Source organism: Actinoplanes sp. NPDC048967, from assembly GCF_040649415.1.
GTDB lineage: Bacteria > Actinomycetota > Actinomycetes > Mycobacteriales > Micromonosporaceae > Actinoplanes.
This window is the reverse complement of the sequence record NZ_JBEZFL010000001.1, coordinates 1,111,491-1,169,161: the sequence shown is the minus strand read 5'-3', so window position 1 is coordinate 1,169,161 and position 57,671 is coordinate 1,111,491. Positions and strand designations below refer to the sequence as shown.

The following is a 57,671-nucleotide window of genomic DNA, read 5'->3' as shown; positions in this document are numbered from 1 at the left end:
GCCAGTTATTGGCGCACTGTCAATAGCTCGGCGCAGCGGGCCGGGTCGTCGGCGAACGGCAGGTGCCCGCAGCCGGGCAGCAGGACGTGCCGGGCGGCGGGCAGCTCTTCGCGGGCCCGGGCGGCCTGGCGATGGTGCGGCAGGACCAGGTCACGCGTACCCCAGGCGACCGTGACCGGAATGCCGGTGAGGGCCCCGGGGTCGGCGCCGACCGGCAGTCGCCAGACGCCGAAGGCGCGTCGCGCGGCGGCGAAGCCCAGCGCGTGCGACAGGGCCCGCGCCGAGCCGAGGCAGTCCTCGGGCGACAGCCGGCTCGGGTGGCCGTGGAAGATTCCGCAGAGGGCGACGCGGCCGGCCCGGGTGGCGAAGATGCGGGGGAGGGCGGGCGCGAGGGCGGTGCTCAGGACGCGGGCGCCGCCGACCACGGCCTGGCACCAGCGGCGGCCGGCGGGACCCCAGAATCCGACGGGGGCGAACGCGGTGACGGCCGACGCCCGGCCGCGCCGGCCGAGTTCCAGGGCGATGCCGCCGCCGAGGGAGCTGCCGGCCAGCTCGGGCCGGTCGAGGCCGAGCTCGTCGAGGAACGCGGCGACCAGGTCGGCGAGGTGCCCGACCGACCCGGGAACGCGTACGGCTTCGAAGCCCACGGGGCCGTCGTCCGCTGCCGGGTTGTCGGTGAAGGCGCGCGTTGCGGGGCTGGGCGTCGGAGGGCTGACTGTCGCAGGGTCGGGCGTTGCCGGGTCCGTCGTCGTGAGACCGGACGTTGCGCGGCCGGGCGTTCCGGCCCTGTGGGGTGGGCGCGGGTCGGTGGGTGGCGGCCAGAGTGGGGATTCGCCGAAGCCCGGAAGGTCGATGGCGATCACTTCGCGATGGCGGGCCAGCTCCGCGATCAGCGGTTCCCAGACCTGGCGCCGGCTGCCCAACCCGTGGATCAGGACCAGCGGGGGCCCGCTGCCGCGACGCTCATGAGCCAGCATCACCCGCACCTCTTATTGACAGCCCGACAATAACGGTGCCACGGTAACTCATGGCGTACGACTACGACGTCCTGATCATCGGCTCCGGCTTCGGTGGGGCTGTCACCGCGCTGCGGCTGACCGAGAAGGGCTATCGGGTCGGCGTCCTCGAAGCCGGCCGGCGTTTCACCGACGAGCAGTTCGCCAGGACTTCCTGGCGGCTGCGGGACTACGTCTACGCCCCCGCGCTCGGCTGCTACGGCATTCTGCGGCTGACCCTGCTCCGCGACGTGCTGGTCATGTCCGGCGCCGGGGTCGGTGGCGGTTCGCTGGGGTACGCCAACACGCTCTACGAGCCGCCCGACGCGTTCTTCGGCGATCCGCAGTGGGCGTCGGTCACCGACTGGAAGGCTGAGCTCGCGCCCTACTACGACCAGGCGAAGCGGATGCTCGGCGTGGTCACCAACCCCGTCGAGACGTTCGCCGACGTCACGCTGCGAGCCGTTGCCGAGGATCTCGGCGTCGGGCACACGTACCGGCGTACCCCCGTGGGGGTGCTCTTCGGTGAGCGGCCCGGCGCCGCCGTGCCGGATCCGTTCTTCGGCGGGGCCGGGCCGGCCCGCCGGACCTGCACCTCGTGCGGCGCCTGCATGACCGGCTGCCGGGTCGGCGCGAAGAACACGGTGGTCAAGAACTACCTGCACCTGGCCGAGGCGGCGGGCGCGGTGGTGCACCCGCTGACCACGGTGGTCGCGGTCCGGCCACGGCCCGGCGGCGGGTACGACATCGACACGCGCGCCACCGGCAGCCCACGCCGGCGCACCCGCCGCTTCACCGCGGCGCAGGTGGTCTTCGCCGCCGGCGCGCTCGGCACCCAGCGCCTGCTGCACCGAATGCGCGACCGTGGCCTGCTGCCCGCGATCTCACCCCGGCTCGGCGAACTGAGCCGCACCAACTCCGAGTCCATCCTGGGCGCCCGCACCCGCCGCCGCGACCTCGACGTGAGCCGCGGCGTCGCCATCACCTCATCCATCCACCCGGACCCGGTCACCCACGTCGAACCGGTCCGCTACGGTCGCGGCAGCAACCTGCTCGCGCTGCTCGCGACCGTGCTGGTGGACGACACCGGCGGGGGACGGCGCTGGGTGGCCGGCCTGCGCCAGCTCGCCCGCGGCTGGCGCGACCTGCGGCTGCTCGCGGTACCCCGGCGCTGGTCGCAGCAGACGATCGTACTGCTGGCGATGCAGCCGCTGGACAACTCGGTCACTGTGCACACCGCCCGGTCGGCGCTCGGCCGGCGGCGGCTGACCACCCGGCCCGGCGTCGGCTCGCCGAACCCGGCCTGGGTGCCGGCCGCGCACGACGTCGCCCGCCGCGTCGCCGAGAAGATCGACGGGGTGCCGCTGGGTGCGGTGACCGAGCTGATCGGCCGGCCGGTGACCGGCCACTTCATCGGCGGCTGCGCCATCGGCGCCGGCCCGGCGACGGGGGTGGTCGATCCCTACCAACGCCTGTACGGACACCCGGGCCTGCACGTGATCGACGGGTCGGTGGTCGCGGCCAATCTGGGGGTCAATCCCTCGCTGACCATCACGGCGCTGGCGGAACGGGCGGTGGCGCTGTGGCCGAACGTGGGGGAGGCGGATCCGCGGCCGGCGGTGGGGGCGCCTTATGTGCGGGTGGCTCCGGTCGCGCCGCGGCATCCCGCTGTTCCCGCTTCGGCTCCGGCGGCGCTGCGCTTGGGGTGAGTGCCGTTGTGGGGTGGGTGGCGTGGGAGTTGAGGGGCTGCGCTGATCGCGCTGCCGGGTATGGCCTTGTGCCGCCTCGCCTCGCCCGGCGTGGCGGCTCATCGTGGGGGCGTGGCGGCCCGTGGCCGGGCGTGGCGTGGCACCGTGTCGATGGAGGGGCGTGGCGGTGCGCATGGCGTGCGTGGTCAGGCTTGGCTTGGCGTGGCGGGGTGTGGCGGCTGGCCGGGCGTGGCCGTGAGTGGCCGTGCGTGCGCGGCGTGGCGGCTGGCCGGGCGTGGCGTGGCGGGGTGTGGCGGCTGGTTGGGCGTGGCGGGGCGTGGCCGGGCGTGGCGGCTGGTCGGACATGGCCGGGCGTGGCGGCTGGTCGGACATGGCCGGGCGTGGCGTGGCCGGGCGTGGCGGCTGGCCGGTTGTGGCCGGCGTGGTGTGGCCGGGCGTGGCGTGGCGTAGCCGGGCGTGGCGTGGCGGCTGGTCGGACATGGCCGGGCGTGGCGTGGCCGGGCGTGGCGGCTGGCCGGTTGTGGCCGGCGTGGTGTGGCCGGGCGTGGCATGGGCGTGGCGCGGTCTCCCAAGGCCGAGGATCCCGCGTGCACCCCGGCCGAGGCGCTCACCGCCAAGCGGGCGTGGCGTGGCTCAGGCGTGGCGTGCCGAGGAGGAGTGCGGTCCGTGACGCCCAGTGCCCGGCGGTCGGCCGCCGTGCCTGCGGTCGGCCGCCGTGCCTGCGGCAACGCGTGCATCCGGCGGATAAGGTCGGTCAGTGAGTGTCGACGCAGCGCAGACCCGAAGACGCCTGGAGCCGGACGTCCGCCGCGGGCAGATTCTCGCCTGTGCGGTCCGGCTTTTCGGTGAGCGTCCCTACGCCGAGGTTTCCACCACCGACATCGCCCGCGCGGCCGGGGTTGCGCGCGGTTTGATCAATCATTACTTCGGCACCAAGAAGGACCTTTATCTCGAGGTCATCCGGGTCATGCTGACCATCCCCGAGGTTGCGGTGCAGGGCCTGCCCGCCGGCGATCTGCGCACCCGGGTCGACGCCAGCGTGTCCTGGTTCCTCGACGTCGTCTCCCGGCACAGCACCTCTTGGCTCGCGGCCGCGACCGCGGCCGGCACCGGTCGGGATGTCGATGTGGAGCGGGTGCTGGCCGAGGCCGAGGACACCGCCGCCGAGTATGTGCTGATCGCGGTCGGTCTGGCCGAGGTTGCCGAGCATCGGGAAGAACTGCGCGGCATGATCCGGGCCTATGTCGGCATGGCCACCGCCACTGCCAAGGAGTGGCTCAACCGGGACGCCTTGACCCGCGCCCAGGTGCATCTGCTGCTGGCGACGACGTTGCTGGCCATCGTGGAGCAGGTCATTCCGACCGTTGTCACGCCGGGCCGCTGAGTCTATTGGCAACCTGCCAACAGCTTGCTAACGTTCGGCACCATGACGGCCACCCCGGGTGGCACCGCCACCTTCACGCCCGTTCCCACCACCATGTGTGCCGCTTTCCAGGCCACCGTGCGGCGCATGCCCGACGCCGTCGCCCTGCGGACGGTCGGCGGGACCACCTCCTACACCTGGTCCGAGTACGCCACCCAGGTGCACGCCATCGCCGCCGGGCTCGCGGCCCTGGGTGTCCGCCGCGGTGACACCGTCGCCCTGCTGCTCACCAACCGCCCCGAGTTCCACCTCGTCGACACCGCCGCCCAGCACCTCGGCGCGGTCCCGTTCTCCTGCTATCACAGTTCGTCGCCGGAGCAGATCAATCACCTGCTGACCGTCTCCGGCGCCCGGATCGTGATCACCGAGCGCCGCCTCGCCGGCCTGCTGGCCAGCAGCACAGCCCACATCCCGGCGCCGGACGCCGCCGAAGAACACGAGCACGACCGGCACGCCGAGCACCGCGGGCAGGCCGAGCCGCGTGGGCAGGCTGACCAGCACGGGCACGACCGGCAGGCCGGAGAGCGGGAGCAGGACGGGCAGGCCGAGCAGCGCGGGCAGGCCGAGCCGCAGCAGGAGGGGCAGGCCGAGCAGCGCGGGCAGGCCGAGCCGCAGCAGGAGGGGCACGCCGAGCAGCGCGGGCAGGCCGAGCCGCATGGGCAGGCTGACCAGCACGGGCATGACCGGCAGGCCGGAGAGCGGGAGCAGGACGGGCAGGCCGAGCCGCAGCAGGAGGGGCACGCCGAGTACCGCGGGCAGGCCGAGCCGCATGGGCAGGCTGACCAGCACGGGCATGAACGGCAGGCCGGACAGCGGAAGCAGGCCGGGCACGCCGAGCAGCGCGAGCAGACTGACCACCAAGGGGAGGACCCCGAGCAGCAGGCGCGGGAGCCGCAGAAGCCACCCCAGGTCATCGTGCTCGACGGCGAAGACGCGGACTTCACGCTGGACGACCTCATCGCCCGCGGCCGGCCCGATTTCGACCTCGACGCCTCCTGGCAGGCGGTCCGCCCCGACGACCTGTTGACCCTCGTCTATACCTCCGGCACCACCGGCGCCCCCAAAGGTGTGGAGATCACCCACGCCGGCATGGTCGCCATGGCCACCGCCAGCGCGCCCCTGCTCGGTATGCGCGCCGGCGACCGGCTCATCTCCTTCCTCCCGTCCGCGCACATAGCCGACCGCTGGGCCAACCACTACCTGCACACCTGGACCGGCACCGAGGTCACCACGCTCGCCGACCCGCGCGAGATCCTCGCCGCCCTGCGGGACGTGCGGCCGACCCTGTTCGGCGGCGTGCCGCAGGTCTGGCAACGGCTGGTCGCCGGGGTCCGGAGCATGCCTGAGCTGGCTCCGGCGGTCGACATCGGCCACCGCTACCACCAGGCCGCACGGGCCGGCGAGGTGCCGGCCGAACTCGCTGCGGCGTACCGGATGGCCGACGAGCGGGCGCTGAGCGCCGTGCGGGCCCGGCTCGGTCTCGATCAGGTCCGGCTGGCCATCACCGCCGCGGCGCCCGCGCCGCGCTGGGTGGTGGAGTTCGTCAACGCGCTCGGCGTACCGCTCAGCGAGGCGTGGGGCATGTCCGAGCTCTCCGGCATGGCCACGATGAACCCGCCGGACGCCATCCGGCCCGGCACGGTGGGGCTGCCGCTGCCCGGCGTCGAGATCCGCCTGGCCGCCGACGGCGAGCTGCTGGTCCGTGGCCCGATGATGATGCGCGGCTACCGGGACCGGCCGGAGGACACCGGCGCCGTGCTCGACGCCGACGGGTGGCTGTCCACCGGCGACATCGCCGTGCTGGATGGCGACGGCTATCTGATCATCATCGACCGCAAGAAGGAGCTGCTGATCACCTCCGGCGGTGAGAACGTCGCCCCGGCGCTGGTCGAGCTGGCCATCAAGGCGCACTGCCCGCAGGTCGCGCAGGCTGTGGTCGTGGGCGACGCCCGGCCGTACCTGGTGGCTCTGCTGGTCCTGGATCCGGAGGCGGGCGACGACGCCGCGGCCGCGGTCGCGGCCGGGATGCGGGCGGCCAACGCGACGTTGTCGCGGGCCGAGCAGGTCCGGGCCTTCGAGATCCTGGCCGAGGCCTGGCCGCCGGGTGGCGCCCTGGTCACCCCGACCATGAAGGTACGGCGACGCCCGGTCCTGCGCGCCTACGCCGACCGCATCGACGCCCTGTACGCGGAGAAGTGAGTGCCACCCCGGATCGCGATCATCGGCGCCGGCTTCGGTGGGGTGGCCGCCGCCGCGGCGTTGCGCAGAGCCGGTTTCCACGACTTCGTGCTGCTGGAGAAGGCCGACCGGCTGGGCGGGGTGTGGCGGGACAACGCGTACCCGGGCTGCGCCTGTGATGTTCCCGCCCCGCTCTACTCATTCTCCTTCGCCCCGAATCCGGACTGGTCGCGACGCTTCCCGCCGCACTCGGAGATCCTGGCCTACCTGCACCGGTGCGTCACCGAGCTGGGCCTGACCCCGCACCTGCGGCTGGGTGCCGAGGTCACCGGGGCCGAGTGGGACGAGCAGCGCTCCTGCTGGCGGCTGGCGATCGCGGACGGCACCGAGGTTGTCGCCGATGTGCTCGTACCCGCGGTCGGGCAGTTGTCCCGGCCCGTCATTCCGTTGCTGCCCGGTGCCGGGCAGTTCCGCGGGCCGGCGGTGCACACCGCCCGCTGGGATCCCGCGCTGCGGATCGACGGCCGGCGGGTAGCGGTCGTCGGGACCGGCGCCAGCGCCATCCAGCTCGTTCCCGCGATCGCCGGTACGGCCGCCCGGGTCATCGTCTTCCAGCGCAGTGCACCGTGGACGCTGCCCAAGCCGGACCGCCGCTACAGCGCGCTGCGCCGGGCCTTGTACCGCCGGGTGCCCGCGCTGATGCGACCGCCGCGGGCCGGCACCTGGGCGATGACCGTGTTCACCGGCGCGGCCGTGCTCGGCAACCGGGCCGCCGGCGCGTTCCTGCGGACAGCCTCACGCACCCAGCGCTGGTGGCAGGTCCGGGACCCGCGGCTGCGGGCACAAGTCACGCCGGACGAGCCGATGGGCTGCAAGCGGGTGCTGTTCACCAGCGCCTGGCTGCCCACCCTGGCCCGCCCGGACGTCGACCTGGTGACCACGCCGATCGAGTCGGTGACCCCGGCCGGGATCCGTACCACCGACGGGCTCGAGCACCCCTGCGACGTGCTGGTGTACGGCACCGGCTTCGCGGCCACCGAGTTCCTCACGCCGATGCGGGTCACCGGCCGCGGCGGCGCCGAGCTCGGCGAGGTGTGGCGGGACGGCGCGCACGCGTACCTGGGGATGGCCGTGCCCGGCTTCCCCAACATGTTCCTGGTCTACGGGCCGAACACCAACACCGGCAACACCTCGGTGGTCTACTTCCACGAGGCCCAGGCCCGCTACATCGTGCAGGCCGTCCGGGCCCTCGCCGCCGGTGCGCAGCCCCTGGACGTACGCCCGGAGGTGGCCGCCGCCTACGACGCCGAGCTGCAGTCCCGCCTGGCCGGCAGCGTCTGGACCGCCTGCAGCAGCTGGTACCGCACACCCAGCGGCCGGGTCGTCACCAACTGGCCCGGGATGGCGGGGGAGTACCGCCGCCGTACGGCCCGTCTGCGTCTCGGTGACTTCCGCGTGGTCGGCCGGGCCGGGCCGACCTGATGCGGTCAGGGCCAGACAGCGGCCGGTGCCGGAGCCGCGGCGCCGAAACGCAGCCGGAAGTCGGTGAGCGTCAGGGTCAGCAGCGGACGCCGCCCGGCGAGGTGACCCAGGGGCCCGCCCGCCGCCAACCGCCAGGTGGCCGTGCCGAGGCGCAACCCGGCGCTTCCCCGTACCGGAGTGCGCAGGACCCTGTCGCCCAGAGCCTGGGCCACCGACAGCGGCGTCGGCCAGCGGCCGGGCAGCCGCGGCCCGGGCCGCACGGAGGCCGAGCCGATCGGGGCCCGCGGGGCACCCGGCTCCGGTCCGGTGCCGGCCGCGGCGACCAGGTCGCCGCCCGGCGACTCGCGCAGCTCGAGCTCGGCCAGATCCTTCGGGATGCCCCACAGCGCCCGGCCGCCGTCGCGGGACTCGACGCTGTCCACCCAGATCTCGGTGATGCTGACCCGGGGCCGCCACCGCTCGTGGACCAGCACGGCCGACAGCAGCTCCCGGTAGTGCAGGGTCCCGCCGGGCTCGTAGCGCACCCAGGCCGCGCCGACGAGCGCGCGGCGGCCGAACGGGATCGGCCGCACGACCGCCGCGAGTGGCGCCGGAAGCGGCGCAAGCGCGGACCGCGGCACCGCGAAGACCGAAAGATGGAGCTGACCGCGCAGATCCCACGGCTGGGGTGGATACATGATCGCCTGCCTCCCGGTCGAGGGGGATCGACGAGGTTCATCGTAGGGGAGTCCAGTGCTCGGAGGTACGCATGCCGGATGATCGGGGACCGCTGCGCGGTCTCAAGGTGGTCGAGCTGGCCGGCATCGGGCCGGGCCCGTTCGCCGCGATGCTGCTGGCCGATCTCGGCGCCGACGTCGTGCGGGTGGACCGCGTCGGCCCGGGCTCGCCGCTGTCGGTGGATCCGCGCTTCGACCTGCTGACCCGGGGTAAACGGTCGATCGCGGCGGACCTCAAGCAGGACCGCGGCCGGGAGCTGGTGCTCGCCCTGGCCGAGCGGGCCGACGCGGTCGTCGAGGGCTACCGGCCCGGGGTCGCCGAACGGCTCGGGGTCGGGCCGGACGCGGCGCTGGCCCGCAACCCGCGGCTGGTCTACGCCCGGATGACCGGCTGGGGCCAGGGCGGGCCGCTCGCCACCAGCGCCGGGCACGACATCACCTATCTGGCGGTCACCGGCGCGCTGCACGCGATCGGCCGGGCCGGCGGCCCGCCACAGGTGCCGGTCAACCTGCTGGGCGACTTCGCCGGTGGCTCGCTCTACCTGGTCGTCGGCCTGCTGGCCGCGCTGCGCGAGGCCGCGCGCACCGGCCACGGCCAGGTGGTGGATGCGGCGATCACCGACGGCGCGGCCCATCTCACAACCCTGCTGTACGGCCTCAGCGCGGCCGGCCAGTGGCGCGACGAGCGCGGCGTGAACCTGATCGACACCGGCGCGCCGTTCTACGACGTCTACCCGGCCGCGGACGGTCGCCACCTGGCCGTCGGCGCGCTGGAGCCGCAGTTCTACGCCGAGTTCATCCGCCTGCTCGCTCCCGGCGACGACCTGCCCGCGCAGTACGACCGCGCCCGCTGGCCGGAGCTGCGCGCCCGGATCGCCGCCGCCTTCGCCACCCGCACCCAGCAGGAATGGGCGCGGATCTTCGAGGGCACCGAGGCGTGTGTGGCGCCGGTGCTGTCGCTGGCCGAGGCCGCTGCGCATCCGCACCTGGCGAGCCGCGGCACCTTCGAACGCCCCGGCGGCGTGGTCCAGCCCGCGGCGGCGCCCCGCTTCTCCGCGACACCGCCCGGCCCGGTCGGCACCCCGGCGCGGCCCGGTGCGCACACCCGCGAGATCCTCGCCGACTGGGACCTCGGAGACGCTGACGGCTGGCTCGACGGCGGCGCTGTCCGGTCGGCACCCTGACGATTTCGGCACATCTTGGCGGGTTCGCCCGGCCGGATCCGGCGTACCGTGGAAGACGGCTCCAGACCTCGGCCGCTGTCCCGCAGGGAGGCCGTGATGAAGACCTTCGATACCTACGACGGCACGGAGTTGCCCCACCGCGAGCGCAGCGCGGGCCGACTCATCGTCCGCAGCCGGTGCTGGCCGTTGCAGCCGGACAGCGAGGAGACCCAGCTGTCCCTGGTGACCGGCGACGGCGGCATCGACGAGGAAGCGGCGACGTTGCTGCCGGGCGGTCCCGGGCGCGGCGGAGCGCGACCACACGGCAGGCCGCGGGACGTCTCGGCGCCCGCGGGCAGCCGGCCGTTCCCGTTCGCCGCGTCCGGCGACCCCGCCGGGCTGACCGGGCCGGCCTTCGACGAGCAGCGCGCGGCCTCGCTGGCCTGTGTCGACCCGGCCAGGTCAGGGCATCCCGACGCCTACGAGTGCATCGCGGCGATCGTCGCCGAGCGCACCCTGGCGGCGTAGGCGTCACCGCGGGTTGGCGCCGCGGGCGTAGTGTTCGGGGTGTTTCCCCTTCACCGGCCTCGGTGGACCTCGTCCCTGCCGTTACCGCCAATTCTGGTCTGGACCCGTGCCCGACGACGCTCATCGATGACAGGAAGTCCGATGGCACGCTCGACCGACACCCGCACTCCCACCACCGCGCCCCGGCTGTGGCTCGAACCGACCGCAGGCCCGCGCCCGGTGGTGCAGGGCTGCTGGTGGCCCCGCGGCACCGACCCGGCCGCCGAACTGCCCGGCCTGGTCCAGGCCCTGGACGAGCGGTACGGCCCGATCGTCCGGCTCCGGCTCAGCGCGGCCGGCTGGAGTCGCCGCCCGCACGACGTCGACGTGGCCGGCCGCACGGTCACTGTGGGCTACTTCTCGGGTCAGTCCACCGGCCTGCTGACCGCGAGCTGCGCGGGCGGTGGCTCGATCGCGGTACGGGTCGTGCCCTGGGCCGGCGACCTCGAGGCGGACTGGGACGTGCCGGAGAGCCGGATCGCCGCGCTGCCGCACGACTGACGCGGCGGATACCGTGGCCGCATGATCGCCACCCCCGGGCTGAGCTTCCGCGACCATGTTCTCGCCGTACCGCTGGATCACGCCGACCCCGGCGGACCGGCCATCGAGCTCTTCGCCCGGGAGGTCGTGGCCCCGGAGCGGGCCGGCGACGACCTGCCGTGGCTGCTCTTCCTGCAGGGTGGTCCGGGCGGCAAGGCGCCGCGGCCGACGGCCGCGGACGGCTGGCTCGGCCGGGCCCTGCGCACCCACCGGGTGCTGCTGCTCGACCAGCGGGGGACCGGGCGCAGCTCGCCCGTGACCGCCCGGACCGTGGCGGGCATGGCACCGGAGCAGCTCGCGGCGCATCTGCGGCTCTTCCGGGCCGACAGCATCGTGGCCGACGCGGAGATCGCCCGGGCCCGGATCGCCGGCGGCGCGCGGTGGGACACCCTGGGGCAGAGCTACGGCGGATTCATCACCCTCGCCTACCTCTCGCGGGCGCCCGAGGGGCTGCGCACCTGCTACGTGACGGGCGGTCTGCCGGGTGTCAAGGCGACCGTCGACGACTGGTACGCGCGCACCTACCCGCGCGTGGCCGCGCGCAACGCCGAGTACTACCGCGCGTACCCCGAGGATGCCGCGGTCGTGCGCCGGCTGGCCGATTACCTCGACGACAACGAGGTCCGGCTGCCCGACGGCGACCGGCTCACCGCCCGCCGCCTGCGGTTCCTGGGCAACTCGTTCGGGATGAGCGACGGCTACGCGAACCTGCACTGGCTGCTCGACGAGGCCTGGCACGGCGACCAGCTGGCCGACGGCTTCCGGTACGCGGTGATGGCCACGACCGGCTTCATCGACATCCCGATCTTCGCGTTGCAGGAGTTCACCTGTAACCCGGACGGCTCGGCCACCGGCTGGGCGGCGGAACGGGCGCTGGCCCGGCACCCGGAGTTCGCCGCCGGCGCCGACCCGCTGCTGTTCACCGGCGAGATGATGTATCCCTGGATGTTCCGGGAGATCGCCGCCCTCCGGCCGTTCGCCGCGGCCGCCGACCTGCTGGCCGGCTACGACGACTGGCCGCCGCTGTACGACCTCGACCGGCTCGCCGCCAACGAGGTCCCGGTGCACGCGGCGGTGTACTTCGACGACATGTACGTCGACGCGCAGCTCCAGCTGGAGACCGCCCGCGCCGTCGGCAACACCCGGGTCTGGGTCACCAACAGTTACGAGCACAACGGTCTGCGCGTCGCCGGCGACCACATCCTCGGCCACCTGATGGGGATGGCCGCGGGCCGCCACTGACGCCGCGTTCGCACCATCTGCGGAGCTCGCCACGGGACATCCCCGGGCCGGCGCGGCAGGCGTACGGTCGATCGCACCATGGAACTGCACTGGTGGTCGGTCGAGGTCCTCGACGGCGCGACGCTCTCGGCGGCGCGCTGGCAGGACGCGCACGGCGACGCCCTCACCGAGGCGGCGCTGACGCACGGCGCGTACGAGTGGCACTGGCACCGGCATTCGTGGGGCGTGCTGTTCGAGATCGCGTTCCGTGGTGACGGGCAGTGGCCGGTGTTCCGCGAGCTGCCGGGCGTACGCGCGGCGCTGGACGCGGTGCCCGACCCGATCAACGGCCTGATGGTCTATCCGGGCCGCGGCGGCAGCTCGGGCCGTGTGCAGCCGCGCCGCCCCCGGCCCATCGCGGGCGCCGGTGCGGCGACCCTGCCGATCGAGCCCGAGGTCCTCGGAGCCCGGCTCGCCGAGTGCCACCCGGCCGCCACCGCCGCGGGCTTCACCGCGGCCTTCACTGTGGCCTGACCAGAATCCGCAGCTATCCGAGGCGCCGTAGCGCGGCCTCGACGGCGGCCTCGACCCGGGAAGTCATGCCGGGCCGATCGACGGAACGGTGCCCGGCGACCTGATCACGGATCCATTTCGGCCCGCTGTCGTCGTAGTGCAGCAGGGCGTACAGGTCCCACCACGGATCGAGGGGCACCCCGGCGATCGACTCATAGAGCGACCGGAGCTGCTCCGACCACTCGGGCGAGTAGAGCGCCGCCAGGTATCGCCGGCAGTGCCCGATGTCGATCGCGCGCGGCCCCCGATGGATGGAGTTCCAGTCGGTCAGTCCGGTGATCCTCCCGCGCGACCACAGCATGTTGACCGGCAGAAGATCGCAGTGCAGAAAGACAGCGGTGTCCTTCGGCGGCGGCGTGGCCATGACGCCGAACGCCGCCTTCCACACAGCTGGCCTCTGTGCGTCGACCGGCACCTGAAGCTCGCCCGGAGGAGCGATCCAGGAATCCGTCCACGGTCTGAACGTCTTCGCCGGGAGATCGAGAGAATGCAGCAGGACGGCGATCTCCGCGATCCTCGTCATCCACGACCGGGGTTCCGCCGGATTGAGGTCGACATGGCCCGGCAACCGGGTCATCAGCAACGATGGCGCGCCTCCCGTCGAAGCGCCGGCAGCATCAGCGGCCAGGACGCCCGGAACCGGAAGCCCGCTTCTGGCCACCACACCGAGGTTGGCGATCTCCTTCTCCAGGCCTGCCTGCAGGCCGAGCCCGCCCGGGTACTGCCGCAGCACGACGAACGTCCGCATTCCCCGGCGCTCGACCGTCAGCCGATGCACGGCGGAGCAGACGCCACCGGTCAATCGGCGACAGCCGACGATGCGACTGTCCCGGCCCATCGATGCCGCGACCCAGGCGAGAGTTTCCGCGGAGGGCCGGCGCTGCCTGAACCCGCCGTCCCTCCAGTCGCCGCCGGTCATGAGCGCGAGCCTAGGTGCCAGGGGCCCGCGGTGACAGCTAGCCCAGCGGCGCGGTCACTGTGAAGGAGGCGTCCGATTTCAGGGCGGCGCTGCCGTCACGGTCGATGCGGAGTTCGTAGTTGTAGTGCCGCAGGTAGAAGCCGGGATAGTTGTACGACTCGAACGAGGTCCCGCTGCCCGACAGCCCGGCCCGTCCGCAGAACGTGGCGTCGTTGCGGAACGTCGCGCTGCCGTCGTTCGCCGCCAGGACCAGGCGGTTGTTGGCGTGGCGCAGGTAGCGGCCGGCCGGGTTCACCGACTGGAAGGTGTAGCAGTTGCCGTTGGCCAGGCCGGCGCCGATCGTGAACGTCGCGTCCAGGCGGTCGGTGGCGGTGCTCACCGGTTCCAGGTAGCCGAGGCTGTTGCGGTGGCGCACGTACCGGTCGGGGAAGTTGACCGAGCGCAGGGACCGGTTGCCGGTCGGGACCGCGGTGCTGTCGCCGACGTTCTCGCGCAGCACGGTGAAGTGCCGCACGGTGCCGGAGAGGCCGGGCAGTTCGGTCTTGGCCGACCAGGTGTTCAGGTTGCTGCTGTCGGCGTAGTAATAGCGCCCGGCGCCGTACTGGTCGAAGTAGAGCCGCCACGATCCGTTCGGCAGCTGCACCAGGGCCGGGCCTTCGAGTCCGGAGCCCCAGCCCGCCCAGTTGCCCGTACCGGTGAAGGTCCAGGGTCCGGTCAGTGCGCCGGCCGTGGCGTGCTCGATGTATTTGGTCGTCTCGTTCTTCGCGAACGCGTGGTAGGTGCTGCCGGACTTCACCACGAAGGTGTCGATATGGTTGGCCGGAATGCCGATCGCGGTGCGCGCGCTCCACGCGGACAGGTCACCGTTCGTCGCGGTGATCTTGTACGGCTGGAACTGCCCCGCCGTCCCGGTGCTCGACGCGGAGAAGATGACGTTGACGCTGCCGTCGGTGTCCTTGAACCACTCCGGGGCCCAGGTGCTGCCGGTCGCGCCGTTCAGTCCGACCGTCACGTTGCGCAGGAACGTCCAGGTCACGTGGTCGGTGCTGCGGGCGAAGCCGATCGTGTTCCCGGTCCAGCCGGTCGTGTAGACGATGTAGTAGTACCCGTCGGTGTGCCGCATGATGCTCGGGTCGCGGATCAGCCCGGACGGTGGCGTGTACGCGTTCGCCCTGATCAGGTCGAAGTTCGTGGCGTTGGACGAGTCGTAGACATACATGTTCGACTCGCTGGAGTTGGTGAACGCTGTCATCAGGTAGTGCGGCGTGGGCCCGGCGGCGGCCGCGGGTTGCGCGGTGACCGCCGTCAGCGTCGCGCCGGCCAGCAGACCGGTCACCGCCGCCGTCAGCAGACGTCTGGAGATGGGCATGGCGGGTCCTCCCGGGGCTGGGATGATGTGACCGTTAACAACCGGTGACGTCGTTCATCTCAGCGCAATACATCGATCCACGTCAAGATGTGGGGGACCCCGGGGATGCGCGGCGAAGCGGATCCGGGCAGACTGCCCCGGATGGAGGGGGCTCAATTGCTCGGCGGCCGCTACGCGCTGCTCGACGAGATCGGTGTCGGCGGCATGGCGGTGGTCTGGCGTGCCCGCGACGAGGTGCTCGGCCGGCCCGTCGCGGTGAAGCTGCTGGCCGGCAAGCACGCCGGCGAGCCGGACGCGCGCGACCGGATCCGGGCCGAGGCCCGCGCGGCGGCGGCGCTGTCGCACCCCAACATCGCCCAGGTGTACGACTACGGCGAGGCCCGCGAGAACGGGGCCTCCGTGCCGTACGTCGTGATGGAGCTCGTCCGCGGCGGCACGTTGCAGGACCGGATGGACGCCGGGCCGATGTCCCCGCGCTTCGCGATGCGGGTCGCCGCCGAGGTGTCCGCGGCGCTGGCCGCGGCCCACGCCGACGGTCTCGTGCACCGCGACATCAAACCGGCCAACGTGATGCTGACCGAGACCGGCGCCAAGGTCGTCGACTTCGGCATCGCGGCGGCGATCAACCCGGCCGGCACCGGCGACGAGGAATTCGAGGTGCTCGGCACCCCGGCCTACCTGGCCCCGGAACGCCTGACCGGCGACGGCGTCGAACCGGCCTCGGACGTGTACGCCCTCGGCGTCCTGCTCTACCGGATGCTCTCCGGGCACTCGCCGTGGAGCGCCGACACCACCACCCAGATGCTCAACGCCCACGTCTACATCGACCCGGAGCCGCTACCGGTCCGCCCGGGCGTGCCGGACTACATCACGGCGCTGTGCAACCGGTGCCTGAGCAAGGACACCACGGAGCGGCCGAGTGCCCGGGAGGCGGCGGCGCTGCTGGCCCAGGGCGCGGGGCTGCGCGTGGTGGAGGACGCGACGCCGGCCGGGGCGCAGGGGCCGTCGTTCGACAACGAGCCTTCGGTGCTGATCCGGCCGCGGTCCTCCGGAGCGGTCGGAGCCGGGTCGGGGGTTGCGGTCGCGGCCCTCGGTGATCCGTCCCGGGTTCCTCCGGAGATGTTCCACCCGCCGCGGCCGGCTGCTCCGGATTCCGGCGGGCCGGGCGGCGCGGCCGGTCCTGGCGGGTCGCATGACCCCGCCGATGTCAGCGGGCCCGGTGCCACAGGCTTCGGTTGGCCAGAAGCGGCGGCCGGCTTCGGCCGGCCTGCCGGGACGGATGCCGGCGGGTCGGGTCCCGCGGGCGGCTTCGGCGGACCCGCTGCCGGAGGCGGCTCGGGCGGTCCGGCCGCAGCCGGTATCGGAGGATCTGACCCGGCGGCGGGCTACGGCGGGCCGGTTTCCGGTGCTGGTGCGCGCGGATCGGCGGGGACCGGTTTCGACGGACCGGACCGTGCCGGCGGTTCGAGCGGGCCGGATGCCACCAGCTTCGGCGGGCAGCGGGCCGACGCCGGTTCCGGCCGGCCGGGCCCGGCCGCGACTGCCGGGCCGGGTGCCGCGACCTCCGGGCCGTCCGATCCGGTTTTCGCGGCCGGGTCGGCTGCCGCGGGCCCCACCGTTCGCCCCGCGGGCGAGCACACCACCGCCCCGCCCCACACCGCGGCCCCACCCACCGACCCGCGGGCCGCAGCGCGCCGCCGCCGACGGATCCTGCCCCTCATCGTCGCGGTCGCCCTGCTCGGCACCGTCGGCCTGCTCTGGTGGCTGATCAACCCGGACGGCACCGGCACCGACCGGTCGGCCGCCGCCCCGATGTTCAGCGACGCCGAGGTCGCCTCGCTCGCCCCCTCGGCCCGCACACCCTCGATCGCCGGCAAACCGAGTGCCCCGGCTGGTGCCCCGACCCCCGGCCGGACCGGCCGCACCGGACCGGCCGCCGTCGGTGAGCCGGGTGGCCCACCGGAAGGCGACGGCTTCCCGCCTCCGGTCGACGGCGGCCCGGCCCCGACGACCACGGAACCCGGGGCCGGCCCCGAGGAGCCCGCGCCCACCACGGCCGCGCCGACGACCGAGCCGCCGGAGGCTGTGGAGCGCACGTTCAGCTCGAACGGTGGTTCGGTCCGGGCGACCTGCCCGAGTGCCTCCACAGTCAAGCTGCTGTCCTGGTCACCGACCAAGCCGTACAAGGTGAACGATGTCGACGAGGGGCCGGGGTCGAGCGCCTACGCGGTCTTCAAGCACGGCAACGACCTTGTGCGGCTGACTGTCACCTGTTCGGGTGGAATTCCGTCCGCGGATTGAAACGAGGGATCACTCCGTCCACCGGCAGGGTCGGCACGTCGACCGTGATGGTTTCCGGGTAGATCAGGCCCGTACCCGTGTTGAGCACGACCACGCGGTCGGCCGCGCCGATGAAGCCGCTCTCGCGCAGCTGGCGGGCGGCGGCCAGGCAGGCCGCCCCTTCCGGGCAGATGAAGGTGCCCTCGTCGCGGGCGGCGAGCAGCTGTTCGGCCAGCAGCGCCTCGTCGCTGACGGCCACCGCCGTACCGTCGGTCGCGCGGACCGCCTCCAGGACCAGGAAGTCGCCGAGTGCCTTGGGCACGGTGATGCCGAAGGCGATGGTCCTCGCGTCCGGGTACGGCCGGCTCACGTCGGCACCCTCCTCGAACGCCTCCACGATGGGTGCGCACCCCTCGGCCTGCACCGCGACCAGCCGGGGCAGGTCCGCGCCGATCCAGCCGAGTTCCTGCATCTCCCGCAGGGCCTTGTGGATGCCGATGATCCCGACGCCGCCGCCGGTCGGGTACAGGATGACGTCCGGGACCCGCCAGCCGAGCTGCTCGACGATCTCGTAGCCCATGGTCTTCTTGCCCTCGAGCCGGTACGGCTCCTTGAGCGTCGACACCTCCTGGTAGCCGGTGCGCTCGCGGACCGCCGCGTTGACGAGCCGGCCGGCGTCACCGATCAGCCCGTCGACCAGGTACAGCTCGGCGCCGGTGGCCACGCATTCCGTCCGGGTGATCGCGGGCGCGTCGACCGGCATCGCGATCAGGCACGTCATTCCGGCCCGGGCGGCGTAGGCGGCCCACGCCGCTCCCGCATTGCCGTTGGTCGGCATGGCCACCCCGGTGACGCCCAGTTCGGCCGCCCGGGAGACACCCACCGCGGCCCCGCGGGCCTTGAAGGATCCGGTCGGCACCAGGCCCTCATCCTTCATGAGCAGCCCCGGTACGCCGATCCGGGCACCGTAGCGCGGCAGCGGCAGCAGCGGCGTCATGCCCTCGCCGAGGGTCACGAGCCGGCCGGGGTCCCGGACCGGCAGCATCTCGTGGTAGCGCCACAGGGTCGCCGGGCGCGCGGCGAGCGACTCGCGGGTCAGGGTCCGGCCCGCCTGCTCGATGTCGTAGCGGGCCAGCAGCGGTACGCCGGCGTCGCTGACTCCCTGCACCACGTCCGCGTCGTAGCGGGCGCCGGTCCGGGAACACTCCAGGTGGCTGAGTGCGGAGTAGGTCATGGTGGTCAGCTTGCGGTGTCCCGCGCGGCCGGGGGTGACCGGGGTGACGGCCGCGGCGAAGATGCCTTACGGTGATGAAGTCGTTGCATTCAGTGATGGGGGATTGCTTGTGCTCCGCCGCTGGCACCTGATCGTGCTCGTCGCCCTCGCCGCCGTCGCGCTGGCCTGCGAGGGAGCCGGAACCGCCGCCCCGGAGCCCACCGGCACCGCCAAGGGCCTGCCGGCGTCCATGGGGGCACTGGGCGACTCCATCACCGCGGGCTACGGCACCTGCTTCACCCTGGTGGCGTGCAGCCGCAACTCGTGGACGACCGGTGGCAGTGCCGCGGTGGAGAGTCACTACCGGCGGATCCGCGAGGACAACGGCGCGATCAGGGGCAATGCCGAGAACTACGCCGTGCCGGGGGCCCGGGCGCGTGACCTCGCCGGCCAGGCCGGCCGCGCGGTCGACGACAAGGTGCAGTACGTGACCGTCCTCATCGGCGCCAACGACGCCTGCACCGGCCGGGTCGCCGACATGACCACGACCAGGACCTTTCGTAAGCAGGTCGACACCGCACTGGCCCGGCTCAAGAAGGGACTGCCGAAGGCGCGGGTGCTCGTGGTGAGCATCCCGGACATCTACCGGCTGTGGCAGCTGGGCCACGAGAACGAGCGTGCCGTGCGGGCCTGGAACCGCGGCGTGTGCCAGTCACTGCTGGCCCGGCCCACCTCGACCGCCAAGGCCGACGACGAGCGCCGCCACGAGGTCGAGGACCGGGTGGACGCGTACAACCGGGAGCTGGCGGCGGCCTGCGAGAAGTACGGCCGCAAGTGCCGCTGGGACGGCGGTGACGCGCACCGGGTCCGCTTCTCCCTCGACCTGGTCAACGAGATCGACTACTTCCACCCCGACGTCGAGGGTCAGAACAAGCTCGCCGACGTGACCTATCCGGGCCGCTTCAACTGGTGACGGGCTTGCGGGCGACCCCGCCGTAGACCGAGACCTCGGCGTCGGTGGGCTCACCATCGGGGTTCGGGCCGTCCGGGCGCCAGCGGTTGACCAGTTCGATGCCCGGCTCGACCAGCTCCAGCCCGGTGAAGAAGCGGGCGATCCGCTCCTTCGGGCGCACCTGCATGGTCACCCCGGTACGCCGGTAGATCGCCGCCACCCGCTCCCACGCCTCCGGCGCGAAGTCACCGGTCAGGTGGGACAGCACCAGGTGGCTGCCCGGGGGCAGGGCCGCCAGCAGGCGCGCGACGATGTCGTCCGGGTCGTTCTCGTCGCCGATGAAGTGCAGTATTGCGATCAGCAGCAGGCCCACCGGGCGGTTGAGGTCCAGGGTGTCGCGCAGCTGCGGGGCGTTCAGGATGGAGTCCACGTCGCGCAGGTCGGCGTCGAGATACTCGGTGCGGCCCTCGGGGGTGCTGGTCAGCAGGGCGCGGGCGTGGGCCAGCACGATCGGGTCGTTGTCGACGTAGACGATCCGGGCGGCCGGGTTCACCTGCTGGGCCACGTGGTGCACGTTGGGGGCGCTCGGGATGCCCGTACCGATGTCGAGGAACTGGTCGATGCCGCGCTCCGCGGCCAGGAAGCGGACCGCCCGGCGCAGGAAGGCACGGTTCTCCCGCGGTGGCGTGCGGCTGGCCGGATTGGCCTTGATGCCCTGCTCGGCGGCGGCGCGGTCGGCCGCGAAGTTGTCCTTGCCGCCGAGCAGGTAGTCGTAGACCCGGGCCGGGTGCGGGCGGTCGGTCTGCAGGTCGACGGGCGGCTGGGTCTGCTCCATGGAGAGGATCGTAAAGGTTCGATGGGCTCAGGGGCGTACCGTCCAGTCCTGGATGTCGATCTGGCTGCCGCCGTAGCGTGGCGCGAAGATGCTCAGCACGCCGAGCGTGCGCAGCCGCTCGTGGTCGACCAGCGGGTCGGAGAAGTAGATCGCGCCGGAGGTGTGGCGCAGCGTCCAGTCGGTCCAGCCGGAGGCCTTCGAGGCCGTCTCGATGTGCAGCTTGCGGGTGCTGGAGTCGCCGCTGGCGACGTAGAGGTTGTCCGCCGCGTCGACCGCGATGTCACCGCGGCTGGAGCGCTCCAGGAACGGCGTGTACGTCTGGTGCCAGACCTTCGACGCCTTGTCCCGCCAGTAGTGCACCAGCACCGCGTTCTCCCGGGCCGCGGTGAAGTCGCTGTTGCCCGGGGCCGAGGCGGGCAGGTGCGAGGCCAGCACGTGCACGATCCCGGCCTTGTCGACCACCTGCGACTCCTGGTTGATCAGGCCGCGGTTCTGGCCGATGGCCCAGACCCGCAGCCCGGCCGCGTCGGAGATCAGCGGCGCGCTGCCGGTGGTGGCGATGACGGTCCCGGCGTTGTTGCGCCAGGTACGGCCGTCGTCCTTGCTGTACGCGTAGAACAGGTCATGGTTGGTGCTGGCGTTCGACGTCTCCCGCACCGTCCACGTGGCGTGCAGCAGGCCGGTGCTGTCGTACTCCAGCCCGAACAGGTACGCGTTGTTGTTGGCCGTGGTGCCGTCGATGAACCGCCCGACGGAGCTCCACGTGCCACCCGCGTACTCGTAGAGGACCTCGTCCCCGGCGCCGCTGGTGCCGGTGCGCAGGGCGAGCTGCACCTTGCCGGCCGGGGTGGTGAGGAACTGCGGGTACGTCATCGTCGGCATGCCGGCCCCGGTCAGGCTGGTCACCACCGGGCCGAAGCTGCTCGTGGACCAGGCCGCCGCGCCGGGGGAGGTGGCCAGCCCGGCGATCGACCGGCGGTAGCGCAGCACCGAGGAGTGCATGTCGAAGGCCAGGTGGATGGTGCCGTCCTGACGCGAGATGCCGATGCTGATGGTGTTGTGCGAGTCGGTGGAGGTCGTCGCGTAGTCGGTGAGCCGCAGGTTCTGCCACCCGCCGCCGGGCAACTGCCGCCGGGAGAGGTTCACATGACCGCTCTGGTCCCAGAACGCCGTGTACTGCCAGCCCCCGACGGTGGTGATGCCGTCCTGCTGGAACGACTCGCCGTTCATGTAGCCGGTGTAGGTCAGCGCGGTGCGGCCGGTGGTGGTGAGCACGGTGACCGAGCTCTGCGTGACCGTGGGCGCCGCCGCCAGGGCGGGGGAGCCCGCGAGTGCGGTGGCGAGGACCAGGATCACGGCGGTCATGAATCGTTTCATCGACGCCCTCGAAGACTTCGCTGGTGCCCGGGAAGGTTTCGCCGACGGTAGGCCCCGGTCGCGCGGATAGTCAAGGGCGTCGATGTCTCCGGTCAGGGGGTGGCGTCGAGGGCCCGGTGCAGCGCGTCCACGATGGAGCCGCGGTCGGCGCCGGCCGCCCGCGCCCGCCAGACGTAGTCCTCGGCGGCCCGCCGCAGCACGGACCCGTCGTCCGCCGGATCGGCCGGGCGGGCCGGGTCGTCGGCCACCCGGGTGCCGCCGCCGCGGCGGGAGACGACCAGGCCGGCGGCCTCGAGCTCCCGGTACGCCCGGGCGACCGTGCCGACGGCCAGGCCGAGGTCACCGGCGAGCTGCCGCAGCGGCGGCAGGCGCTCACCCCGGCGCAGCGCACCGCTGCCGATCAGTGCGGCGAGCTGCCGGCGCACCTGCTCGTACGGCGGGGTGGGATCCGTCGTCGTGACACTCAGGACGGGCGGCTCGCTCATGCCCGGGCCCGCTTGGCCGGCAGCAGCACACAGGCCCCGCACCAGGCCGCCGCCGCGAACGCGACCAGGCCCAGCGTGGACAGGCCCGGCCCGGCGAGGTCCCACCAGTGGGCGGAACACTCCGACCTGGTCCGCAGGGCCAGAGCCGCGGTCAGGGCGATGCCGGTCAGCGGAACGAGCACCAGAACGCCGGTCGCGGCGGTGACGACCTCGGCGGAACGCCGCCGCAACGCGTCGTCGGTGGCGGCGAGCTCGGCGGCCTGCGGGCGGCGGACCACCCGGTGCAGCGTGAACGCGGCCAGCACGAGTCCGGCCACCACGGCCGACAGTGCCGGAACGGTGTAGTGCGATCCCGGCCACGGCTCCCGCACATTTCCCGGGCAGGTCAGCTGCCGGCCGCCGGAATCCGCGGAGGCGGTCACGGTCGTGAGGGTGGCCACGGCGAACAGTGCCACGGTGGCCACCGCTACGCCCGCGCCGAGGAGGCGGGGAACGTAGTCGAGCGTGCGGCGTACGCGGAGCCCGGCCCGGCGGACCCCGCCCGCCGGCCGGCCGCGGGTCGCCTCGCCGGTCAGCGCCCCGGCGAAGACGCCGATGCTGAAGACGGGTGCGGCCAGCAGGATCCCGCGGCCCAGCTCGGGGGTCTGCGCGGCGACGGCGAGGGCGGCGGCCACGGCGCCCGCGAGGATGCCGGCCACTCGCCACTTCGCGGCCGGGTCGGGGCGGCGGGCGGCCGGGGCGGGCACGGTGAGTGGCCAGTGGACCCGGACCAGAGCGAGGGCGGCGATGCCGAGCAGCAGCAACACCAGGACCACCGAGGCGATGAGGTGCACCCGTCCCCCTTTGTGTCAGGCGCTTGATACAAGGGGAGCGTGCCAGTCGGCCGAACTTGTGTCAATACAAGTGTCGCCGCCGGCGGGCGATCAGCAGGGCCACGACGCCGCTGAGCAGCAGCGCCACCCCGATGCCGCCGGTCACCGGCAGGCCCGCGCTGCCGGTCACCGGAAGGCCCGCGCTGCCGGGCTCCGCGTCGGGCATCGCGCCAGGGTCCTCGCCGGCTCCGGCAACAGGGGCGGCCGGGGAGGGGTGAGCGGTGACGGCCGGGGAGGGCGAAGTGGTGACACTGGGCGAGGCCGACGGGCCGTCGACCAGCTCCAGCGGGGCGAAGTTGCCGTTGGCCCGGATGTCGGCCATCGGCAGCGCCCGCGCCCGCAGCCCGGCCACGCCGTCGGTGCCCCGGGTCACCGCGGCGCCCGGAACCTTGAAGTAGTCGACCACCTTGCGCAGGCCGCCACGGGAGGCCGCCCAGCTCAAGCTCTGCCAGCGGAACGGCAGGCCGTGGATGCGCCCGGGCGCGGCGTCCGGCCGCACCGAGACCATCGGGGCCTCGAGGGTCAGCCCGCCGTGCCCGGGTACGACCGCGTCGTCGAACTGGCACCACGCGATCTCCGCGTCGGTCCCGGTCGTGTACCAGCAGTTGCGGTAGTGCCGGGTGAACTCCAGGTCGCCGTACGCCCGCACCTCGGCGACCAGACCGCGGACGGGTGCGGCCTGCACACTGATCACGCCGAGCGGCGCGATGACCTCCTCGCCGCGGCGCACCGGGTAGGTCACCTTCTGCCACATCTGGCCGTCGACCAGTTCGGTGACCGCCTCCAGCGCCGCCGGGTCCGGTGGTGCCGCGACCGCCGCGCCCGGCGCCGCGGTGAGCACCACCGGGGTCACCGCGAGCGTCGCGAGGGTGAGGCGCACGAGCGGGCGGGTGGCCATGGCGGCGATGCTACGACCGCAGCAGGCCATTGTGGCCGATTGGCGCTTTTTGTCCCGTGCGTGTCGCTACCGGCGGAATCCTCAGATGACCAGGTCCAGGGCGCTGCCGAGCTGGCCGATGTCCAGCGTCTTGCTGGTCGTCTGGCGCTCCTTGAGGGAGTCCTCCTCGGTCCGGGTGAGGACCGCCTTGTCCTTGGCGGCGACCTTCTCGGCCGCCTTCGCCGCCAGGTCGTCGGCCAGCTTCTGCTGGATGCGCTGGAACTCGGTACGGGCGCTGGGCGTGCTGGAGCCCGTCGAGCCGATGGCCTCGACTGCCATGGTGAACCCCTGTCGTCGTCGCTGACTGTCGGGCCACCCCATCGGCAGGGTCGCGCGGATCTGCACCACTATCGGCGGGCGATTTCCCACGCGTCGCGCAGGGCCGTCCCGCGCAGGGCGGCGTTGATGCCGAGCCAGCGCAGCGGTTCCGGCTCCCAGGCGCGGGAGCGGTGGCCGGTCCACGGCAGCCGGGTGCGCTCGGAGTCCGTACCGGTGATCAGATCGGCCAGGGTGCGGCCGGCCAGGTTGGCCGCCGCGACGCCGTCGCCGACGTAGCCGCCGGCCCAGGCCAGGCCGTCGGCGAGGCCGACCGAGGGCATCCAGTCGCGGGGGATGCCCAGCGGTCCGCCCCACCGGTACGCGATCGGCGGGTCGATGCCGAACAGGTCGGTCAGGGCCTTGCGCAGCGCCGCGAAGACACCGGGCTCGCGGTCGTACGCCGGGCGCACCCGCGAGCCGAAGTGGTACGGCGCACCCCGCCCGCCGAACGCCAGCCGGTCGTCGGCGGTCCGCTGGCCGTAGACGATCAGGTGCCGGTGGTCGGTGAATGTCTCCCGCCGGGCCAGTCCGATCCGCTCCCACACCTCGGGCGGCAGCGGCTCGGTGGCGATCATCAGGGAGTACACCGGGGCGAGGGTGCGTCGGTGTCCCGCCAGGGCGGCCGTGTAGCCCTCCAGGGCCCGGACCACCACGTCCGCGCGTACCGTGCCGTGGTCGGTGACGACCGCGCCGCGCGACAGCCGCAGCGCCCGGGTGCCCTCGTGGATCGCGACGCCCCGGCGTTCGACGGCGGCCGCCAGCCCGCGGACCAGGGCCGCCGGCTGCAGCGACGCGCAGTCGGGGCTGAACGTGCCGCCGAGCACCCCGGCGGCTCCGCACTTCTCCCGCGCGGCGGCGGCGTCCAGCAGCGTCACGTCCAGGCCGTACTCCTGGGCCTCGGCTGCCTCCGCCTCGGCCCGGCGCACCTGGACCGCGGACCGGGCCAGCGCGATCGTGCCGCCCTTGGCGTACGAGCAGTCGATGCCCTCGGCCGCGGCCGCGCGGCCCACCTCGTCCACCGTCCCGGCCAGCGCCCGGTGCATGGCCACCGCCTGCTCCCGGCCGTGCCGCCGGGCCAGCGCGCCCACGCCGACGGGGAACAGCCCGGAACACCAGCCACCGTTGCGGCCGGAGGCGCCGAAGCCCGCGTACTGCGCCTCGACGACCGCGATCCGCAGCGTCGGGTCGGCCCGGGCCAGGTAGTACGCCGTCCACAGCCCGGTGTATCCGGCGCCGACGATGGCCACGTCGACGTCCCGGTCGCCGGGCAACGGGGGCCGGACCGCCTCCGGTTCCCCGAGGGCGGCCAGCCAATAAGAAGTGCTCAGAGCCGGGCCCACGCCTCGGTCAGCACCCCGCGCAGGGCGTGCTCGATCTCGGCGAAGTGCTCCTCCTCGCAGATCAGCGGGGGAGCGAGCTGGATGACCGGGTCGCCGCGGTCGTCGGCCCGGCAGTACAGCCCGGCCTCGAACAGCGCCCGGGACAGGAAGCCGCGCAGCAGCCGCTCCGACTCCTCGGCGTCGAACGTCTCCTTGGTCGCCTTGTCCTTGACCAGCTCGATGCCGAAGAAGTAGCCGTCGCCGCGGACGTCGCCGACGATCGGCAGGTCGGTGAGCCGCTCCAGATAGGACCGGAACAGCGCCGAGTTGGCCCGGACGTGGCCGTTGAGGTCCTCGCGCTCGAAGATGTCGAGGTTGGCCAGCGCGACCGCGGACGCGACCGGGTGCCCGCCGAAGGTGACCCCGTGCGAGAACGAGTTGGCGCCCTCCAGGAACGGCGCGACCAGGCGCTCGGCCGCGATCATCGCCCCCAGCGGCACGTACCCGGAGGTCAGGCCCTTGGCGCAGGTGATGATGTCCGGCGTGTAGCCGTACCGGGTCGAGCCGAAGTACTCACCGAGCCGGCCGAACGCGCAGATCACCTCGTCGGAGACGAGCAGCACGTCGTAGCGGTCGCAGATCTCGCGGACCCGCTGGAAGTAGCCGGGCGGCGGCGGGAAGCAGCCGCCGGCGTTCTGCACCGGCTCCAGGAAGACGCAGGCCACCGTGTCCGGGCCCTCGAACTCGATGGCCTCGGCGATCCGGTCGGCGGCCCAGATGCCGAACTGCTCCTCGCTCATCGACTCGTCGGGGCGCCGGTAGTAGTTGGTGTTGGGGACCTTGAGCGCGCCCGGCACGAGCGGCTCGAACTCCTGCTTGATCAGCGGCAGCCCGGTCAGCGACAGGGCACCCATGGTGGTGCCGTGGTAGGCGATGGACCGCGAGATCGCCTTGGTCTTCATCGGCTTGCCGGTCAGCTTGAAGTAGCTGCGGGCCAGCTTCCACGCGCTCTCCACCGCCTCGGAGCCGCCGGTGGTGAAGAAGACCCGGTTGAGGTCCCCGGGGGTCAGCGTGGCCAGGCGCTCGGCCAGCTCCACCGCGGTCGGGTGGGCGTAGGACCAGAGCGGGAAGTAGGCCAGCTCGGACGCCTGCTTCGCGGCGGCGTCGGCCAGCTCACCGCGGCCGTGCCCGGCCTGCACGACGAACAGCCCGGAGAGCCCGTCCAGGTAGCGGCGGCCGTTCTGGTCCCAGATGTACGGCCCGGAGCCGCGCACGATGACCGGCACCTCGCCGGCCTGCGCCCCGGTGTACGACGACATCCGGGTGAAGTGCATCCACAGGTGGTCGCGGGCGGACCCGGACAGGTCTTCGGTCATCGTGTCCCCCATGCGTAGGTCTGTTTGGCCAGCTTCAGGTACATGAACGTCTCGGTGCCGGTGACGCCGGGCACCGCGCGGATGGCCTCGTTGAGCAGCGTCAGCAGGTGCTCGTCGTCGGTGCAGACGAGCTCCACCAGCAGGTCGTAGCCGCCGGCGCAGATCACCACGTAGTCGACCTCGGGGATGGCGGCCAGCTGCTCGGCGATGGCGCGCATGTCGCCGACGCACTTGACCCCGACCATGGCCTGGCGGGCGAAGCCCAGCATCAGCGGGTCGGTGACCGCGACGATCTGCATCATCCCGCCGTCCAGCAGGCGCTGCACCCGCTGGCGCACGGCCGCCTCGGACAACCCGATGATCTTCGCCAGCGCGGCGTAGGACATCCGTCCGTCCCGCTGCAGGTGGTCGATGATCTGCTTGTTCACGTCGTCCAGCGCCAGGTCCGTCACGCAGCGATTCTGGCGTGCAGGACGGCGGATGGCAACGGAATCCGTCGGCGCATTCCGGACACTCCCGCGAATCCGTGGCGGGGCTGACCGTGCTCTGTGGAGCGGGCGCCGAGGCGGTGCGGAGACTGTCATGAGGTGGCTTCCTTCAGGGTGGGGGGTGAACCCTGCTGCTGCGTTTATCGCAGAAATTCGGCCCATTGACAAGTGTTTCCGTCGCGATACCGTGATCGCCACACGTTTTCATGTGACGAGCGCACCTTTTGTGGAGAGGCATGCCATGCGCGTACTACTCGTCGGCGCCGGCGGGGTCGGCGCGGCGGCTGTCGGCATCGCCGCCCGCCGCGACTTCTACGAAGCCTTCGTGGTCGCCGACTACGACCTCGAACGGGCGCGTACGGCGGTCGCCGGGCACCCGGGCTTCACCGCCGCCCAGGTCGACGCGTCGTCCGCCGCCGCGGTAGCCGCGCTCTGCCGCGAACACGCCATCACCCACGTGCTGAACGCGGTCGACCCGCGGTTCGTCATGCCGATCTTCGACGGCGCGTACCAGGCCGGCGCCGACTACCTCGACATGGCGATGTCCCTGTCGCATCCGCACCCCGACGAGCCGTTCCGCCGCACCGGCGTCAAGCTCGGCGACGAGCAGTTCGCCGCGGCCGGGCGCTGGCTGGACGCCGGGCGGCTGGCGCTGGTCGGGATGGGGGTGGAGCCCGGCCTCTCCGACGTCTTCGCCCGGTACGCGGCCGACCACCTCTTCTCCCGCATCGACGAGATCGGCATCCGCGACGGCGGCAACCTGGTCGTGGCCGGCTACGACTTCGCCCCCTCGTTCTCGGTGTGGACCACCATCGAGGAATGCCTCAACCCGCCGGTGATCTGGGAGGCCGGCCGCGGCTGGTTCACCACCGAGCCGCTGAGCGAGCCGGAGATCTTCGACTTCCCCGGCGGCATCGGCGAGGTGGAGTGCGTGCACGTCGAGCACGAGGAGGTGCTGCTCATCCCGCGCTGGGTCGACGCCAAGCGGGTGACCTTCAAGTACGGGCTGGGCAAGGAGTTCATCGACGTGCTGAAGACCCTGCACAAGCTGGGTCTGGACCGGACGGCACCGGTGCGCGTCGGCGGCGTCTCGGTGTCACCGCGCGACGTGGTGGCCGCCTGCCTGCCCGACCCGGCCGGCCTCGGCGACAAGATGACCGGCAGCACCTGCGCCGGCACCCTGGTCACCGGCACGGGCCCGGACGGCCGGCCCCGCTCGGTGTACCTCTACCACGTCGTCGACAACGCCTGGTCCATGCGGGAGTACGGCTCGCAGGCCGTCGTCTGGCAGACCGCCGTCAACCCGGTCGTCGCCCTCGAGCTGCTCGCCACCGGGGCCTGGCGAGGGGCCGGCGTCCTGGGCCCCGAGGCCTTCGACGCCGTCCCCTTCCTCGACCTGCTCACCGCCTACGGCTCACCCTGGCAGCTGCGCGAGCAGTGACTCGGCCAGGATGTCCAGGCCCCGCGTGATCTGCTCCTCCGAGATGACCAGCGGCGGCAGGAAGCGCAGCACGTTGGCGTAGGTGCCGCAGGTCAGCACCAGCAGCCCGGCACCGTGACAGGCCCGGGCCACGGCCGCGGTGCGCAGCGGGTCCGGCTCCAGCGTGCCCGGCTTGACCAGCTCGATCGCCAGCATCGCGCCCCGGCCGCGGACCTCGGCGATGCCGGGGTCGCTCATCGCCAGGGCGGTCAGCCGCAGCATGAACTGCGCCTCGATCCGCTTGGCGGCGGCGTTGAGATCGAGCTCCTGCATGGTCTCGACGGCGGCCAGGGCGGCGGCGCACGCGATCGGGTTGCCGCCGTACGTGCCGCCCAGGCCGCCCGGGTGCACCGCGTCCATCAGCTCGGCCCGCCCGACCACCCCGGCCAGCGGCAGCCCACCGGCCATGCCCTTGGCCGTGGTGACCAGATCCGGCTCGACGCCCTCGTCGGCGCAGGCGAACCAGGAACCGGTGCGGCAGAAGCCGGTCTGCACCTCGTCGGCGATGAACACCGCCCCGGCCTCCCGGGACCAGGCGGCCAGGGCCGGCAGGAAGCCCGGCGCCGGCACCACGAAGCCGCCCTCACCCTGGATCGGCTCGATCAGCACCGCGGCCACGTTGGCCGCCCCGACCTGCTTCTCGATCACGTCGATGGCCCGGGCGGCCGCGTCCGGCCCGGACAGCCCGCCGTCGCGCAGCGGGTACGACATCGGGGCCCGGTAGACCTCCGGCGCGAACGGCCCGAACCGGTGCTTGTACGGCATCGACTTCGCGGTCAGCGCCATGGTCAGGTTGGTCCGCCCGTGGTACGCGTGGTCGAACACCACCACCGCCGGCCGCCCGGTCGCGTGCCGGGCCACCTTGACCGCGTTCTCCACCGCCTCGGCACCGGAGTTGAACAGCGCCGCCCGCTTGTCGAACCGCCCCGGGGTCAGCGCGGCCAGCTGCTCGCACACGGCCACGTACGACTCGTACGGCGTGACCATGAAGCAGGTGTGGGTGAACCGCTCGACCTGCCCGCGGACGGCGGCGACGACCCGGGGCGCCGCGTTGCCGACGCTGGTCACCGCGATGCCGGAGCCGAAGTCGATCCACTCCCGGCCGTCGACGTCGTGCACGCTGCCGCCGGACGCGTGGTCCACGTAGGACGACACCATGGAGGTGACGCCCCGCGCGACGGCGGCGTGGCGGCGCTTGTGCAGCTCCTCCGAAGACTGCGTCATCTGGTCAGCCCTCGAGACTGTGCATGACGTGCTTGATCCTGGTGTAGTCCTCCAGGCCGTACACGGAGAGGTCCTTGCCGTGCCCGGAGTGCTTGAAGCCGCCGTGCGGCATCTCCGCGACCAGCGGGATGTGGCAGTTGACCCAGACGCAGCCGAAGTCCAGCCGCCGGGTCATCCGCATCGCCCGGCCGTGGTCGCGGGTCCAGACCGACGAGGCCAGGCCGTACTCGACGCCGTTGGCCCAGGCCACGGCCTCGTCCTCGTCGGTGAAGCGCTGCACGGTGATGACCGGCCCGAACACCTCGTCCTGGATGATCTCGTCGGTCTGCCGCAGTCCGGAGACGACGGTGGGGGAGTAGAAGTAGCCGCGCTCGCCGACCCGGGAGCCGCCGGCCTCCAGGCCGGCGTGGTCGGGCAGCCGGTCGATGAAGCCGCCGACCCGGTCCAGCTGGCGGGCGTTGTTCAGCGGGCCGTAGAGCACGTCCTCGTCGTCCGGCGCGCCGGTGCGGGTGCCGCGGGCCTGCTCGGCCAGCGCCGCCACGAAGTCGGTGTAGACGCCGGGCGCGGCCAGCACCCGGGTCGCGGCCGTGCAGTCCTGCCCGGCGTTGAAGTAGCCGGCCTCGGCGATCGCCGCCGCGGCCGCCTCGAGGTCGGCGTCGTCGAAGATCACCACCGGTGCCTTGCCGCCCAGCTCCAGGTGGGTGCGCTTGAGGTCGGCCGCGGCGGCGGAGGCCACCTCCATGCCGGCCCGCACCGAACCGGTGATCGACACCATCCGCGGCGTCGGATGCGCGACCAGCGCCCGCCCCGTGTCCCGGTCGCCGACCACGACGTTGAGGACGCCCGGCGGCAGGAACTCCGCGGCGATCTCGGCCAGCATGACCGTGGTGACCGGCGTGGTGTCCGAGGGCTTGAGCACCACCGTGTTGCCGGCCGCGATCGCCGGGGCCAGCTTCCACACCGCCATCATCAGCGGGTAGTTCCACGGCGTCACCTGGGCACAGACGCCCACCGGCTCGCGCCGCACGTAGCTCTCGTAACCGGTCAGATACTCACCCGCGGAGCGGCCCTCCAGCAGCCGGGCCGCGCCGGCGAAGAAGCGGATCTGGTCGACGGCCGGCGGCAGCTCCTCACTGGCGGTCAGCCCGAGCGGCTTGCCGGTGTTCTGCGACTCGGCGGCCACGAGCTCGTCGGCCCGGGCCTCCACCGCGTCGGCGAACCGCAGCAGGGCCCGCTGCCGGTCGCTCGGCGTGGTGTCGCGCCACTTCTCGAACGCGGTCGCCGCCGCGGTCATCGCCCGGTCGACGTCGGCCTGCCCCGACACCGGCGCGGCCGCGAAGACCTCACCCGTGGACGGGTCGATCAGGTCCTCGTACCGGCCGTCGGCCGGTTCGGCCGCCGCCCCGTCGATGAAGTTGGTCAGCACGCGCTTGGTGGTGCTCATCGGGCCTCCCGCAGAGATATCACGCCTCGCGGAGACATCTTTTCACCGAATCCGCACCAGACAAGACCTGCGATCACTGTTTCCGTGGCGATCGCCGGAGTTACGGCACCGGCACCGTGGTCGCGCGGCGCAGCGCGAGCGCCGCGGCACCACCGGCCGGGATGATCAGCCAGCAGGAGAGCAGCCGGTAGACCAGCACGGCGGCGGCCGCGCCGACCGCCGTCGCGCCGGTCGCGGTGAGGCCGGCGACCAGCGCGGTCTCGACGACGCCGACCCCGCCCGGGGTCAACGGCACCTGCCGCACGATCTGCACCCCGAGGTAGATCCCGGCCAGCGTGGTCACGCCGACCGGCAGGCCCAGCGCGCGGGCGGCCGCCGCCAGGCAGAGCAGATCGGTCAGCCAGTTCACCGCCGCGTACACCAGCGCCACCGCCCAGTCGCGTACGCGCAGACCGGCCCCGGCCCGCCAGGCGCCGCGGGCCGAGCTCAGCAGCCGGGCCACACGCCGCCCGGTCCGGCTGTTCCGCAGCGGACCGGCGCCGGCGGGAGCCCGCTCGGGCCGGACCGCGTGCCGGCGTCCGAGCGCGACGCCGGCCGTGGTGAGCACGGCGATCGCGCCGACCACCACGAGCGGGCGCCAGCTCAGGTAGGTCCCCGGGTCACGGGCGACGACGCCCGCGCCGCCGGCCACGTAGAGCAGCGTGAGACCGCCGATGGAGGCCAGCCCGGACACGACCGCGGACGCGGCACCGACCCGCCGGGACACGCCGGCCTTCTGGTACTCCCGGATCGCGTACGCGGTGGAGACCGCGGCCCCGGCGGGCAGGCTGATCGACAGGGCCGACCGGGCCAGCGTGATGGCCATGATCCGCCGCACCCGCAGCCGGATCCCCAGATTGGCCAGGAGGTGCTGCTGCTGGAACGCGAACGCCGCGAGCGAGACGACCTGCAGGGCGGCCGCGAGCGCGATCCAGCCGTGGTCCGCACCGGCCAGGGCGGCCAGGAACTCGCGCGGGTCCGGCAACCGCCCGCGCAGACCGATCACCGCCAGCACGACCACCGCGACGCCGATCGCGGCCAGCCGGGCCCAGCGCGGGACGCCCGCACGGGCCGGAGCCGCCGCCGGGCGCTCCCGCACCTCGGACGGCGGACGCGACATCGCCCGATCCTTGCAAACGACGTCCAGCGGGGGCGTTACCCCTGGTCCTGCTCCCGGGCGTCGACGTGGTCGAGCACCGCCGGGTCGGCGGTCCGCATGCGGTCCATCTCCTCACCCGCGTCGCAGGAGAGCAGGGCGATCTCCACCGATTCCGGGGTACGGACCAGCACCCGCCAGGTCGCGCCGGACTCCTCCCAGCGCCGCAACCGCTCCAGGGCCTCACTCATGCGAACACCTCCGTCAGGGCGACGTCCGGGTCGGCCAGCCGGACCGGATCGACGGTACGGCCCCGCAGCCCGGCCCGGACCAGCTCCTGGATCTGCTCGGTCACATCCCACACGTTGACGTTCATCCCGGCGGCGACCCGGCCCTCGACGGTCCGGAAGGCGATGAACTCTCGACCCGGCTCGTCACCGCGGATCACCACCTGCGCCTCCGTCCCGGGCGGCACCCAGCCGGCGTACTCCATCCCCAGGTCGTACTGGTCGGTGAAGAAGTACGGCAGCCGGTCCCACTCGGCGTCCTGGCCCAGCATCACCCTGGCGGCGACCGGCCCCGAGTGCAGAGCCGTGTCCCAGTGCTCCACCCGCAGCCGGGTCCGCAGCAGCGGATGGTCGACGTTCGCGACGTCTCCGGCGGCGAGGATGTCCGGGTCGGCGGTACGCAACTGCCGGTCGACGAGCACGCCGTTGTCGACCGGGAGCCGCGCCTGGTCAGCCAGGCCCGTGTTGGGTGTGACGCCGATGGCCACCAGCACGACATCGGCGTTGACGGTCGTGCCGTCGGTGAGTACCACCTGGGCCACGTCCGGGCCGCCCCGCAGCTCCTGGACCCGCGCCCCGAAGCGGAAGTCGACGCCGTGCTCGCGGTGCAGGCCGAGGAAGACCTTCGCGAGGCGGTCCCCGAGTACTGAGCGCAGCGGCAGCTCGGCGGGTGTCACCACGGTGACGGTGGCGCCGCGCGTGCGCGCGGCTGCCGCGACCTCCAGCCCGATCCAGCCGGACCCGACGACCACCAGGTGGGTGGCGCCGTTGACGGCCCCGGCGATCCGGTCCGAGTCGGCCAGGGTACGCAGCGAGAACACGTTGCCGAGCCCGGCGCCGGGCACGCCCAGGGTCCGCGGCGAGGCGCCCGTGGCGAGCAGCAGTTTGTCGTAACCGAGGTCGTCACCGTCGGAGAGCCGGACCCGGTGCTTCTCCGCGTCGATGGCGCTGACCGTGGTGCCGGTCCGCAGCTGCACGTCGTGCCCGGCGTACCAGTCGAGGTCGTGCACGTACGCGTCGTCGCGCTGCGCGGTGCCGAGCAGCAGCCCCTTGGACAGCGGCGGCCGCTCGTACGGGATCTCCGGCTCGGTGCCGATCAGCGCGACCGGGCCGGTGAAGCCCTCCGCGCGCAGCGTCTCGGCGGCTCTGGCACCGGCCAGTCCGGCGCCGGCGATGACGAACGTACGGTCCCCGGGCATGAGCACCCTCCTTTGCGGACACCATGCCACGACTCTCGGGGTCGTGTCGGGGTCATTCCCGGATGTGGGCCGAGAGGGCGCGGCGGCAGGCTGAGGCCCATGCCGAGACTCGTCAGGATCTGTGCCCTCGCCGCCCCGGCCCTCATGCTGGTCTACGGCCTGCTGCGGGTGGTCGACGGCCTGGACGGCGACCGGCACAACGGCCCGGCCTGGGACGTCGGCCACGTCGCCTTCTTCGTCGCCATCGTGCTGTTCGCCGTGCTCGCGGTCGCGCTGCGGGCGCTGGACCGTCCCGCCGCGCCGGCGTCCCGCATCCTGGTCGAGGCGGCCACGGTCGCCGTGCTCTTCGGCGCGGGCTGCTTCCTCTGGGTCATCACCGGGGACCTGTCCGAGGACTTCCGCTCGGCGGCGCCGCTGCCGGACCCGCTGGAGCTCATCGGGCCGGCGCTCTTCCAGATCGGGCTGCTCATCCTGCTGATCCGGCTGGTCCTGGCCCGCCGGCTGCCGGTCTGGAGCCCGGTGCTGGTGCTGGTCGGCTTCGCCGCGATCGGCCTCGACCTGGACCTGCTGCCGCTGGGCGCGGCCCTGGTGCTGGCGGCGCTGCTGCCGCTGGCCCTGTCCCGCGACGCGCGTCTCACCACCGGACAGCACCGGCCGGTCGGTTCGTAAGGGTAGCCTTACCCCCGACCGAGACCCAGTAGGGAAGTGTTGTCATGGCGAACAGGCCTGTCCGGGCGGCCACGATCGGGGAAGTCACCCGGGTCGAGCAGCTCACGCCGCACATGGTCCGCATCGTGGTGGGCGGGGCCGGCCTGACCGGGCTCGACGCCGGCGCGTACACCGACCACTACGTCAAGATCCTGTTCCCGCGGCCCGGGGTCGCGTACCCGGAGCCGTTCGACCTCGCCGTGATCCGCGAGACGCTGCCCCGCGACCAGCAGCCCCTGGTCCGCACGTACACGGTGCGCCGCTGGCGCCCCGAGGTCCCGGAGCTGTGGCTCGACTTCGTCGTGCACGGCGACGAGGGCGTCGCCGGCCCGTGGGCCGCCGCGGCGCGGGTCGGCGACCCGGTCCGCTTCATGGGCCCGGGCGGCGGCTACACCCCGAACCCGGCCGCGGACTGGCACCTGCTGGCCGGCGACGAGAGCGCCCTGCCGGCGATCGCGGCAGCCCTGGAGGGCATGCCGGCCGGGGCGCCGGTGAAGGCGTTCATCGAGGTGGCGGACGCGGCCGAGGAGCAGAAGCTGGAGACCCCGGCGGACGCGGAGATCACCTGGCTGCACCGCGACGGCCGGCCGGTGGGCGAGGCGCTGGTCGAAGCGGTCCGCGGCCTGACGTTCCCGGCGGGACAGGTGCACGCGTTCGTCCACGGCGAGGCGACCTTCGTGAAGGATGTGCGCGCGTTGCTGCGGGTGGAGCGAGGGCTGCCGATGACGCAGCTGTCCATCTCGGGCTACTGGCGCCGCGGCCTGAACGAGGACGGCTGGCAGTCGACCAAGCGCGAATGGAACCAGCAGGTCGAACGCGAACAGGAGCCCGCGGCCGGCTAGTTCGGCTGTTCACGCAGCCAGGCGGCGGTGTCGCGGGGAAGCAGCCCGTCTCCGGTGACCGGTCCACCGGCGAGCAGCACCTCACCGTCCGGCAGCCGCGCCGCCGTGTCGCCCATGGCCACGGCCAGGGTCACGCCGCACCCTCGCCGCGCGAGCAGCAGTCCGTCCGCCGCCACCGACCACTGCACGGTGTCCTCCGCGGGCAGGGAGCGTCGCAGCTCCAAGGCCCGCCGGGTCAGGTGCAGCGTCGATTCCGGATCGGCCTCCTGCGCCTCGACCGACAACGCGCCCCACCCCGCCGGCACCGGCAGCCACGGCGGCTTCGCGCCGGCCGGGGAAAAGCCGTAGGTCCCGGCCGGGTCACGCCGCCACGGCAGCGGCACCCGGCAGCCGTCCCGGGACATCCCGGCTCGCGCCCAGGCCGGGTCCTGCCGCGCGTCCACCGGCACTTCCACCTCCGGCAACCCCAGCTCCTGCCCCTGATACAGATAGGCGGCGCCGGGCAGGAACAGCACAGTCAGGATCGCCGCCCGGGCGCGGGCCGTGGTGCCGTAGCGGGTCGGGGCTCGGACCACGTCGTGGTTCTCGGCCACCCAGGTCACCGGGGCCGGGCCCGCGGCGTGCGTCAGCAGCGAAGTGCCCGTGGTCAGCCAGGCGTGCGGGTCCCACGGCGCCGTCACGAAGGCGAACGCGAACGCCTGGTGCAGTTCGTCCGGGCGGACGTAGCGGGCCGCCCGGTCCGGGGTCAGGTTGACCTCGCCGATCAGTTGCCGGGGCGGGTCGTACGAGTCGGCCAGGCGCCGCCACTGCCGGTAGACGTGGTGCACCTCTTCCTGATCACAGGCGAAGGGGTTGCCGCGCAGCCGGCCCGGTTCGGGGGTCAGGCCGGCCGGGAGGTCCGGCAGCCCGGGGGCTTTGAACAGGCCGTGGGCCACGTCGATGCGCAGGCCGTCGACGCCGCGGTCGAACCAGAAACGCAGCACGTCGGCGAAGAACGGCGCGGTGCGCGGGTCGCGCCAGTTCCAGTCGGGCTGCTCCGGCGCGTACAGGTGCAGGTACCACTGCCCGGGGCGGCCGTCCGGCTCGGTGATGCGGGTCCAGGCCGGTCCGCCGAAGACGCTCGGCCAGTTGTTGGGTGGCTCGGCGCCGCCGGGGCCGCGGCCGTCGGCGAAGTGGAACCGGGCGCGGGCCGGGCTGCCCGGGGCGGCGGCCAGTGCGGCCCGGAACAGCGGGTGCGCGGCGGAGCAGTGGTTGGGGACCACGTCGGCGATCACCCGCAGGCCGAGGTCGTGGGCCCGGGCCAGCAGGGTGTCGAACGCGGCGAGGTCACCGAAGAGCGGGTCGACGTCGGTGTAGTCGCTGACGTCGTAACCGTGGTCGGCCTGCGGTGAGCGCTGGAAGGGCGTCAGCCAGACCGCGTCGGCGCCGAGTCCGGCCACGTGGTCCAGGTGGGCGGTGATGCCGGCCAGGTCGCCGACGCCGTCGCCGTCCGCGTCGGCGTAGGAGCGCGGGTAGATCTGATAGACGACGTCGGTCATGTCCACATTGTTGCCCCACCGTGACGCTGTAATTCCATGACAACTTCTGCAAAGTCTTGCAAGGCCCGTCCGCCGGGGGTTAGCGTGCGTCGTCGCCCCGCCATCGGAAGGCCTCAATGTGGAAACCCTCCAGCCCGGACGGCGTCCGACGTTCGTCGGGTCCCTCATCCTGGGCGTGCTGCTGAGCATCGCCGCGGTCGTGCCCGCCTCCGCCGCCCGTCCCGCCGAGCCGTCCGCCGCCGCCCTGGCGAGCTGGGGCTTCGACGCCGCGCCGGAGCCGGCCGAGCAGTTCTACTTCGTCCTGCCGGACCGTTTCGCCAACGGTGACCGGTCCAACGACACCGGCAAGCTGTCCGGTGACCGGCTCGCGACCGGCTTCGACCCGGCCGACAAGGGCTTCTACCACGGTGGTGACCTGCAGGGGATCATCAACCGGCTGGACTACATCCAGGGGCTGGGCACCACCGCCATTTGGCTGGCCCCGGTCTTCAAGAACCGGCCGGTGCAGGGCAGCGGCGACGACATCTCGGCCGGCTACCACGGCTACTGGATCACCGACTTCACCCAGGTCGACCCGCACTTCGGCACCAACGCCGACCTGCAGCGGCTGGTCGACCTCGCGCACCGGCGCGGCATGAAGATCTATCTCGACATCATCGTCAACCACACCGCCGACGTCATCAAGTACGCCGAGAACAAGTACGACTACATCGACAAGGCCACCGCCCCCTACGTGGACGCGCAGGGCCGGAAGTTCGAGGACCGCAACTACGCCGACGGCAGCCGCGCCTTCCCGCGGCTGAACAAGGAGTCGTTCCCGTACACGCCGGTGATCGACCCGAAGGACGCCACCGTCAAGAAGCCGGCCTGGCTCAACGACCCGACGATGTACCACAACCGCGGTGACTCCACCTTCGTCGGCGAGAACAGCGAGTACGGCGACTTCTTCGGCCTCGACGACCTGTTCACCGAGCGCCCCGAGGTCGTCCGCGGGATGACCAAGATCTACGGCGACTGGATCGCGAAGACCGGCATCGACGGCTACCGACTGGACACGGTCAAGCACACCGACCTGGACTTCTGGCCACAGTTCGCCGGCGGCATCGACCGGGCCGCGCGTCAGGCCGGCAAGAAGGACTTCTTCATGTTCGGTGAGGTCTACAGCGCCGACCAGGAGGTCGAGTCGACGTACGTGCGCCGCGGCGGTCTGCCCGCGACCCTGGACTTCTCCTTCCAGGCCGCGGCGAAGTCGTTCGCCGCCGACGGCGGCTCGGCCAAGGCCCTGTCCGACCTGTACGCCGCCGACGACCTCTACACCACCAGCGACACCGGGGCCGACCGCCTGCCGACGTTCCTCGGCAACCACGACATGGGCCGGATCGGCTCGTTCGTCGCGGCCGCCGAGAACGACCCCGCCGTCCAGTTGCGCCGCGACCGGCTCGCCCACGAGCTGATGTTCCTCGGCCGCGGCCAGCCGGTCGTGTACTCCGGCGACGAGCAGGGCTTCACCGGCCCGGGCGGCGACAAGGACGCCCGGCAGGACATGTTCCCCAGCAAGTCGGCCGACTACCTGGACGACGACCTGATCGGCACCGACCGCACCCACGCGGTCGCCAACTACGAGACCGGCCACCCGCTCTACCGGGCCATCGGCTCGCTCGCCGCACTGCGCAAGGCCCACCCCGCGCTGCGGGACGGACTGCAGGTCACCCGGTACGCGGCCGACGGGCCCGGCGTCTTCGCCACCTCGCGGATCGACCGCAAGTCCCGCACCGAGTACGTGGTCGCGGTCAACAACGCCACCACCGCGCAGACCGTCACCCTGGACACCTGGACGCCGGGCAGCTCGTTCGCCGGCCTCTACGGCGCCACGGGTTCGGCAACCACCGGCACCGACGGCAAGTTGACCGTCACCGTCCCGGCCCTGTCCTCGGTCGTCTACCGGGCCGCCAAGCCGATCGCGCAGGCATCGGCTGCCCCGACCGTGACTTTCACCGCGCCCAGGGCCGACGCCCTGGTGCCGACCCGCACCGAACTGACCGCCACGACCACCGGCGACCCGCTGTCCACGGTCACCTTCGCCGCGCAGGTCGGCAACGGCCCGTGGAAGCTGCTCGGCACCGCCGACCGGGCGCCGTACCGGATCTTCCATGATCTGACCGGCCTGGCCGGCGGCACCCCGGTGAAGTACAAGGCGGTGGCCCGCGACAGCCGCGGGCGCCTCGCGGTCACGAACACCCGGATCAAGGTCGGCACGCCGCCGGTGATTGCCGGACCCGACTACGCGATCGTGCACTACCAGCGGCCGGCCGGCGACTACGACGACTGGAGCCTGTACGCCTTCGGCGACGTCGAGACGCCGACCACCTGGCCCGCCGGGCAGCCGTTCGACGGGGTGGACGGGTACGGCCGGTTCGCCTGGGTCAAGCTCAAGCCGGGCGCGAAGAACGTCGGGTTCATCGTGGTCGACAAGAACGGGGTCAAGGACGTCGGCGCCGACCGTTTCCTGGACCCGACGAAGACACCGGAGGTCTGGCTGAAGCAGGGTGATCCCGCGGTCGCCACCACCGGCCCGGCCGTCGAGCAGGATCAGAACACCGCGATCGTGCACTACCGGCGGGCCGACGGGGACTACTCCGGCTGGGGTCTGCACGTGTGGGACGGCGCCGCGGCTCCGACCGAGTGGTCCGCGCCGCTGCAGCCCGCCTCGACCGACGCGTTCGGTGTGACGTTCCGGGTGCCGCTGGCCGCCGGCGCGACCGGCCTGAACTACATCATCCACCGGGGCGACACCAAGGACCTGCCCGACGACCAGCGGCTCGACTTCGCCACGGCCGGGCGGGAGGTGTGGCTGTTGTCCGGCGTACCGGATCGGCTCCTGCCTGTGGTCCGCAGAGCCGGCGGCGGCGTCGCCGACCTGACCAAGTCGAACGCCGTCTGGATCGACCGGGCGACGATCGCCTGGAAGACCGGCACCGGCACCTCGCTGGAACCGGTCGGGGCCGGCACCGACGGCCGGGTCTACGACCTGGTCTACGCCCCGGAGGGCGGCCTGGGCATCGTGGACGGCGAGCTCACCGGCGCGCACGGCACCATCCGCCTGAACGCGCGCCGCAACGGTCTCACCGAGGATCAGCGCGTCGCGAACCCGCACCTGTGGCAGTACCCGGCCTTCCGGCTCAGCGACGTCTCGAAGATCAAGGACGTGCTGCGCGGCCAGGTCGCGGTGACCGAGCGCGACGCCGAGGGCAAACTGCTGTCGGCCACCGGTGTCCAGACCGCGGGGGCGCTCGACGACGTCTACGCCCCGGCGGCCCGGGCCGAGCTCGGTGCGACCTTCCGCGGCGGCCGGCCGACCCTGGCGGTGTGGGCGCCCACCGCCCGTACCGTTTCGCTGGAACTGGCCGGTCACCCGGCGCCGATCCCGATGACCCGCGATGCGGCCACGGGTGTGTGGTCGGTGCGGGGTTCGCAGAGCTGGAAAGGCAAGGACTACCGGTACCGGGTCACCGCCTGGCAGCCCGCCGCGAACAAGGTCGTCACCGCGTCGGTCACCGACCCGTACTCCGTGGCCCTGGCGCCCGACTCCACCCACAGCCGGATCGCCGACCTCAGCGACCCGGCCCAGACCCCGGCCGGCTGGGCCGGGCTGCGCAAGCCGGCCCGGAAACCGGGCCAGGTGCAGATCTCCGAGCTGTCCGTCCGGGACTTCTCCATCGCCGACACCACCGTCCCGGCCGCCCAGCGCGGCACCTACCGGGCCTTCACCGACCCGCGCACCGCCGGCATGAAGCAGCTGCGGGCCCTCGCCGCGGCCGGCACCACCCACGTGCACCTGCTGCCGGTCTTCGACTTCGCCACCATCCCGGAGAAGCGCGCCGACCAGCAGCAACCGGCCTGCGACCTGGCCGCGCTGCCGCCGGACTCCGCGGAGCAGCAGAAATGCGTGGCGGCGGTGGCGGCCGAGGACGGCTACAACTGGGGCTACGACCCGCTGCACTACACGACCCCCGAGGGCGGTTACGCCGTCGACCCGGACGCCCGCACCCGGGAGTTCCGCGAGATGGTCGCCGGGCTCAACCGCGACGGCCTGCGGGTGGTCCTGGACGTCGTCTACAACCACACCTCGGCCGCCGGCACCGACCCGCACTCGGTGCTCGACCAGATCGTGCCCGGCTACTACCAGCGGCTGCTGGAGGACGGCACGGTGGCCAACTCCACCTGCTGCGCCAACACCGCGCCGGAGCACACCATGATGGGCAAGCTGGTCGTCGACTCGCTGGTGACCTGGGCCAAGGCGTACAAGGTCGACGGTTTCCGGTTCGACCTGATGGGCCACCACCCGAAGGCCAACATCCTGGCCGTGCGGGCCGCTCTCGACAAGCTGACGGTCGCCCGCGACGGCGTCGACGGCAAGAGCATCTACCTGTACGGCGAGGGCTGGGACTTCGGCGAGGTCGCGGGCGACGCCCGCTTCGTGCAGGCCACCCAGAAGAACATGGCCGGTACGGGCATCGCCACGTTCAACGACCGGCTCCGCGACGCCGTCCGCGGTGGCGGCCCGTTCGACGACAACCCGCGCATCCAGGGCTTCGGCTCCGGGCTGTTCACCGACCCCAACGGCGATGAGGCCAACGGCACCGCGGCCGAGCAGAAGGCCCGCCTGCTGCACTACCAGGACCTGATCAAGGTCGGGCTCAGCGGCAACCTGGCGGGTTACCGGTTCACCGCCTCCACCGGTACGCCGGTGACAGGCGCGCAGGTCGACTACAACGGCTCGCCGGCCGGCTACACCGCGGCGCCGGGCGAGGCGATCACCTACGTGGACGCGCACGACAACGAGATCCTGTTCGACGCGCTGGCGTACAAGCTGCCGCAGCGGACCGCGGCGGTGGACCGGGCCAGGATGCAGTCCGTGGCGCTGGCCACGACCGTCCTCGGCCAGGGCCCCGGCTTCGTCACCGCGGGCAGTGAACGGCTGCGCTCGAAGTCCCTGGACCGCAACTCGTTCAACTCCGGCGACTGGTTCAACCAGATCAGCTGGGACTGCACCGAGGGCAACGGATTTGGCCGCGGCCTGCCCCCGGCGGCCGACAACGAGGCCAAGTGGCCGTACGCGAAACCGCTGCTGGCCGATCCGAAGCTGGTGCCCGGCTGCGACGCGGTGAACCTGGCCGACGCCCGCTACCGGGAGCTGCTGGCGATCCGCAGGTCGTCGCCGGTCTTCGGGCTGCCCACCGCCGCCGAGGTGCAGAAGCGCCTGTCGTTCCCGCTCTCCGGCGCCGCCGAGACGCCCGGCGTGATCACCATGCGGCTCGACGGGCGCGGCCTGGACCGCCGCTGGAAGTCGGTCACCGTGATCTTCAACGCCACCCCGGCGACGGCGACCCAGACCGTACCGGCGCTCAAGGGCGCGACCGTCGTCCCGCACCCGCTGCAGCACGAACCGGGCTCGTTCGACCGGGCCACCGGCACCTTCACGGTGCCGGCCCGGACCACGGCGGTGTTCGTGCAGAGCTGATCGGCTCTGGACTAACCGGCCTGCCGGTGGTCACCCTGGCTGCATGGGTGACTACCGGCAGGCGTACGAGCGCAGTCTCCGCGACCCCGAGGGCTTCTGGCGCGACGCCGCCGAGGCCATCGACTGGGACAGCCCACCGGACCGGATCTTCGACACCCGGTGGTTCCCCGACGCCCGGCTCAACACCTGCCACAACGCCCTGGACCGGCACGTGGCCGACGGGCGGGGCGAGCAGGCCGCCCTGATCCACGACAGCCCGGTGACCGGGACGCTGCGCACGTACACGTACCGGGAGCTGCGCGACGAGGTGGCGCTGTTCGCGGGCGCCCTGCGGCGGCTCGGCGTCGGCCCGGGCGACCGCGTGGTCATCTACCTGGCCATGGTCCCGGAGGCGGTGATCGCCATGCTGGCCTGCGCCCGGTTGGGCGCGGTCCACTCCGTCGTCTTCGGCGGCTTCGGCGCCCCGGAGCTCGCGGCCCGCATCGACGACGCCCGGCCGAAGGTGATCGTGGCCAGCTCGTGCGGGGTCGAGGCCGCGCGCGTGGTCCCGTACAAGCCGTTGCTCGACCGCGCCCTGGGCCTGGCCGCACACGAGCCCGCGCAATGCGTCATCCTCCAGCGCCCGCAGCTGCTCGCCGACCTCGTGCCCGGCCGGGACCTGACCTGGGACGAGGCGGTGGCCGGGGCTGAGCCGGCGGAGTGCGTACCGGTGGCGGCGACCGACCCGCTCTACATCCTCTACACCTCCGGCACGACCGGCCGCCCGAAGGGCGTGGTCCGGGACAACGGCGGCCACGCGGTCGCCCTGCGCTGGTCCATGGCGGCGATCTTCGCGGCCGGCCCGGGCGACGTCTTCTGGGCCGCGTCCGACGTCGGCTGGGTCGTCGGCCACTCCTACATCGTGTACGCGCCCCTGCTCACCGGAGCCACCACGGTGCTGTACGAGGGCAAGCCGGTCGGCACCCCGGACGCGGGCGCGTTCTGGCGGGTGGTGGCCCAGCACCGGGTCAATGTCATGTTCACCGCCCCGACGGCGATCCGCGCGGTCAAGAAGGAGGACCCCGAGGGCCGGCTGCTCACCGGGCACGACCTGTCGAGCCTGCGGCTGCTGTTCCTGGCCGGGGAGCGGCTCGACCCGGAGACCTACACCTGGGCGGGGGAGCGGCTCGGCGTACCGGTGATCGACAACTGGTGGCAGACCGAGACCGGCTGGCCGATCGCCGCCAGCCCCCGCGGCCTGGAGACGCTGCCGACCAAGCCGGGCTCGCCGTCGGTGCCGGTGCCCGGCTACCGCGTCCGCGTGGTCGACCCGGCCGGCGTGGACGTGCCCCCGGGCGAGGACGGCTCGATCGTCATCGGGCTGCCGCTGCCGCCGGGCTGCCTGCCGACGCTGTGGCAGGACGACGAACGCTACGTGCGGTCGTACCTGTCGGCGTTCCCCGGCACCTACCTGACCGGCGACGGCGGCCGCTTCGACGCCGACGGCTACCTGTACGTGATGGGCCGCACCGACGACGTCATCAACGTGGCCGGCCACCGCCTCTCCACCGGCGCGATGGAAGAGGTGCTGGCGGCCCACCCGGCGGTCGCCGAATGCGCGGTGATCGGCGTCCACGACCCGCTCAAGGGCCAGCAGCCGCGCGGCTTCGTGGTGCTCAAGTCCGGCGCCGCCATCGACCCGGAGCAACTGAGCACCGAGCTGGTCGCGATGGTCCGCGACCGGATCGGCCCGGTGGCCGCGCTGCGCCGGGTGGACGTGGTCCCGGGCCTGCCCAAGACCCGCTCCGGCAAGATCCTGCGCCGGACGATGCGCGGCATCGCCGACGGCACCCCGGAACCGGTCCCCTCCACCATCGAGGACCCGGCGGTCCTGGACGCCCTCCGCCCCATCCTCACCGACTGATCAGGTGTTGTGCGGTCGCCGGGCCACCAGCAGGACATGGGTGACCGGCCAGTCCAGCGGCGTGCCGTCGGGTGCGGCCAGCGACGCCGTGGGGGCGATCCGGTTGTCGATGATCCAGTCGTTGCGGGAGGTGCCCGAGGCCGGGTCCACCTCGAAGCCGACGTCGACCAGCAGCGATTTCCAGTCCGCGTACTCCAGTCCGCAGAACTGCTCGTGGGTCTCCGACAGCCAGTTGTCGGCGTAGTCCTTGCGGGTCAGGTAGTCCATCGCCGCGCCCAGGGTGAGCTCGACCGCGTCGCCGGCCGGGTCGTACGCGAACGGGAACCGGAAGTCGACGGCGAACTGGTCCAGCCTGGCCCGGGTCGACAGGCCGGCCACGTACGCCGACACCTCCTCAGGGGACAGCTCGGCCAGGTCCGCGCGGGCGGTCGCCGGGTTGGCGCCGTCGGTGGCGTCCAAGGTCAGGCGGACCCGGCGGTCGCGACCGTCCGGGCCGCAGACGTCGCTGTTGATCCAGACGCCGCCCGGCGCGGTGTGGTCGTAGATGGCCTGCGCGAACCGGCGCAGCGACGCCCAGCGGTCCCCGTAGGACCAGATCTCGTGGGTCAGCGCGAACGTCAGCGTCGTGTCGATGGAACGTTCCGGGAAGATGGCGCCGCCCAGCACGTTGCGGCGGTAGAAGAAGACGTTGGCGTTGTCGAAGACGCCCTGGGCCTTCTTGTGCATGCACTCCTCGTACAGGTGCCGGGCGATCTCGACGCCGATCAGGTCGCTCTCGCGCAGCGCCGGCTCCCGGTCGGCCAGCTCCAGCACCGCGCCCGCGCCGCAGCCGATGTCGACGATCCGGCCCGGCCGTACGTGCCGGTGGACCCGCTCCCACTTGCGGGCCGCGCTGTCGGCGAACGCCTCCACGTAGGTGCGGTAGTTGCGGGTCGCGGTCAGCCCGCCCTCGGCGCCCACCACCGGGTCGTTGACCACCGTGCGCACGCTGTCCACCAGCTGGTAGCGGTCGAAGACGTCGACGGTCGCCGGATGGGCCAGCTCCCGCCAGCTCTCGTCGCCGGCCGCCAGCCGCAGCAGCACGTCCCACGGGCGGGCCGGTTCGGGCGTGCTCTCGGCCTCCACCCCGGCGATGCCGAAGCCCAGGGCGGTGTAGAGGGCCGCGACCGCCGGGGTCGAGCAGGCCACCAGGGTGTTGGCCGGGGTCAGCTCCAGGCCGGTCGCCACCGTGATGTTCTTCAGCGTCACCTCGGCGAAGCGCTCGGTCGGCGCGGTGTCGAAGACCGGCACCACCACCGAACGCAGCCCGGTCAGCACGCTGAACCGTTCGATGGCCGCCTCCCGGCGGTGGTACGGCACCGGATTACGCTTCGTGTTCTCGTGGTTCGCTGAGGTCACCGCCCAGACAATGGTCACATCCGGCCACCGCCGCAGGTACTCGGCCTGGAAGCGGGTAAGGACGTGATGGCGGCCCGGGAAGAGCACGAAGGTTGTTTCCACCTGGTCGTTGATACCGTACGGAGACGCCGACCACGAGCAGCGGAGACTGTGATGCCTCAACGATCTGATCGACGGCACCGGGTAGTGGTCGTCGGAGCCGGCTTCGGCGGGCTGTTCGCCACCAAGTCCCTGCGCAAGGCCGACGTCGACGTCACCTTGATCAACGGCACGGCGTACCACCTGTTCCAGCCGCTGCTGTATCAAGTGGCGACCGGCATCCTCTCGGAGGGCGAGATCGCCCCGCCGATCCGCGAGATCCTCCGGCGCCAGGACAACGTCGACGTGAAACTCGGCTGGGTCAGCGACATCGACGTGGACGCGCAGAAGGTCGCGGTCGAGGCGCCCGGCATCGACTACACCGTCGAGTACGACACGCTGATCGTCGCCGCGGGCGCCTCGCAGTCCTACTTCGGCAACGACAAGTTCGCCGACCACGCCCCCGGCATGAAGAGCATCGACGACGCGCTGGAGCTGCGGGCCCGCATCTTCGGCGCGTTCGAGCTGGCCGACCTGCAGACCGACCCGGCCGAGATCGAACGCTGGATGACCTTCGTGGTGGTCGGTGCGGGCCCGACCGGTGTCGAGATGGCCGGGCAGATCGCCGAGCTGGCCCACCGCACCCTGCCGGGCCAGTACAAGCACATCGACCCGCGCAAGGCCCGGATCATCCTGATCGACGCCCTCGACGCGGTGCTGAACACCTTCGGCGACCACCTGTCCACCCGCGCGCTGCGCCAGCTGCACCTGCTCGGCGTGGAAGTGGAACTGGAGACCAAGGTGGTCGACGTGGACGCCACCGGCATCGAGGTGGACACCAAACGAGGCCACCAGCGCATCGAGTCGATGACCAAGATGTGGGCCGCCGGCGTGGCCGCCCCGCCCCTGGCCCGCAAGCTCGCCGAACAGGCCGGCGCCGAGACCGACCGGGCCGGCCGGGTCAAGGTCAACCCGGACTGCACCCTGCCCGGCCACCCGGAGATCTTCGCCGTCGGTGACATGATCTCCCTGAACCAGCTCCCCGGCGTCGCCCAGGTGGCCATCCAGAGCGGCCGGTACGCGGCGGACCAGATCAAGCGCCGGCTGGCCGGCAAGGAGCCCGCCGGGCCGTTCAAGTACTTCGACAAGGGCAGCATGGCCACCATCTCCCGCTTCTCAGCGGTGGCCAGCGTGGGCAAGCTGCGCGTCTCGGGCTTCCTGGGCTGGCTGATGTGGCTGGCGGTGCACCTGCTCTACCTGGTCGGCTTCAAGAACAGGGTCACGGCGGTGCTGCACTGGGCGGTCAGCTTCCTGGGCCGGGGCCGCTCCGAGCGGGTGGCGACGTTCCAGCAGGCGTACGCGCGGGCGGCGGTCCGCGAATACGGCGACCCGTTCGAACGCCGCAAGGCCGCGGCAGCCGAGGCGATGAGCCAGCCGAGCGACCCGGCCAGCCCGTCCGCCTCCGGCCCCGCCACCCCCGCCACCTCCAGCTCCGGCTCCGCGGAGTCCGGTGCCACCTCGGCGTCGGCCGGCCCAGCAATCAAATAACCCGCTGGTCCGGACCCATCCGCTGGCCTGGACCCCTCCGCCGGTCCGGACCCCCGTGTAGGTGTCCCGGTACTTTCCTTCGCTGGTCCGGGTTCCGTCCCGGTCCGGGTTCCGTCCCGGTCCGGGTTCCGTCCCGGTCCGGGTTCCGTCCTGGTCCGGGCCTCGTCCCTGTGCGGCTCCCATGCCTGTCAGGGCTACGTCCCGGTGTGGACCCCGTCCTGGTCCGGGCCTCGTTTTGGTCCGGGCCTCGTCCTGGTGCGGGCCACGTCCCGGTGCGGCCTCCGCGCCGGTCAGGGCTACGTCCCGGCCTCGGACCGCGTCCCGGCCTTGGACCGCGTCCCGGCCTTGGACCGCGTCCCGGCCTCGGACCGCGTCCGGGCCCCGGACCGCGTCCCAGTCGGGTCCTAGCCCTTCCCCATCCCCTCCCCGTCTCACCAGACCTGGGTAGCTGATGGCTGTCCTGGCAGCCACCAAATACCAAGATCGGAAGGGGCGGGGGAGTGGCGGGGCGAGAGGGGGTCGGATCAGGCGACGAGGTCGGCGTACCGGCCGCCTACCGAGACCAGGCTGTCGTGGTCGCCGGACTCCAGAACCCGCCCGTGGTCCACGACCACGATCTGATCTGCATCACGCACAGTCGACAGTCGATGCGCGATCGTCACCGTGGTGCGCCCGCGGGCCAGCTCGTCGAAGGCCCGCTGCACAGCCCGCTCGGTGGAGGTGTCCAACGCACTCGTGGCCTCGTCCAGCACCAGGATCCGAGGGTCACGCAACAGCGTCCGCGCGATGGCGATCCGCTGCTTCTCACCACCGGAGAACCGGTGCCCCCGCGAGCCGACCACAGTGTCGTAGCCGTCAGGCAGCCCAGCGATCAGCTCGTGGATCTGCGCCGCCCGAGCGGCCTGCTCGATCTGCGCGTCGGTCGCGTCAGGCCGCGCGTACCGCAGATTTTCCCGCACGGTCGTGTGCAGCAGATAGGTCTCCTGGCTGACCACGCCGACCACCGAAGCCAGGTCGGCCAGCCGTAGGTCCCGCAGGTCGATCCCGTCGATCGTGATCCGGCCCGCGGCCGGGTCGTAGAGCCGCGCGATCAGCGCGGCAAGCGTGCTCTTGCCGGAACCGGTCTCACCGACCAGCGCCAGCGAGGTGCCGGCCGGCACGTCCAGCGAGACCCCGGCGACCGCGGCGGTCTCACTTCCCGGGTACGCGAACGTGACGTCCTCGAAGCGCAGGTGCCCGCGCACCGTGCGGGGCAGCTCCACCGGCTCGACCGGGTCGTCCACCTCCACCGGCAGGTCCAGGTACTCGAAGATGCGGGCGAACAGGGCCAGCGAGCTGGTCAGCGAGACCCCGACGCCGAGCAGCCCCATCAGCGGCCGGAACAGCCCGGCCTGCAGGGTGGTGAAGGCGACCAGGGTGCCGATGCTGAGCGTGCCGGCGGTGAGCGGCAGCCCGGCGCTGAGGTAGATGACCGCCGGAATCGCGGCGAAGATGATGCTCATCGCGGCCATCCGCCAGCGTCCGGCCAGTTCGGAGCGCAGCTCCAGGTCGATGAGCCGGGTGGAGGAGGCGGTGAAGCGTTCGACCAGCGCCGCGCCGGTGCCCATGGTCTTGCTCAGCTGCACGCCGCTGATCGACAGGCCCTCTTCGACGGTGACGTTGAGGTCGGCCAGTTCGCGCTGGCGTTGCGCGGTGATCTCCTTGCGCATCTTCGCGACCCGGCGGGTCAGGTGGATGGCCGGCGGCAGGACCACCAGGGACACCAGGGAGAGCTGCCAGGACAGGGCGGCCATGGCGACCGCGGTGGCGACGGCGGTGGTGAGGTTCGAGGCGATCGAGGTCGCGGTGGAGGTGACCACCGACTGCATGCCGCCGATGTCGTTGGTGATGCGGGACTGCACCTCGCCGGTGCGGGTCCGGGTGAAGAACGCCACGGACTGGCGGCGCAGGTGGGTGAAGACGTCCACCCGGAGCCGGTGCATGACCTGCTGGCCGACGGTGGTGGAGATCCAGGTCTGGATGACGCCGAGGGCGGAGGTGACGGCGGCGACGGCGACCATGCCGGCGACGAGCCAGGCCAGCAGCGGGAGGTTCTGCTGCGGCAGTGCGCGGTCGATGACCTCGCGCAGCAGGAACGGCGAGGCCATGGCGATCACGGACGAGGCCACGATGATCGCGGTGACGATGGTGAGCTGGAGCCGGTGGGCGCTGAAGAGCCGGCCGATGCGGCGCAGGGAGACCTCGCGGGCCTGCTTCTTCTCGGCGGCGGTGACGGTGGTGGTGCGGCCGCGACGGCCGCCTTCGACTGGGGTGGCTTCCAAGAGCGACAACCTTCTTCCGGTACGGATTTAGTGAGGTTACCTCACCATGAGGGAACAACCGCAACCGCTGGTACGGTATTCCCGTGGATCCCGCCGCCGACGAGAACCTCTCCGAGCTGTTCTGGTCCGTCGCGCGCACCCTGCGCCACCTCAACAAGGAGGCGCTGGAGCCGCTGAACGTCTCCCCGTCGCACGGCCGCGCCCTCGCCGTGCTGATGCGGCACGGCCCCATGCGCCCGGGTGCCCTCGCCGAGCACCTGCGCATCGCCCCGCGCTCAGCCACCGAGGTCGTCGACGATCTGCAGGGGCGGGGCCTGGTCGAGCGCACCCCGGATCCGGCCGACCGGCGGGCGACGGTGCTGCACCTGACGGCGGCGGGTGCCGCGGCCGGCGACGCCATCCGGGCCGCCCGGCAGGCCGCCGCGGAGCGCTTCTTCGCCGGTCTCCACGAGGCCGACCGCGCCGACCTCACCCGGATCCTGCGCCAACTGCGCGAATAATCCCGTTTGTGTAGAGTCCCGGGCATGCGCAAGGTTCTCGTCGTCGGTGCCGGGCAGTCCGGCCTCCAGCTCGCGCTCGGCCTGCGCGCCGACGGTCACGACGTCACGCTGATCTCCGCCCGCACGCCGCCGGACATCCGGGGCGGGCGCCCGATGAGCACCCAGGGCATGTTCCACGGCGCGCTCGAGACCGAGCGCGCCCTCGGCCTCGACCTCTGGGGCGAGCAGGCCCCGGCCTTCCAGGGCTTCCGGATCACCCTGTCCGCCCCGCCCGGCGAGCAGGCCCTCGCTTTCAACGCCCGGCTCAGCCACCCCGGCCGCAGCGTCGACCAGCGCCTCAAGATGGCGGCCTGGCTGGAGCTGGCCGAGCAGCGCGGCGTGACGGTGGACTACCGCGCCGTCCAGGCGGGGGAGCTGGCGGCGCTCGCCGCTCGGCACGACCTGACCGTCGTCGCGGCCGGCCGGGGCGACCTGGTGTCCCTCTTCGACCGCGACCCGCGGCGCTCGGTCCACGACGCGCCACAACGGGGACTCGCCGTCGCGTACGTGCACGGCCTCGAGCCCGACCCGGACTTCCCGGCACCGCACATCGGCTTCCACGCCGTGCCCGGGCTGGGCGAGCTGTTCGTCATCCCCGCGCTGACCCTGACCGGCCCCTGCGACATCCTGTTCTGGGAGGCCGTGCCCGGCGGCCCGGTCGACCGGTGGACGGGTTCCGCCCCGATGGACCCCGCCGAGCATCTGGCCCTGACCCTCGAGCTGGCCGGCCGGTACGTGCCCTGGGTCGCCGAGCGCGCCCGCCACGCCGAGCTCACCGACTCCCGGGCCACCCTGCACGGCCGGTACGCGCCGGTCGTGCGCGAGCCGGTCGCCCGGCTGGACGGCGGAACGGCGGTGCTCGGCATGGCCGATGTGGTGCTGGCCAACGACCCGATCACCGGCCAGGGCGCCAACACCGCGGCCAAGTGCGCCACCGCCTACCTGACCGCGATCCGCGAGCGGGGCGACCGGCCGTTCGACGAGCAGTGGATGCGTGACACGGCCGAGGCGTTCTGGTCCTCGACCGCCCGCGCGGTCACCGACTGGACCAACGCGATGCTCCAGCCGTTGCCGCCACACGTGCAGCGCATACTCGGCGCGGCAGCGGGCAATCCCACCGTGGCCTCGCGGTTCGCCGACGCCTTCTCGGACCCGACCGACCTGGACCGTTGGTTCATGACGCCCGACGCCGCCGAGCGCTACCTCGCCTCGGTCTAGGGTTACCTGAGTCACTTCCTGACCGATCGGCCAGCTTCTGACCGATCGGTCAGGCATGCTGGTTCGCATGGCCCGTACCCGGACACGCGACGAGATCCTCGCCGTCGCCGCGGAGCTGTTCTCCCGCGCCGGCTTCAAGGGCACCTCGCTGCAGGACATCGCCGCCGAGGTGGGCTGCTCCAAGGCGACCCTGCTCTACCACTTCGACAGCAAGGAAGCGATTCTCGCCGCCCTGGTCGCTCCCGCCGCCGCCGAGCTGGCCGAGCTCACCACCCGGCTGGGGCAGCTCGACGGTGAGGCCGCGCGCGAGGCGGCCATCGACGGCTTCGTCGACCTGGTGCTGCGTTACCGCCGCGAGGCCGGGCTCATCTACTACGGCTCGCTGGACGTGCTGTGGACGCCCGCCTTCGCGGACGCCCAGCCGATGATCGAAAACCTGTGCACCGCCTTCGCGGCGGGCTCGGCCGACCCGGTCGACCGGATCGCCGCCGAGGTGCTGCTGGCCGGCATCTGCTCGGTGGCGATCGACAAGCCCGATGACGCGACCCTGCGCTCCGCCTTGATCGCCGTGGCGAAGCGTGCCCTGCTCACCCCTCGATCCAAGGACTGACATGGCAACCCTGTTGTACCGGCTGGGCCGGGCCTCGTTCCGGCGCCGCAAGCTCGTGGTCGTGCTGTGGCTGGTGCTGCTGGCCGCGCTGGGCGGCGCCGCCCTGGCGTTCAAGGGCCCCTCGTCCAGCGACTTCACCATGCCCGGCACCGAGTCGCAGCGCGCGATCGACGCCCTGCAGCGGGAGTTCCCCGAGGCCAGCGGGGCCACCGGCACCATCGTGGTGGCCGCGCCGGCCGGCGGCACCCTGGCCGACTCCGCCCTCAAGCCCGCGGTCGAGGGCCTGGTCAAGGAGGCGTCGGCGCTGCCCGGCGTGCTCGGTGCCGTGGACCCCTTCGCCGCCAAGGCCCTGTCGCAGGACGGCCGGTACGGCCTCATCCAGGTGCAGTTCGCCACCCGCGCCGACGAGGTGACCGAGCCGCAGCGCGCCGCGTACGAGAACAGTGGCGCCGCCGCCGAGGCCGCCGGGCTGCGCGTCGAGCACGGCGGTGAGGTGATGAACTCCGAGCCCGAGGTCGGCGGCACCGAGAGCATCGGCGTCATCATCGCCCTGGTGGTCCTGGTGATCACCTTCGGCTCGCTGGTCGCCGCGGGCATGACCATGCTCAACGCGCTGATCGGGGTCGGCGCGGGCATGGCCGGGCTGTTCGCGCTGAGCAGCGTCGTCACGCTGACCAGCACGGCGCCGGTGCTCGCCCTGATGCTCGGCCTGGCCGTCGGCATCGACTACTCGCTGTTCATCACCTCCCGGCACCGGCAGAACCTCGTCGACGGCCTCGCCCCGCAGGAGGCGGCCGCCCGCGCGGTGGGCACCGCCGGTTCGGCCGTCGTGTTCGCCGGCATCACCGTGGTCATCGCGCTGGCCGGTCTCGCCGTCGTGGACATCCCGTTCCTGACCGTCATGGGCCTGGCCGCCGCGGGCACCGTCGCCGTCGCCGTGCTGGTCGCCATCACGCTGCTGCCCGCTCTGCTGGGCTTCGCCGGCCAGCGGGTGCTGCCGCGCAAGCTGCGCGCCACCGGCTCGCACGCCGCCTCGCACGCCGAGCCCAAGGAGGGCTTCGGCTTCCGCTGGGCCCGGCTGGTCACCCGGTTGCGCATCCCGGTGATCCTCGTCGGGGTGCTCGGCCTGGGCGCCCTGGCTCTGCCGGCCACGGACATGCGGGTGGCGCTGCCCGGTGCCGGCGCCGGCCCGGTCGGCACGCCCGGCCGCGACGCCGCCGATCTGATCACCGAGGGCTTCGGCCCCGGCTTCAACGGCCGGCTGGCCCTGGTCGTCTCCAGCGACTCGCCGGAGCAGACCACCGCGGCCGTGCAGCAGGCCACCCAGCTGTTGCAGGGCACGCCGAATCTGCTGGCGGTGACCCCGCCCAACCTCAGTCAGGACAAGCGGACGGCGCTGCTCGGGGTGCTGCCCCGGACCGGCCCGACCGACGAGGCCACCGAGCAGCTGGTGCACGACGTCCGCGACCGGGTGGCCGGGATCGCGAACGCGGACGTGTCGCTGACCGGGCAGACCGCCGTGGGCATCGACGTCTCCGAGAAGCTCTCCGCCGCCATGCCGGTCTACCTGCTGCTGGTCGTGGGTCTGTCGGTGCTGCTGCTGATGCTGGTGTTCCGGTCCGTGCTCGTGCCGCTCAAGGCGGCGCTCGGCTTCCTGCTCACCGTGGGCGCCACCTTCGGCGTCACGGTGCTGGTGTTCCAGGAGGGACACCTGAGCGACCTGGTCGGCCTGGACAGTCCGGGACCGCTGATCAGCTTCCTGCCCATCCTGCTGATCGGCATCCTGTTCGGCCTCGCGATGGACTACGAGGTGTTCCTGGTGTCGCGGATGCGCGAGGACTTCGTGCACGGCGCCGGCGCGCAGGAGGCGACCATCAGCGGCATGGGCCACGGCGCCCGGGTGGTCACCGCGGCCGCGCTGATCATGACGTCGGTCTTCGCGGGCTTCATCCTGCTGGACGACCCGGTGATCAAGTCGATGGGCTTCGCGCTGGCCATCGGGGTGGCGATCGACGCCTTCGTGGTCCGGATGACGATCGTGCCGGCCGTGATCTCGCTGCTCGGCCGGGCCGCCTGGTGGCTGCCGCGCTGGCTGGACCGGGTGCTGCCCAATGTCGACATCGAGGGGGAGCGGTTGCGCGAGGAGCTGGCGAACGAGCCGGCGCGGGAGCCGGTCACCGTCTGAACCGTTTAAGCAGGTAAGAGGGCCGGAGCGTGCATGGCGCGCTCCGGCTCTTTATTGCCGGATTGTTACCTGTCCGGCGATCTAGAAACTTGCGAATCATCTTCTGCTCTGAATAGGTTGCCCTCGGCAACAAAACCTTGTGAAAGCCAGATCCCCTCCCGGAGGCATCCATGACGTTGGCGAGGTGGTGCGAGCGATGAGCGACGCGCCGATCCTCCTGGAGATGCGTTCCATCACCAAGGAGTTCCCCGGAGTCAAGGCCCTCGCCGACGTCAACCTGGTGGTGCGGGCCGGCGAGATCCACGCCATCTGCGGCGAGAACGGTGCCGGCAAGTCCACGCTGATGAAGGTGCTCAGTGGGGTCTACCCGTACGGCTCGTACGACGGTGACATCGTTTACCAAGGGACAGAGACCCGTTTCTCGGACATCCGGGCCAGCGAGCACGCGGGCATCGTGATCATCCACCAGGAGCTCGCCCTCATTCCCGAGCTCTCCATCACCGAGAACATCTTCCTGGGCAACGAGCCCCGCAAGCGCGGCGCGATCGACTGGAAGTCCGCCCAGCGCCAGGCCCGGGAGCTGCTGGCCCGGGTCGGGCTGCGCGAGGACCCGGACACCCTGATCAAGGACATCGGCGTCGGCAAGCAGCAGCTGGTGGAGATCGCCAAGGCGTTCGCCAAGGACGTCAAGCTGCTCATCCTCGACGAGCCGACGGCCGCGCTGAACGAGGCGGACTCCCGGCACCTGCTGGACCTGCTGCGCGGCTTCCGCGAGCGCGGCATCACCTCGATCATGATCTCGCACAAGCTCAACGAGATCGAGGCCATCGCCGACCAGATCACCATCCTGCGCGACGGCCGTACGGTCGAGACGCTGGACGTCAAGGCCGACGGCGTCGACGAGGACCGGATCGTGCGGGGCATGGTCGGCCGCGAGCTCAGCAGCCGCTTCCCGGACCACACGCCGAAGATCGGCGAGGTGTTCTTCGAGGTGCGCAACTGGAACGTGCGGCACCCGATCTCGGCCGAGCGCCAGGTCTGCAAGAACGAGAACTTCGTGGTGCGCCGCGGCGAGATCGTCGGCTTCGCCGGCCTGATGGGCGCCGGCCGCACCGAGCTCGCGATGAGCGTGTTCGGCCGCTCCTACGGTGTCTGGGAGTCCGGCACGATCATCAAGGACGGCAAGGAGATCGTCCTCAAGTCGGTGGCGGACGCGATCGCCCACGGGCTCGCCTACGTCAGCGAGGACCGCAAGGCGATCGGCCTCAACCTGCTCGACGACATCAAGACGTCGACGGTGGCGGCCAAGCTCTCCAAGATCAGCAAGCGCGGTGTCCTCGACGAGGTGGCCGAGTACAAGGCCGCCGAGTCCTACCGCAAGGAGCTGCGGACCAAGGCCCCCTCGGTGGACGAGGGTGTCTCCAAGCTCTCCGGCGGCAACCAGCAGAAGGTCGTCCTGGCGAAGTGGATGTTCACGGACCCCGACCTGCTGATCCTCGACGAGCCCACCCGCGGCATCGACGTGGGCGCGAAGTACGAGATCTACGGCATCATCCAGCGGCTCGCCGACCAGGGTAAGGGCGTCATCGTCATCTCCTCGGAGCTGCCCGAGCTGATCGGGCTCTGCGACCGCATCTACACCGTGTTCGAAGGCCAGATCACGGGCGACATCGCCCGCCAGGATGCGGACCCGGAGACCCTCATGAAGCAGATGACCTCGACGAAGAAGATGCAGACCCGATGAGCCGATTCAAGGACCTTCAGAAGAACCTCTTCGGAGGAACCACTTCCAACGCCCGCCAGTTCGGCATGATCTTCACCCTGGTGGCGATCGTCCTGCTGTTCCAGTTCCTGACGGACGGGCTGACACTGCGGTCGGACAACCTGATCGCCCTGTTCCAGCAGAACTCCTACATCCTGATCCTGGCCATCGGCATGCTGATGGTGATCGTGGCCGGGCACATCGACCTGTCGGTCGGCTCGATCGCCGCGTTCGCCGGCATCCTGGTCGCCAAGTCCATGACGGAGTGGGACCTGCCCTGGCCGCTGGCCATCCTGTTCGGCCTCGCCATCGGCGCGGCGATCGGGGCCTGGCAGGGCTTCTGGGTCGCCTACATCGGCGTGCCCGCGTTCATCGTCACGCTGGCCGGCATGCTGATCTTCCGCGGTGGCAACCAGTTCATCGGCAACGCCAACACGATCCCGGTGCCCGAGGGTTTCCGGGTGATCGGTTCGGGCTTCCTGCCCGAGGTGGGGCCGAACACCGGCTACAACAACCTGACCCTGCTGCTGGGCCTGGTGGCCTGCCTCGCGGTGGTCTGGCGGGAGCTGCAGGCCCGGCGTACCCGGCACGAGATGGACGCCGACGCCGGCCCGCTGTGGGTCTCGATCCTGCGGATGGCCGTCATGGTCGGCGTGCTCGCCTTCGTGGCGCTGCGCTTCGCCAGCGGCCGGGTCGGCACCAGCTTCCCGGTCTCCGGCATCATCCTGGTCGCGCTGGTCATCCTGTACTCGTTCTACACCCGCAACACCGCCGGCGGCCGGCACATCTACGCGGTCGGTGGCAACTCGCGCGCCGCCGAGCTGTCCGGCGTCAAGCTCAAGCGGGTCAACTTCTTCGTCATGATGAACATGTCCGTGCTGGCCTCGCTGGCCGGCATGATCTTCGTGGCGCGTTCGGCGGCCTCCGGCCCGCAGGACGGCAACGGCTGGGAACTCGACGCGATCGCCGCGGTCTTCATCGGTGGCGCGGCGGTGGCCGGCGGTATCGGCACGATCAGCGGCTCCATCGTGGGCGGTCTGGTCATGGCCGTGCTCAACAACGGCCTCCAGCTGCAGGGCGTCGGCACCGACCGGGTCCAGATCATCAAGGGCCTGGTGCTGCTGCTCGCGGTCGCACTGGACGTCTACAACAAGAGCCAGGGGCGCTTCTCGGTCATCGGGAGCATCATGCGGCCCTTCCGCCGGGAGGCATCCGCCCCGCCGGCACCGTCGGAAGCGGGCCGCGAGCCCGCCAAGACGTCGGTGGCCGGCTGACGGTCACCGAACCCCTCTCACCCGTAACACCTCTGAAGAAGGGCACTTCCCCCCAATGCGTACATTTTTTGCCAAGACGGTGGCCGTCGGCGCCATCTCGATGCTGGCCCTGACGGCCTGCGGCGGCGGCCGTGACGAGGAGTCCGGCTC

The 57,671-nt window shown here is 72.4% G+C and carries 45 protein-coding genes and 1 pseudogene (1 of these 46 only partly in view); 24 read left to right on the top strand and 22 right to left on the bottom strand.

Annotation, left to right across the window (positions count from 1 at the left end; genetic code table 11):
* Positions 1-5 precede the first annotated feature (5 nt).
* Complete coding sequence (locus AB0C12_RS05410) at positions 6-977, bottom strand: alpha/beta fold hydrolase (protein WP_360544411.1); 972 nt, start codon at positions 975-977, stop codon at positions 6-8.
* 50 nt (positions 978-1,027) lie between these two features.
* Between AB0C12_RS05410 and AB0C12_RS05405 the strand changes: the two genes are divergently transcribed.
* The 4 genes from AB0C12_RS05405 (at position 1,028) to AB0C12_RS05390 (ending at position 7,787) form a co-directional block, all read left to right on the top strand.
* A complete protein-coding gene (locus tag AB0C12_RS05405) occupies positions 1,028-2,704 on the top strand; it encodes a GMC family oxidoreductase (protein ID WP_360544409.1) in 1,677 nt (558 codons plus the stop codon).
* 757 nt (positions 2,705-3,461) lie between these two features.
* Entirely contained in the window at positions 3,462-4,088 is a 627-nt protein-coding gene (locus tag AB0C12_RS05400) for a helix-turn-helix domain-containing protein (RefSeq protein ID WP_360544407.1), read from the top strand.
* Positions 4,089-4,130: 42 nt separating this feature from the next.
* Complete coding sequence (locus AB0C12_RS05395) at positions 4,131-6,326, top strand: AMP-binding protein (protein ID WP_360544405.1); 2,196 nt, start codon at positions 4,131-4,133, stop codon at positions 6,324-6,326.
* Complete coding sequence (locus AB0C12_RS05390) at positions 6,327-7,787, top strand: NAD(P)/FAD-dependent oxidoreductase (protein ID WP_360544403.1); 1,461 nt, start codon at positions 6,327-6,329, stop codon at positions 7,785-7,787.
* A 5-nt stretch (positions 7,788-7,792) separates the two neighbouring features.
* Here the strand turns inward: AB0C12_RS05390 and AB0C12_RS05385 are convergent.
* A pseudogene (locus tag AB0C12_RS05385) lies at positions 7,793-8,476 on the bottom strand (acetoacetate decarboxylase family protein); the annotation flags it as partial.
* 59 nt (positions 8,477-8,535) lie between these two features.
* Between AB0C12_RS05385 and AB0C12_RS05380 the strand changes: the two are divergent.
* The 5 genes from AB0C12_RS05380 to AB0C12_RS05360 all read left to right on the top strand — a co-directional run bounded on the left by AB0C12_RS05380 (position 8,536) and on the right by AB0C12_RS05360 (position 12,528).
* Complete coding sequence (locus tag AB0C12_RS05380; RefSeq protein WP_360544401.1) at positions 8,536-9,687, top strand: CaiB/BaiF CoA-transferase family protein; 1,152 nt, start codon at positions 8,536-8,538, stop codon at positions 9,685-9,687.
* Positions 9,688-9,783: 96 nt separating this feature from the next.
* Complete coding sequence (locus AB0C12_RS05375; protein WP_360544399.1) at positions 9,784-10,194, top strand: hypothetical protein; 411 nt, start codon at positions 9,784-9,786, stop codon at positions 10,192-10,194.
* A 141-nt stretch (positions 10,195-10,335) separates the two neighbouring features.
* Positions 10,336-10,734, top strand: coding sequence for a DUF5994 family protein (locus AB0C12_RS05370; protein ID WP_360544397.1), 399 nt, complete (start codon positions 10,336-10,338; stop codon positions 10,732-10,734).
* 21 nt (positions 10,735-10,755) lie between these two features.
* Positions 10,756-12,015: an alpha/beta fold hydrolase gene (locus AB0C12_RS05365; RefSeq protein ID WP_360544395.1), complete on the top strand. Its 1,260-nt coding sequence runs from the start codon at positions 10,756-10,758 to the stop codon at positions 12,013-12,015.
* Between the two features lie 78 nt (positions 12,016-12,093).
* Positions 12,094-12,528: a hypothetical protein gene (locus tag AB0C12_RS05360; RefSeq protein WP_360544393.1), complete on the top strand. Its 435-nt coding sequence runs from the start codon at positions 12,094-12,096 to the stop codon at positions 12,526-12,528.
* A gap of 13 nt (positions 12,529-12,541) precedes the next feature.
* Here the strand turns inward: AB0C12_RS05360 and AB0C12_RS05355 are convergent, their stop codons facing one another.
* Both AB0C12_RS05355 and AB0C12_RS05350 read right to left on the bottom strand, forming a co-directional pair.
* The gene (locus AB0C12_RS05355; protein WP_360544391.1) at positions 12,542-13,486 is read right to left on the bottom strand and encodes an aminoglycoside phosphotransferase family protein; all 945 of its coding nucleotides are present in this window, start codon (positions 13,484-13,486) and stop codon (positions 12,542-12,544) included.
* A gap of 37 nt (positions 13,487-13,523) precedes the next feature.
* Complete coding sequence (locus tag AB0C12_RS05350; RefSeq protein WP_360544389.1) at positions 13,524-14,855, bottom strand: glycoside hydrolase family 43 protein; 1,332 nt, start codon at positions 14,853-14,855, stop codon at positions 13,524-13,526.
* 141 nt (positions 14,856-14,996) lie between these two features.
* On the opposite strand from AB0C12_RS05350, the gene AB0C12_RS05345 reads away from it, so the two are divergent.
* Positions 14,997-17,156, top strand: coding sequence for a protein kinase (locus AB0C12_RS05345; RefSeq protein WP_360544387.1), 2,160 nt, complete (start codon positions 14,997-14,999; stop codon positions 17,154-17,156).
* Here AB0C12_RS05345 and AB0C12_RS05340 read toward each other — a convergent pair.
* Positions 17,122-18,369 carry a threonine synthase gene (locus tag AB0C12_RS05340; protein ID WP_360544385.1) on the bottom strand — a complete coding sequence of 416 codons (1,248 nt, stop codon included), beginning with the start codon at positions 18,367-18,369 and terminating at the stop codon, positions 17,122-17,124. The genes AB0C12_RS05345 and AB0C12_RS05340 overlap by 35 nt on opposite strands.
* A gap of 109 nt (positions 18,370-18,478) precedes the next feature.
* Here AB0C12_RS05340 and AB0C12_RS05335 point away from each other — a divergent pair, with 109 nt between their 5' ends.
* Positions 18,479-19,321, top strand: a complete 843-nt coding sequence (locus AB0C12_RS05335; protein ID WP_360544383.1) for an SGNH/GDSL hydrolase family protein — start codon at positions 18,479-18,481, stop codon at positions 19,319-19,321.
* Here the strand turns inward: AB0C12_RS05335 and AB0C12_RS05330 are convergent.
* The 9 genes from AB0C12_RS05330 to AB0C12_RS05290 all read right to left on the bottom strand — a co-directional run bounded on the left by AB0C12_RS05330 (position 19,311) and on the right by AB0C12_RS05290 (position 27,271).
* On the bottom strand, positions 19,311-20,135 hold the full coding sequence (locus tag AB0C12_RS05330) for an SAM-dependent methyltransferase (RefSeq protein ID WP_360544381.1): 825 nt from the start codon (positions 20,133-20,135) through the stop codon (positions 19,311-19,313). The two genes, AB0C12_RS05335 and AB0C12_RS05330, sit on opposite strands and share 11 nt — an antisense overlap.
* Positions 20,136-20,162: 27 nt before the next feature.
* Positions 20,163-21,500, bottom strand: a complete 1,338-nt coding sequence (locus tag AB0C12_RS05325) for a BNR repeat-containing protein (protein WP_360544379.1) — start codon at positions 21,498-21,500, stop codon at positions 20,163-20,165.
* Between the two features lie 104 nt (positions 21,501-21,604).
* A complete protein-coding gene (locus AB0C12_RS05320) occupies positions 21,605-21,997 on the bottom strand; it encodes a GntR family transcriptional regulator (RefSeq protein ID WP_360544377.1) in 393 nt (130 codons plus the stop codon).
* Positions 21,994-22,830 carry a hypothetical protein gene (locus tag AB0C12_RS05315; RefSeq protein ID WP_360544375.1) on the bottom strand — a complete coding sequence of 279 codons (837 nt, stop codon included), beginning with the start codon at positions 22,828-22,830 and terminating at the stop codon, positions 21,994-21,996. The genes AB0C12_RS05320 and AB0C12_RS05315 overlap by 4 nt, the downstream gene beginning before the upstream one ends.
* Before the next feature lie 61 nt (positions 22,831-22,891).
* A complete protein-coding gene (locus AB0C12_RS05310) occupies positions 22,892-23,767 on the bottom strand; it encodes an LPXTG cell wall anchor domain-containing protein (RefSeq protein ID WP_360544373.1) in 876 nt (291 codons plus the stop codon).
* 81 nt (positions 23,768-23,848) lie between these two features.
* Entirely contained in the window at positions 23,849-24,085 is a 237-nt protein-coding gene (locus AB0C12_RS05305) for a hypothetical protein (protein WP_360544371.1), read from the bottom strand.
* 68 nt (positions 24,086-24,153) lie between these two features.
* Positions 24,154-25,464: an FAD-dependent oxidoreductase gene (locus AB0C12_RS05300; protein ID WP_360544369.1), complete on the bottom strand. Its 1,311-nt coding sequence runs from the start codon at positions 25,462-25,464 to the stop codon at positions 24,154-24,156.
* Positions 25,449-26,819, bottom strand: coding sequence for an aspartate aminotransferase family protein (locus AB0C12_RS05295; protein ID WP_360544367.1), 1,371 nt, complete (start codon positions 26,817-26,819; stop codon positions 25,449-25,451). The genes AB0C12_RS05300 and AB0C12_RS05295 overlap by 16 nt, the downstream gene beginning before the upstream one ends.
* Positions 26,816-27,271, bottom strand: coding sequence for an Lrp/AsnC family transcriptional regulator (locus AB0C12_RS05290; protein WP_360544365.1), 456 nt, complete (start codon positions 27,269-27,271; stop codon positions 26,816-26,818). The genes AB0C12_RS05295 and AB0C12_RS05290 overlap by 4 nt, the downstream gene beginning before the upstream one ends.
* A gap of 277 nt (positions 27,272-27,548) precedes the next feature.
* Between AB0C12_RS05290 and AB0C12_RS05285 the strand changes: the two genes are divergently transcribed.
* Positions 27,549-28,748 (top strand): saccharopine dehydrogenase C-terminal domain-containing protein, encoded by a 1,200-nt coding sequence (locus AB0C12_RS05285; RefSeq protein WP_360544363.1) that lies wholly within the window; start codon positions 27,549-27,551, stop codon positions 28,746-28,748.
* On the opposite strand, the gene gabT is transcribed toward AB0C12_RS05285, so the two are convergent.
* The 5 genes from gabT to AB0C12_RS05260 all read right to left on the bottom strand — a co-directional run bounded on the left by gabT (position 28,722) and on the right by AB0C12_RS05260 (position 34,076).
* Positions 28,722-30,011, bottom strand: coding sequence for a 4-aminobutyrate--2-oxoglutarate transaminase (gene gabT / locus AB0C12_RS05280; protein WP_360544361.1), 1,290 nt, complete (start codon positions 30,009-30,011; stop codon positions 28,722-28,724). The two genes, AB0C12_RS05285 and gabT, sit on opposite strands and share 27 nt — an antisense overlap.
* Positions 30,012-30,015: 4 nt before the next feature.
* Positions 30,016-31,455, bottom strand: coding sequence for a gamma-aminobutyraldehyde dehydrogenase (locus tag AB0C12_RS05275; RefSeq protein ID WP_360544359.1), 1,440 nt, complete (start codon positions 31,453-31,455; stop codon positions 30,016-30,018).
* Between the two features lie 100 nt (positions 31,456-31,555).
* The gene (locus AB0C12_RS05270; protein ID WP_360544357.1) at positions 31,556-32,614 is read right to left on the bottom strand and encodes a lysylphosphatidylglycerol synthase transmembrane domain-containing protein; all 1,059 of its coding nucleotides are present in this window, start codon (positions 32,612-32,614) and stop codon (positions 31,556-31,558) included.
* 35 nt (positions 32,615-32,649) lie between these two features.
* Positions 32,650-32,841, bottom strand: a complete 192-nt coding sequence (locus tag AB0C12_RS05265) for a hypothetical protein (RefSeq protein ID WP_360544355.1) — start codon at positions 32,839-32,841, stop codon at positions 32,650-32,652.
* Positions 32,838-34,076, bottom strand: a complete 1,239-nt coding sequence (locus AB0C12_RS05260) for an FAD-dependent oxidoreductase (protein WP_360544353.1) — start codon at positions 34,074-34,076, stop codon at positions 32,838-32,840. The genes AB0C12_RS05265 and AB0C12_RS05260 overlap by 4 nt, the downstream gene beginning before the upstream one ends.
* Before the next feature lie 99 nt (positions 34,077-34,175).
* Between AB0C12_RS05260 and AB0C12_RS05255 the strand changes: the two genes are divergently transcribed.
* Complete coding sequence (locus AB0C12_RS05255; protein ID WP_360544351.1) at positions 34,176-34,745, top strand: hypothetical protein; 570 nt, start codon at positions 34,176-34,178, stop codon at positions 34,743-34,745.
* Between the two features lie 44 nt (positions 34,746-34,789).
* The gene (locus tag AB0C12_RS05250; protein ID WP_360544349.1) at positions 34,790-35,626 is read left to right on the top strand and encodes a siderophore-interacting protein; all 837 of its coding nucleotides are present in this window, start codon (positions 34,790-34,792) and stop codon (positions 35,624-35,626) included.
* On the opposite strand, the gene AB0C12_RS05245 is transcribed toward AB0C12_RS05250, so the two are convergent.
* On the bottom strand, positions 35,623-37,164 hold the full coding sequence (locus AB0C12_RS05245; RefSeq protein WP_360544347.1) for an alpha-amylase family glycosyl hydrolase: 1,542 nt from the start codon (positions 37,162-37,164) through the stop codon (positions 35,623-35,625). The two genes, AB0C12_RS05250 and AB0C12_RS05245, sit on opposite strands and share 4 nt — an antisense overlap.
* Before the next feature lie 118 nt (positions 37,165-37,282).
* On the opposite strand from AB0C12_RS05245, the gene pulA reads away from it, so the two are divergent.
* Positions 37,283-42,685, top strand: a complete 5,403-nt coding sequence (pulA, locus tag AB0C12_RS05240) for a pullulanase-type alpha-1,6-glucosidase (RefSeq protein WP_360544345.1) — start codon at positions 37,283-37,285, stop codon at positions 42,683-42,685.
* 43 nt (positions 42,686-42,728) lie between these two features.
* Complete coding sequence (locus AB0C12_RS05235; RefSeq protein ID WP_360544343.1) at positions 42,729-44,588, top strand: propionyl-CoA synthetase; 1,860 nt, start codon at positions 42,729-42,731, stop codon at positions 44,586-44,588.
* On the opposite strand, the gene AB0C12_RS05230 is transcribed toward AB0C12_RS05235, so the two are convergent.
* On the bottom strand, positions 44,589-46,088 hold the full coding sequence (locus tag AB0C12_RS05230; RefSeq protein WP_360544341.1) for a class I SAM-dependent methyltransferase: 1,500 nt from the start codon (positions 46,086-46,088) through the stop codon (positions 44,589-44,591). It abuts the gene before it with no gap.
* A 51-nt stretch (positions 46,089-46,139) separates the two neighbouring features.
* On the opposite strand from AB0C12_RS05230, the gene AB0C12_RS05225 reads away from it, so the two are divergent.
* Entirely contained in the window at positions 46,140-47,612 is a 1,473-nt protein-coding gene (locus AB0C12_RS05225; protein ID WP_360544339.1) for an NAD(P)/FAD-dependent oxidoreductase, read from the top strand.
* A gap of 524 nt (positions 47,613-48,136) precedes the next feature.
* Here AB0C12_RS05225 and AB0C12_RS05220 read toward each other — a convergent pair.
* Positions 48,137-49,933: an ABC transporter ATP-binding protein gene (locus AB0C12_RS05220; protein ID WP_360544337.1), complete on the bottom strand. Its 1,797-nt coding sequence runs from the start codon at positions 49,931-49,933 to the stop codon at positions 48,137-48,139.
* Between the two features lie 83 nt (positions 49,934-50,016).
* Between AB0C12_RS05220 and AB0C12_RS05215 the strand changes: the two genes are divergently transcribed.
* The 7 genes from AB0C12_RS05215 to AB0C12_RS05185 form a co-directional block, all read left to right on the top strand.
* Positions 50,017-50,433, top strand: a complete 417-nt coding sequence (locus AB0C12_RS05215; RefSeq protein WP_360544335.1) for a MarR family winged helix-turn-helix transcriptional regulator — start codon at positions 50,017-50,019, stop codon at positions 50,431-50,433.
* 24 nt (positions 50,434-50,457) lie between these two features.
* The gene (locus tag AB0C12_RS05210) at positions 50,458-51,690 is read left to right on the top strand and encodes a styrene monooxygenase/indole monooxygenase family protein (protein ID WP_360544333.1); all 1,233 of its coding nucleotides are present in this window, start codon (positions 50,458-50,460) and stop codon (positions 51,688-51,690) included.
* 67 nt (positions 51,691-51,757) lie between these two features.
* Complete coding sequence (locus AB0C12_RS05205; RefSeq protein WP_360544331.1) at positions 51,758-52,300, top strand: helix-turn-helix domain-containing protein; 543 nt, start codon at positions 51,758-51,760, stop codon at positions 52,298-52,300.
* A 1-nt stretch (position 52,301) separates the two neighbouring features.
* Positions 52,302-54,485, top strand: coding sequence for an MMPL family transporter (locus AB0C12_RS05200; protein WP_360544329.1), 2,184 nt, complete (start codon positions 52,302-52,304; stop codon positions 54,483-54,485).
* Between the two features lie 196 nt (positions 54,486-54,681).
* The gene (mmsA, locus tag AB0C12_RS05195) at positions 54,682-56,229 is read left to right on the top strand and encodes a multiple monosaccharide ABC transporter ATP-binding protein (protein ID WP_360544327.1); all 1,548 of its coding nucleotides are present in this window, start codon (positions 54,682-54,684) and stop codon (positions 56,227-56,229) included.
* Positions 56,226-57,521: a multiple monosaccharide ABC transporter permease gene (mmsB, locus tag AB0C12_RS05190; protein WP_360544325.1), complete on the top strand. Its 1,296-nt coding sequence runs from the start codon at positions 56,226-56,228 to the stop codon at positions 57,519-57,521. Before mmsA ends, mmsB begins: the two co-directional genes overlap by 4 nt.
* Positions 57,522-57,576: 55 nt before the next feature.
* A protein-coding gene (locus AB0C12_RS05185) for a sugar-binding protein (protein WP_360544323.1) crosses the window boundary here: on the top strand, positions 57,577-57,671 show its 5' end (the start). It continues 1,006 nt past the right edge of the window; only the first 95 of its 1,101 coding nucleotides appear in the window; the start codon lies at positions 57,577-57,579; the stop codon falls past the right edge of the window.

Excerpts from the sequence above, each read along its gene's own strand:
- AB0C12_RS05410 (WP_360544411.1), bottom strand. The coding sequence starts at position 977 with ATGCTGGCTCATGAGCGTCGCGGCAGCGGGCCCCCGCTGGTCCTGATC.
- AB0C12_RS05405 (WP_360544409.1), top strand. The coding sequence starts at position 1,028 with ATGGCGTACGACTACGACGTCCTGATCATCGGCTCCGGCTTCGGTGGG.
- AB0C12_RS05395 (WP_360544405.1), top strand. The coding sequence starts at position 4,131 with ATGACGGCCACCCCGGGTGGCACCGCCACCTTCACGCCCGTTCCCACC.
- AB0C12_RS05380 (WP_360544401.1), top strand. The coding sequence starts at position 8,536 with ATGCCGGATGATCGGGGACCGCTGCGCGGTCTCAAGGTGGTCGAGCTG.
- AB0C12_RS05375 (WP_360544399.1), top strand. The coding sequence starts at position 9,784 with ATGAAGACCTTCGATACCTACGACGGCACGGAGTTGCCCCACCGCGAG.
- AB0C12_RS05370 (WP_360544397.1), top strand. The coding sequence starts at position 10,336 with ATGGCACGCTCGACCGACACCCGCACTCCCACCACCGCGCCCCGGCTG.
- AB0C12_RS05365 (WP_360544395.1), top strand. The coding sequence starts at position 10,756 with ATGATCGCCACCCCCGGGCTGAGCTTCCGCGACCATGTTCTCGCCGTA.
- AB0C12_RS05360 (WP_360544393.1), top strand. The coding sequence starts at position 12,094 with ATGGAACTGCACTGGTGGTCGGTCGAGGTCCTCGACGGCGCGACGCTC.
- AB0C12_RS05355 (WP_360544391.1), bottom strand. The coding sequence starts at position 13,486 with ATGACCGGCGGCGACTGGAGGGACGGCGGGTTCAGGCAGCGCCGGCCC.
- AB0C12_RS05350 (WP_360544389.1), bottom strand. The coding sequence starts at position 14,855 with ATGCCCATCTCCAGACGTCTGCTGACGGCGGCGGTGACCGGTCTGCTG.
- AB0C12_RS05345 (WP_360544387.1), top strand. The coding sequence starts at position 14,997 with ATGGAGGGGGCTCAATTGCTCGGCGGCCGCTACGCGCTGCTCGACGAG.
- AB0C12_RS05340 (WP_360544385.1), bottom strand. The coding sequence starts at position 18,369 with ATGACCTACTCCGCACTCAGCCACCTGGAGTGTTCCCGGACCGGCGCC.
- AB0C12_RS05330 (WP_360544381.1), bottom strand. The coding sequence starts at position 20,135 with ATGGAGCAGACCCAGCCGCCCGTCGACCTGCAGACCGACCGCCCGCAC.
- AB0C12_RS05325 (WP_360544379.1), bottom strand. The coding sequence starts at position 21,500 with ATGACCGCCGTGATCCTGGTCCTCGCCACCGCACTCGCGGGCTCCCCC.
- AB0C12_RS05320 (WP_360544377.1), bottom strand. The coding sequence starts at position 21,997 with ATGAGCGAGCCGCCCGTCCTGAGTGTCACGACGACGGATCCCACCCCG.
- AB0C12_RS05310 (WP_360544373.1), bottom strand. The coding sequence starts at position 23,767 with ATGGCCACCCGCCCGCTCGTGCGCCTCACCCTCGCGACGCTCGCGGTG.
- AB0C12_RS05305 (WP_360544371.1), bottom strand. The coding sequence starts at position 24,085 with ATGGCAGTCGAGGCCATCGGCTCGACGGGCTCCAGCACGCCCAGCGCC.
- AB0C12_RS05295 (WP_360544367.1), bottom strand. The coding sequence starts at position 26,819 with ATGACCGAAGACCTGTCCGGGTCCGCCCGCGACCACCTGTGGATGCAC.
- AB0C12_RS05285 (WP_360544363.1), top strand. The coding sequence starts at position 27,549 with ATGCGCGTACTACTCGTCGGCGCCGGCGGGGTCGGCGCGGCGGCTGTC.
- gabT (WP_360544361.1), bottom strand. The coding sequence starts at position 30,011 with ATGACGCAGTCTTCGGAGGAGCTGCACAAGCGCCGCCACGCCGCCGTC.
- AB0C12_RS05275 (WP_360544359.1), bottom strand. The coding sequence starts at position 31,455 with ATGAGCACCACCAAGCGCGTGCTGACCAACTTCATCGACGGGGCGGCG.
- AB0C12_RS05270 (WP_360544357.1), bottom strand. The coding sequence starts at position 32,614 with ATGTCGCGTCCGCCGTCCGAGGTGCGGGAGCGCCCGGCGGCGGCTCCG.
- AB0C12_RS05265 (WP_360544355.1), bottom strand. The coding sequence starts at position 32,841 with ATGAGTGAGGCCCTGGAGCGGTTGCGGCGCTGGGAGGAGTCCGGCGCG.
- AB0C12_RS05260 (WP_360544353.1), bottom strand. The coding sequence starts at position 34,076 with ATGCCCGGGGACCGTACGTTCGTCATCGCCGGCGCCGGACTGGCCGGT.
- AB0C12_RS05255 (WP_360544351.1), top strand. The coding sequence starts at position 34,176 with ATGCCGAGACTCGTCAGGATCTGTGCCCTCGCCGCCCCGGCCCTCATG.
- AB0C12_RS05250 (WP_360544349.1), top strand. The coding sequence starts at position 34,790 with ATGGCGAACAGGCCTGTCCGGGCGGCCACGATCGGGGAAGTCACCCGG.
- AB0C12_RS05245 (WP_360544347.1), bottom strand. The coding sequence starts at position 37,164 with ATGACCGACGTCGTCTATCAGATCTACCCGCGCTCCTACGCCGACGCG.
- AB0C12_RS05235 (WP_360544343.1), top strand. The coding sequence starts at position 42,729 with ATGGGTGACTACCGGCAGGCGTACGAGCGCAGTCTCCGCGACCCCGAG.
- AB0C12_RS05225 (WP_360544339.1), top strand. The coding sequence starts at position 46,140 with ATGCCTCAACGATCTGATCGACGGCACCGGGTAGTGGTCGTCGGAGCC.
- AB0C12_RS05210 (WP_360544333.1), top strand. The coding sequence starts at position 50,458 with ATGCGCAAGGTTCTCGTCGTCGGTGCCGGGCAGTCCGGCCTCCAGCTC.
- AB0C12_RS05205 (WP_360544331.1), top strand. The coding sequence starts at position 51,758 with ATGGCCCGTACCCGGACACGCGACGAGATCCTCGCCGTCGCCGCGGAG.
- AB0C12_RS05200 (WP_360544329.1), top strand. The coding sequence starts at position 52,302 with ATGGCAACCCTGTTGTACCGGCTGGGCCGGGCCTCGTTCCGGCGCCGC.
- mmsA (WP_360544327.1), top strand. The coding sequence starts at position 54,682 with ATGAGCGACGCGCCGATCCTCCTGGAGATGCGTTCCATCACCAAGGAG.
- mmsB (WP_360544325.1), top strand. The coding sequence starts at position 56,226 with ATGAGCCGATTCAAGGACCTTCAGAAGAACCTCTTCGGAGGAACCACT.